We start from the raw sequence: 57,671 nt of genomic DNA, 5'->3' as shown, positions 1-57,671 counted from the left end.
TCGGGAACCAGCGAAGAGCTGGTGCACCGCCTAATGGGCGGAGAGATTGATGCCGCGTTTGTCTCCCTCCCTGTCGAGGCGCGGGGCGTTCAGACTGAGTTGCTCAACGAAGATTACCTGGTCGCGATCGCTTCGCCGCGTCACAAACTGGCAAAGCAGAAGGTGGTCAGCCCGTACGCGCTCGCGAACGAGAAGCTAATTCTCGGCGAACGCGGCGGAAACACGCGCCGCCTGATCGATCAATTCTTCGCGCACGCGGGGGTCACGCCGAAAATCGCGATGGAGTTAAGCCGGCTGGCCGCCATCAAACGAATGGTTGAGGAAGACATGGGCGTCGGCATTGTGCCCCTGCAGTCCGTGCGCGACGAAGTCGCCAAAGGAACCTTGGTTCGCTGGTGGATCGAAGGCGCGCAAATCAACTGGCAGCTCGGACTGGCGCGGCTCGTGGGCGGTTATGAATCGCCGATCCAGAAGAAGTTTCTGCAACTTTGTCGGGATTACTTTCGCGAACACGCGGCCACGACTTCCAAAGACAAGCAAAAACAAAGCCGGAAAGCGGCGCGCGCCTGAGGTTTAGCCGCGTATCTCGTTCAGAGCTGCAATCAATCTCTCGATATCACTTTCGTCGTTGAAGAAGTGGGTAGCCGCACGAATTCCTTCAGGCTTTTCAGTCACAATAACTCCCCGACGAAACAGACCCCGAACCACATCCGCGGGTTTATCGATCTCGATCAGCGTTTCAGCCGATCGCGATCCATCGTTCTGAACCGGGGAAAGCACTTTCCAATTGTTCTCGGTAAGTTTGTCGGTAAGGAACCGATTCAACCGAAGCGCGCGCGCCTGAATGTTCGCGATGCCGACCTGTTCAATCAGTTCAAGCGCGGCCCCAAGTGAGAACATGCCGGCAAAATGCGGGCAGCCAAGCTCGAGACGGGCGGCGGCATCGTGACGCGGCCGCAATTCGTCGTTACGCATCTCAAAAGGTTCTTCGACACTCAACCATCCGAGCGCGCGCGAAGAAGTTTGCTGCAAAAGACTGCGGCTTAGATAAACAAACCCGGATCCGTAGCCTGACATTAACCACTTGTGGCCGGTCGCACACAGCGCGTCGATGTTCATTCGCTTCACATCGATCTCGAAGACACCCGCGGATTGACTCGCATTAATTACGAGGACGTGGTCACCTTTTATTCTTCCTAACTCATCCAGGTCGATACGAAAGCCGTTCGAGAACTGCACGTGACTGAGGGCGACGACGCCCGTGTGCTGCGTCATCGCGTCGCGAACATCTTCGATTAGGAGTTCACCATTTGTCGCCCGCACCAGATGAACCGGAATGCGGCGGTGCATCCACGGCAAAGTAGTAACTGGAAATTCGAGTTCGCAGGAAACCACTTCCCCGCGTTCTTCCAGCGCATCGACAATTACGTTCATCCCCGAAGATGTGTTGGTGGTGAAAGCGATCTCATCCGGTTCAGCATTGATGAATTTCGCGATGCGCGCGCGGATAGCTTCGCGTTGCGCCAGCCAGCGAAACCAGTGCACGTCGCCGTCGCTCATCATCTTCTGATAGTAATCAGTCGCCGCGGCTTGAGAACTGATCGAAACCGGGCCGGCGGCGGCGCTGTTCAGGTAGGCAAACCGGCGCGTTACCGGAAACTGCTCGCGAATCGAAGTCCAATCGGTCATTTTTGATTAGTGTTGTAGAAGCCGGCGCGGGCATACGACTCGTCGAGCAACTCCACCGGATGGCAAACACGCAGATTCATTCCCACGAGTTTGGCGCCTGCCGCGATTTGCATGTGGCATCCGGGATTGCCGGTGGTGAGGACTTCCGCGCCCGACTCGTTGATGTGCTTCAGCTTTTCATCCAGCACCGCGCGAGATAGTTGAGGCTCGAGCAGGTTGTACACGCCCGCGCCGCCACAGCAGACATCGCTTCCGTTCAAATGCGCAAACTTTAGATCAGGAATCGCCCAGAGCATCTGTAAAGACGCATCGGTCGCGCGCTGCCCATGAAGCAAATGACATGACGCGTCATAAGTCGTGCGCTCGTAGCCGATGTTTGCTCCGTTGCGAAAACCGATCGTTTCGAGCTGCTGCCCAATGTCGCGCACGCGCGCGCTGAATTGCTTCGCACGTTCCGCATACTTCGGATCGTCGGCCAGTAGATGTCCATACGAAACGAGCATCGCGCCACAACCACCCGCGTTCGTGACGATGGACGGTGGATGTCCGCCGTTTGATCCACCGTCGAAGGCCTCAATGTTCTGTCGCGCCAGTTCGCGCGCGCCTTCGAGGTCGCCGGCGTGAGCGTGCAACGCACCGCAACAGATTTGCTGCTTGGGAACCTGGACTGCGCATCCGTTAACTTCCATTACTCGCGTGGTCGCGTCGTTGACGCGCTTGAACAAACCTTCGGTGACACAGCCTTTGAAAAGCTGGACTGTAACGTTGGCCTTAAGAGGAGCGCCGGCATTCCCGACTTTGTCGGGAGTCGTAGGCATCTTGCCTGCAACCCCGTCGCTACCGCTCCGGGTACTGACACGCGATGCCTCCAATAACGCAAGCCCAAATTGAAACTGCGTCGAAAGCTCGCGCGGAATGTTCGTTTTCAAAAGCAATCTCGGTAAGCCTGAATCGCGGAAAAGCCGCGCAAACACGAACGCAGCTTTCAGACGCGCCGGCTTCAGCCAAACGTGACGCAAAACGAATTTCAGCAGGCGGTAAACACCGGTTGGCTTCTTCGTAGTCGCGGAGATTTCCGCGCGCGCTGCTTCCAGCAGATGTCCATATTCAACTCCCGCCGGACACGCGGCTTCACATGCGCGACATCCCAGGCAACGATCGATGTGCGTGCGAAACGCATTCGAAGTGCTGGGCAGGCGCCCTTCCTCAACCGCACGCATGAGATAGATGCGACCGCGCGGACCGTCATTCTCGTCGGATGTCACCACGTAAGTGGGACAAGCTTCCAGACAGAGACCGCAATGAACGCAGGCGAGAATTTTATCTTGTTGGGCGGAAAGCTCGCTCGAGAGGTTTGATAGTTCAGCGGCCATGCTTCCGTTTGACGCTAAGCGGCCGGGGCTAGCTCTGCTTCGTTCTGAACGACGACGTTAGGGTTAGGATTAGGATCAGGAATCGGCGGTTCCTGTTGGACCAGCAACTGGACATGCTCTTCGATTCCCCACTTCGCCTTATAAAGACAGTCCTCGATCGAATGGCCAACACCGGTGAACCCCTCGAGAGCAGGAGAATAAAATCCGAAAAAAGTAGGATCGGCGGTCGCCTGGATAATGAGCGAATACTTTGTCATCGCGATTTCTCCCACGCTGCCCTGCAGAATCTCCAGACGCCTATAAGACTCGCCAGGAATAAAACCAAACCGGCTAGAGATATGTATTTCTCGTATCCTTTGAGACGAGTGTTCTGCAAAGCTGGGTCTGCAAGAAACACGTAAGCACAAAGGAACATCGCTGGCGGCAAGTTAGTGCCCGAAAAGAACGCGCCTACGAAGCTTCCTAAATCAGACACGTCGAACCGCCTTTGTCTAACGATAGTGAGAAGAAGAACAATGAGCGTACAAACAGCGCCGACCAGTACAGATGCCTTGGTTACATCCATTGCGGAGCTTACTGTTTGCTTTTCGCCTCTTTTCCCTCTGGGTTAGATACTCTGAAGACGAGCGCTATGACGGACTTCAGAACGCCTTTGGAGAAAAGGGCATTGAGCACAAAGTGAAGAACGCCCAGTACTAAGGTGGCTTGGAGGGTGACCTCATAGAAGTGTCCTGTATCCTTGAGTACAGCCCAGCTAAACAGTTTGCTAGATAAGACGTAAGCTCCAATCAGACTTGCAAGGACAGCAATGATGCTAGTTAGATGATAGGTATATTCGCGTCGATTCGACATGACTTTAAGGGAATATTCTAGGCGCCAAATCGCGTATTCGCAATGTAAACAATCTTGCCTACCCAACTTGTTTAATACCCAACCGCCGGACCATCACTCCTTCTTGGATCGGTCGCGCCCAAACGAATGCCGGTCTTGTCTTCAATCATGATCCCTTCGCAGTCGCCGAGGTAGCGCGGCTTGTCGATCAACTTATGGCCGCGCGCGGACAAAGCGCGTTGCGTGTCGCCGGATAGTCCATATGGCTCGAAGACCAATTCATCCGGCAGCCACTGATGATGTATGCGCGGCGCGTCGATGGCCTGCTGAATATTCATTCCGTAGTCAATCACGTTGGTAATGACGCAAAACGCCGTGTTGATGATTGTCGGGCCGCCCGGACTTCCCACCGTGAACCAGAGCGAACCATCTGTGCGCAGCACGAAAGTGGGCGTCATCGCGGACAGCGGACGTTTGCGTGGCGCTACGGCATTACGCTCGCCCTGTATCAAGCCGTAGAGATTCGCCGTGCCGGGTTTTGCGGCAAAGTCGTCCATCTCATCATTCATGAGAATCCCGGTTCCCTTTGCGACGACCGCCGATCCATACGAGTTGTTCAACGTGTAAGTATTCGCGACGGCGTTTCCTTCCGCATCTACGACGGTGAAGTGAGTTGTCTCGTTCGATTCATAACCGAGCGGCTTCCCGGCTTTCACTTGCTCACTCGTAGAAGCGCGTTCGGGATTGATCGTATTTCGCAGTTGCGCTGCGTACTTTTTGTCGATCAAGCCCGCGATCGGAACTTTTACGAAATCGGTGTCGCCCATGTACTCGGCGCGATCCGCAAAAGCGCGACGCATGGATTCAGTCATCAGGTGATAGCGATCCGACGAAGCCCAATCCACCTTCTTCAAATCGTATCCTTCAAGAATGTTCAGCATCTGGATCAGCACCGCGCCTCCGGAAGACGGCGGCGGCATGGAAACGATTTCGTAGCCACGATACGTTCCGCGCACGGGCTCCCGTTCCTTGGCGACGTAGCCACGCATGTCCCCCAAAGTGATCAGTCCGTTGTTGCGTTTTAGGTCATCGACAATCATGCGCGCCGTCTGTCCTTCATAAAACTCATTCGGCCCTCGCTGTTGCAGGCGCGCGAACGTAGCTCCAAGATCCGACTGCACAAAGAGATCGCCTTCGTTGTAAAAGTTGCCGTTGTTCAGGTAGATGCGCTTTGTCTCGGCATATTTCGAAAGGTAATCGTCGTTGCCGCGCAGGGAACGCGACAGTGAGTGGGTCACTCTGAAGCCATTCGCCGCCAGTCTTCTCGCCGGTTCGACCAATTGCGCCCACGAAAGTTTACCGGAGCCATATTTCTTTAGCGCCAGTTCCATGCCGCGCACTGTGCCCGGCACGCCGGCCGCGCGATAGCCAACGATCGGTCCGCCCTCGCCTTTGATGACGTTGCCGTCTTTGTCGAGATAGACATTCCGGTGTGCCGCCGCCGGCGCCATCTCGCGATAATCGATCGCGGTCGTCTTGCCATTCTTCAAACGAATCATCATGAAGCCGCCGCCGCCCAGATTTCCCGCGGCCGGATGCGTTACCGCCAAAGCGAACGCTACCGCAATGGCCGCATCGATCGCGTTGCCGCCGCGCCTCATGATGTCCACGCCCACGCGCGAAGCGACTTCGTTGGTCGAAGCGACAATGCCGTGACGCGCGCGCACCGGTTCGCGTGAAGCGGCGAGCGTTACCGCGGTTAGAGTTGGCGGGATTCGAATAAGCGAAGCACTGACAAACAGCAGCAATGACAGCGCTGAGATATTTCGAATTGATCGATAGCTTGTCTGCGTCATAAGAACCTCTCCGATCGAACTCATCGCTTCGTCAGGAGCGAAATGTTTATAGAACCGCTGACCATATAAATCAACAAGCTCCGACCGGAGCGAAATGCGGCTTAGCCATTTCGCACCTACGGAGCTGCTAACCAAACAATTCCGGTTTTTATGAACATCTCGTCCCAACGGGACGAACTCCTGTAAAGGACCCGATCACTGGAAGCGTCCAGGAGATAAGACGTTATCAGGATCCATCTGCTGCTTCACACGCCTCATCAACTCATCCGCTGAACCAAAGCTGCCCCACGCGTCGAGCACGCGTCTGACCTCGATTGGCGCCCTTTCCACAATTAAACTGCCACCGCGATCTTCTGCTGTCTGCCTAAATCCTTCAAGCGCTCGCGCGGCCTCCTGATGATATAGAGGACTGCGCGCCATCACTCGCAAACGGCCGTCGCCGGCAGAAGCGTGCCAGCGCACCGCGGAATGCCAGGCTTCATCGCTTTCCAACCTGCCGATTTCATCCACCAGGCCGGGCAGCTCGGTGGGGCGAACCCGAGCACTCCAACCGAGATCATAATTAGTCTGAAGCGGCGCGCTGCCCAGCACCTGCCAAAGAGCCGCATCATCGTCATAGAGCGCACAACGAAAGTTCTCATCGCGGAGCGCCTTCAGGGCCTGCGCCGTTTGTGTGATGACCGTTCTGGTTGAGCCGGCGAACCGAATCAACAGTAAACCTTTGCCCGGTGGCGTTTGCAGCGCGAGCGTTTCCGCCAGCAGAGGCGACACGACTTCCACCGCCACGGGAAAAGAATTGTTCGCCGCGAGCCGCCCGGCGACGAGCAATGCTTCGCGCGATCCGACGGCCACAATCGTACGCGTCTCAACCGGCAGAGGCCGCAGTTTGAAAGTGACTTCAGTAATCAGCCCGAGCGTCCCGAAACTTCCGGTGAACAGCTTGCAGAGATCGTAACCGGCGACGTTCTTTACCACTCTGCCGCCGGCTTTGATCTGACGCCCGTCAGCGAGCACGACACGTAATCCAATCACAAAAGATCGCAAAGGCCCGTAACCGAACGACTGTGGTCCGCTCGATCCGGTCGCGATAATTCCACCCAAAGTCGCGCTGCCGTCGTCCGCGGGATCAACTGGTAACCATTGTCCGTTCTGCGCGAGCTGTTTTTGAAATTCAATGAGCGGCAGGCCCGCTTCGGCCGTCGCGACCAAATCGGCGGGCTCATGCGCGATCAGACGATCCATGCGACGCGTGCTCAGAATCAAATCGGCGCGCGACATCAGATTTCCCGCCTCAACGAATGTCCGCGCGCCCGCCGGAACAACTGCCAGGCCTGCACGCGCGGCGAATTGCATAGCCTCGGCGGCTTGTTCGGCAGAAGCCGGCGTGACTTCGATCAATCTTTCAGCGCGTGTGCTCGACTGAAGGTCGAGCGTGTAGTCGGCTAGCCGGCGCACCCCCACATCGCCTAACAGGCGCGAAAGTTCACGTGCGACACGCGTTTCGTTCATGCGTGCGGCGAGCAGCGGTTGCCGGATGGATGCCGACGTCTCCCCCTCTCCCTTTGTGAGAGGGTTGGGGTGAGGGACGAAGTTACGGCGCGCTAAACCCTCAGGCGCGTCAGAACCGCGAGCGGTAGCGACTGGATCCGCACGCAACCGCGAATCAGTGGATGGTGTCCCTTCAAAGGGGCCACCGGATCCGGTCGCTACCGCTCCCGGCTCTGACACGCTGTGCGTTGCCACCGCACGGCCTTCCCCACAGCCGCCCGGCGCAGGAATGATCTTTCCCGGATTACACAGCCCCGAAGGATCGAAAGCGGCACGAACTTGCAGCATCGCGCTCATATCGTCCTCAGAAAATATCAGCGGCAGATAACTGGCCTTGTCTAGCCCAACGCCATGCTCGCCGGTGATCGACCCGCCGGCGCGCACGCAGGTTTCCATAATTTCGCGCCCCGCTTCGCGGACGTTATTCAAATCGTCGCCGCGTCGCAGATCGAAACAAATCAGCGGATGCAGATTGCCGTCGCCGGCATGGAAGACGTTGGCAAGCTGAAGATTGTATTTCGAGCTAATGCGATACGTTTCAGCGAGTACTTCCGGCAATCGCGAGCGTGGCACGACCGCATCCTGAATCATCACATCCGGCATCAGGCGACCGACGGCGCCGAATGCGCCTTTGCGCGCGGCCCAAAGTTTCTTGCGCTCCTTTTCATCGTTCGCCCGACGTACTGAGCGCGCGCCGTGCGCATGCAGAATCGCTTCTACTTTTTCCACGTCATCGTCAATCCCGGCTTCGATACCATCGAGTTCGACAAGCAGCACTGCACCCGCATCGATCGGCATTCCGGCCGCAAACACCGGATTTGCCTCGATGGCGCGGATGATCGCGTTGTCCATCATTTCGAGCGCGGCGGGCAACATTCCTTCAGCGATTATGGCTGAGACCGCGCGACTCGCATCCTCAACCTTCATAAAGTCAGCGAGCAGCGTCCGCACGGCCGCCGGGATCGGTACCAGCTTTACGGTCGCTTCAGTGGCGATGCCGAATGTTCCTTCTGAGCCGACAAACGCGCCTAGCAAATCGTAGCCTGGACTCTTCAAGTCGAGATCTACGATCGAGCCATCCGCCAGAACGACGCGCGCGGCCACGACGTGATCTGTGGTCGTTCCGTACTTTAGGCAATGAATGCCGCCGGCATTTTCGGCGATGTTGCCGCCGATGGTGCACGACGGCTGACTGGAAGGATCGGGAACGTAATACAAACCATAGGGCGCCACGGCGCGTGAAAGCTGCGCGTTCACCAAACCCGTCTGCACTTGTGCGAGCCGATTCTCAGTATCTACCTTCAGAATCTTTCGCATGCGCGCGAGCTCAATTACGACGCCGCGGTTGATCGCGAGCGCGCCTCCCGACAAACCAGTTCCGGCTCCCCGCGGCGCGAAGCTCACGCCTTCGTCGTGCAGTAACGCCAGTACGTCAGCGGTCTCTTCAGTTGAGTTTGGAAACACTACCGCGCGCGGCAGGTGCTTGTGTTGCGGTAAGCCGTCGCATTCGTAAACAAGCAACTCGTCGGGTTCGGAAAGGACATTCTCGTCACCGACAATGTCGCGCAACTCACCAACCAAGTGATCGTCTTCTGGGAATTGCTGCGGACTGGCGGCCATTGGAAATTGTTTTTGACGGGGTGACGTGATGATACACCACGAGCAGGCGAGGATGGCCGAATTTACGAAGAGCGCTTCCGGTAAAACCAATACGCCAGATAAATCAGGAATCCGACGGCGGCGGCAATCGCGGCGACTATCGCTTCGTACAAAGTGCTGTTGAGCAGGAGCCAAACAATCAGAACCAGGCAGGCTATCGCGACAATAGTTCCACCGCGCACGCGGAACACTGCTTCGGGTACGTCTTTCTTCCGCCGCAGCACCGGTAACGCCAGACATGTAGCTGCGTAGGTCACCAGCCGCGCAATCGCGCTGATCGTCAAAGCCGCTACGAACGAACTCTTAAGCGTGAGGATAAACATGATCGCCGCGGTGATGAGGATGGAAACGTGTGGAGTAAAGAAGCGCTGATGAACGGCACCGACGAACTTCGGCAACTGCTTCTGTTCGGCAATCGCGAAAGGCACGCGCGAGCCGGACAGCAAAATAATATTCAGATTGCCGGTAATAGAAATGATTGCGCCCGCGGAAATCAGCGCGCCGCCGGCCGTGCCCAGAAACTGCTGACCGGCGTCGGCCAGAGGTTTTGTCGAATTAGCTAACCCAGGCAGAGTGCCGATGCTGACGACCTGAATCAGCACGTAAACCACCGCCACGACGCCAATCGCAATCAGTAAAGCTCGCGGAAGATCTCTGCGCGGATCCTTCGTCTCGCCCGCCGGAATCGCCGCCATCTCGAACCCGGTGAACGCATAGATCAGCAACAGCACTGATTGGGAGAACGCCCCCGTCGCAGGCGCCGCGCCGAAAGTGAACGCGCCGGGATTGAGAAAGAACAAACCGGCCGCGATGAAGATAAGCAGCGGGATTAGCTTGCCGATGGTGAATACGTTGCTCGCGATCGCCGCTTGCCTGACTCCGGTTATGTTAAGGGCCGTCAGTGCGACCACTACCCCGGTAATGATCAAGGCGCGGGGGATTGTCGATGTTGCGGTTGGCCAGAAAAATGCGAGGTAGCTCACCATCAGGTTGCAGTTCGCGGCAAAGGCCGTCAGCCGCGCCAGCCAAATCAGCCAACCAACTTCGAATGCTACCGTCGGGCCGAAGGCCTCACGCGCATATAAATAAGGCCCGCCGGTTTCCTCGAAGCGGCTGCCAACTTCAGCAAAGCAAAGAATGATGAGCGTGACGACGAGGGCACACGCGATGAAGGCGAGCAGGCTATAGGTTCCGATCAGCGCGTAAGTCTTCGCCGGCAGGCCGAAGATGCCGGCGCCGATAATGCCGTTGATGGTAACGGCGACAAGGTCCCAACGGCGAATACCGCGTACGAGTCCCTCTTGTGAAGTTGGCTTCATCGAGAAATTCGTACGGGTTTACCACAAAGGCACAAAGACACAAAGACTATTCCTCGAGTTTGTGTCTTCGTGCCTTAATGACTTTCGTAACTTCGCTAGGAGTGAAGCGCTTGAAGAACCTCTCTTGCGACTGACGAAATGAAGTCAGTACCATCCGCGTGAGCGGATGGGTCAAAGCGACTTCAAAGCTTAACTCTTTGACCCACCTGCTAACGCAGGTGGTAGTGACCTCATCGCCCAGATCCACGTTCTACCAATGCTTCACGGGCAACTTCCTTATCGTCGAAATGAAAAGTCTCGCGCCCGATGATTTGGTAGTCCTCGTGTCCCTTGCCGGCGATCAGGACCAGGTCACCTTCGCGCGCCTGCGCAATTGCGTGATGAATGGCTTCGCGGCGATCGGCGATCTTCTCGTATGGCTTGCCGGTCTTCTTAATCCCCTCTTCAGCGTCACAGAGTATTTGGTTTGGATCTTCCGTGCGCGGATTGTCTGAAGTCAGAATCACAACATCGCTCAACGACCCGGCTGCTTCGCCCATTGGCGCGCGTTTGCTGCTGTCGCGATCACCGCCACAGCCAAACACCGTGATGATTCTTCCCTTCGTAACATCGCGAGCAGTCCGCAACACGTTCAGCAGCGCATCGTCCGAATGCGCGTAATCCACCACCACGGCGAACTTGCCATCGTGCAGCACGCCTTCGAATCGTCCCGGTGCGCCCGTGCATTTCGCCAGCGCTTTCGTGATCACTTCGAGCGAATAGCCGAGCGAAAGACCAGTCGCGACCGCGGCCAACGTGTTGTAAACGTGCGGCGGGCCGACCAGTGGCGAGGCGAAATCAAGTTCGGTACGCAGGCTTTCAGCCTGCAGCAAGCCGGAGGCGTGCGTACCTTCTTTGACTCGCAGACGAAATCGCATTCCCGCCAAAGAGAATTCCAGCTCGTGCGCGGTTATGTCGGCGTTCGCTTTCACAGCATACGTGACGACGTTTAGACCATCGCCCTTCAGCCGATCGGCCAACTCAACGCCGTACGAATCATCCAGATTGATAACTGAAGTCTTTGGCCGCGATCCCAGCCGCCCATCGAATAGCCGCTGCTTCGCGTACCAGTAGTTCTCCATCGTCTTGTGATAGTCGAGGTGGTCGCGAGTGAGATTCGAGAAGACAGCGACGGCGTACTCCAGCGAGTCGCAACGGTGAAAATCCATCGCCTGTGAAGAGCATTCCATCACCGCGGTCTTGCAGCCAATATTCACAGCTTCGCGTAACATCCGCTGCATGTCCGTGGCTTCCGGGGTCGTCCGGCCGGCCTTTCGTCGTTCTTTGCCAAGCCGATATTCGACTGTGCCCGTCATCGCCACCGGTTCGCCGGCTGCTTCAGGAATCGAGGCGACCAGATACGCCGTTGTCGTCTTGCCGTTGGTTCCGGTAATGCCGACCAAATTCAATTCGCGTGAAGGATGATGATGAACTTCGGCGGCCGCCAGAGCCATCGAGCGGCGAATGTTCTTTACTTGAATCCAGGCTCCGGTGAAATCGGCAGGTCTTTCCGCTTCGGAGATGACGCCTTCAGCGCCTTGTTGCATTACCTGTGGAATGAATTTGTGCGCGTCGAACAACTCGCCGCGGATGGCGGCGAACAAAGTTCCGGCCTTCGCTTGACGCGAGTCATGCGTGACATCTGTGACGACGGCGTCAGATGGGCCGGACGCTTCTCCTTCCGCCACATGGGCGACGTCGGCCACGGTGAGTCTTTTGTTCTTCACGTTTGTCTCAGCAATAAAGCACTTAACAGAATCTTGAGCGTTAGCAAACTTTGGAGTGCGCCGACTTGGCGGCGCTTTTCAATCGCGGATGGCGAGTCTATTCACATGAAAAGCGGCGTCAAGCCGCCGCACTCCGAATTCGCGCTGAAATCAAAGAATCGCGATTATAATCAACGGCGCCGTTTTCCGATATGCGAGGGTCAATGCCGGAGGTCAACAACGTGAGACTGCTGCTCAGCTTGATCTGTTTAGTAATTATCGTCATCAGCTCGATTGATATGACTACATCTTCACAGCCCGCGGCCGCGGAATACGACGTCATCATCCGCAACGGTCGCGTCATCGATGGCAGTGGGCGGCCCGGCGTTAATGCCGACGTTGCAATTAAAGGTGACCGGATTGCGCGTATCGGGAATCTTCGAGGGGCAAGAGCAAAACGCGAGATTGACGCGCGCGGACAAGTTGTCGCGCCCGGGTTCATCGACATGCTCGGCCAGTCAGAGCAGTTTCTGCTGATTGACGGCCGCGCAATGAGCAAGGTCATGCAGGGCGTGACGACTGAAATCACGGGCGAAGGCGAATCAGTTGCGCCCATTAACGATCAGATTCTGAAAGAGCAGGAGGCCTTCAATCGAAAGTACAACCTCACCGTCGACTGGCGAACATTCGATCAATATTTCAAGCGGCTGGAACGTCAAGGCATCGGCGTCAACCTCGGTACGTTTGTCGGCGCGACGCAGGTTCGTGAGTACGTAATCGGCTATGACAATCGACCGCCGACACCCGAAGAAATGGTGAAGATGAAAACCGTCGTGGCCGACGCCATGAATCAGGGCGCGCTTGGGCTTTCGACTTCCCTGCAATACGTCCCGGCGCGCTTCGCGAAGACGGACGAGATTGTCGAGCTCGCGAAAGTTGCCCGGCAGCGCGGCGGCATCTACATCACTCATCAACGGAGCGAGGCAAACGCGATCGATGAATCGATGCGCGAGGTCTTTGAAATTGCCCGGCGCGCAAACATACCGACCGAGATTTGGCATTTCAAAACGGCCTACAAGAAGAACTGGGGCCGCATGCCTGAGATGCTGCGACGCGTGGCCGCCGCGCGCCGGAGTGGCCTCAAGATAACCGCCGATGTTTATCCTTACATTGCCGGCAGCACTTCTCTGAGTGCGTGTCTGCCACCGTGGGCCCAGGAAGGCGGGACCGACAAAATGATTGCGCGCCTGGGTGACATGCGCATCCGGCAACAACTGAAGAAAGAAATCTCAAGCGATCCGAAAGACTGGGAGAACATCTATCTGGGCAGTGGTGGCGCCACTGGAATTCAGATCGCTTCAGTCACAAATCGCGACCTCGAAAAGTGGCAAGGCAAACGCCTGTCTGAAGTCGCCGCCGCTGAGAACAAAGATCCGCTGGACGCGCTTTTGGATTTCATCGTGGCCGATCACGGCCAGACCGGCGCGATCTTTTTCATGATGAACGAGGACGATATGAAGGCCGCTTTGAAGTCTCCGTTCGTCAGCATCTGTACCGACACGGGCGCGCGGGCGACTGACGGGCCGCTATCCGGCGGACGCTCGCATCCCCGCGGTTGGGGTACTTATCCGCGTATTCTCGGCCGTTATGTGCGCGAGGAAAAACTCATGTCGCTGGAGACGGCGATCCACAAAATGACGGGAATGTCGGCGACGAAAGTCGGCTTGAAGCAGCGCGGATTGTTACGCGAGGGCTACTTTGCCGACATTACCATCTTCGATCCAAAGACCGTGATTGACCGCGCAACTTTCGAACAGCCGCACCAGTACCCGGTGGGGATCAATTTTGTGATCGTCAATGGCGAGGTCGAAGTAGACAACGGGCAGCGCACGCCGGTTTTGGCGGGGAAAGTCTTGCGTGGTCCGGGATATGGAAGGTAGCTGAGTCACTCAGCAAGTCCCGGCAATTACACAGGTCAGAAGTAAAAAAAGCCAGCCTTGTCAGTAAATCTGAGAACTGCTCCTTGAGTCCCTCCGAACTAGCAAGTTGAAAACAACGCTTAATTAGTCTTGCGCTTAACCAGGATGCGAGCTATCTTACCCCGCAGAGTACAAAATTTTGGATCCCCCTCCTAATTTTTGCAGAAGGAGCCTCAAAAATATGAAGATTACACTTAGAATTATCGCCTTGGCCGCTGCGCTCATCTTGAGCGTGTCCAGCCTCGGCTTCGGTCAAGAGACGACCGGTTCCATTGAAGTGACGGTGAAAGACCCGCAGGGCGGTGTAGTGCCCGGCGTGACGGTGACCGTCCAGCGTCGCAGCAGCGTTGACGCTGCGAACCCGACCGCCACCGGTACCGGCGCTTTTAGCCGGACGGTGACCACAGACGAGGGCGGCTTCGCGCGCATATTACAGGTGCCGCCCGGCTTCTACACGGTTGCTGTCAGCGCCGCCTCCGGGTTCTCAGGGAGCACAGTAACTGATGTCGAGGTGACGCTCGGGAGAACAACTCCGGTTAACGTCGCTCTGAAAGCCGGCGGTGTGACGGAGACGGTGACGGTGACCGCGACCGACACCCCGTCGATTGACCCGACGAGTAACAGGATTCAGACCAACATCACGGCGCAAGCCGCCGAGTTGCTGCCGAAGGGCACCAACTTCACAAGCCTGCTACAAGTCGCCCCGGCGGTTCGCAATGAGCCACTGAGCGGAGGCTTCCAAATTGATGGAGCATCCGGCTCCGAGAACACCTATGTCATTGACGGCCAAGAGGTTAGCAATTTCCGCACCGGCACTTTGAACGCCAACAACAACATTCCGTTTCAGTTCGTGCAGGAGGTGCAGGTTAAGTCTTCCGGATTCGAGGCCGAATTCGGCGGCGCGACAGGCGGCGTTATCAACGTCGTCACCAAGGGCGGCAGCAATGATTGGCACGGCGAGTTCGGGACCTCCTTCCAGCCCGCTGGCCTGCAGGCTGGCCCGCGCCGCATCCTGACCAATGCCTTCGGCCCGGCGACTTACTTCCAGCCACCGAAGGACGAGGGCACCAATCACTTCCCGACGTTCAACTTGGGCGGCCCGATCATTAAAGATCGCGCCTGGTTCTTCGCGAGTTATACACCACAGATACGCAACACCCGTCGCACCATCAACTTCATTGACACCTCCGACAGCAGCATCGTCGGCACGGAGACTTACAGGTTGCGCCAGGTCAACCAGTATGCATTCACCCGCTTGGACGCCAGCGTCACCAACAACCTGCGCTTCAGCGGCACGTGGTTGTGGAACCCAATTGAGCAAGACGGCGAGCTGCCTTTGCTTTCCGACGCGCTCTCCGGCTCGCCCGTTGACCCCGCCGACCTGAGCGAGCACGGCGGTCGTCAGAATTCGCAGAATGTCACGGGGCAGCTCACGTGGACGCCGAACAGCAAATTCGTCCTCACGGCGCGCGGCGGATACAGCTTCCTCAACGAGGCCATCGGGTCTTACGGCGTGGAGAACATCGTCGGGCAGGCCCGCATTTTCATCAGCGGCCTGAGCCTCACTCCCCCGGCGGAGGCGGGCGGCCAGCGCGGGTCTTTCAACCGCCTTTTCTCGGAGCAGCTCCTGTTCGACGCCTCGCGCCGAAGGACGTTCGACGTCGACGCCAGCTACTACTTGAGCAATTTCGGCGGTCGCCATCTGTTCAAGGGCGGTTTCCAGCTGAACGCGCTCGCCAACGACGTATTCAACACTTTCATTGACCAGGTCTCGATCCGCTACGGGCGCGACATCAATTTTACCTCCGGCATCTCCGCCAGTATCCTTCCGCCGACGCCTGGCGCCATCGGTTCAGGGCTCATTCAGCGGTTCAGCGAGCAGGGGAGCGCGAGCAGCAAGAACCAGGCGATCTACTTCCAGGACAGTTGGCAGCCGACTAGTTGGCTGTCGCTCAACCTTGGCATCCGCGCCGAACGCGAAAACGCGCCCAGCTTCATCCCGGGCCAGCCCAGCATTACGTTTGGCTTCGGCGACAAGCTCGCCCCGCGCCTCGGCTTCGCCGCCGACCTGACAGGCGACGGCAAGACGAAGCTCTTCGCGAGCTACGGCAGGTTCTTCGACCGGTTCAAGTACGAGCTGCCGCGCGGCTCTTTCGGCGGTAACTTCTTCCGCAACGACTACTTCGAGATATTCCCGGGGGACGGGGCGTTCACGAACTTTACCCCGCAGTTCATCGGCGGGGGTACCGCCATCCCGTCGGGCGGCCAGTGCCCGATTCCCGATGCCTTTCCTGGACGAACACGCTGCCAACTCGACTTCCGTGTAGCGTCCAATTCCGGACTCCCGCTCCTCGAAGCGGGCGGAATTGATCCCGACATCAAGCCGTTTCGGCAGAGCGAGTTCACCGTGGGGATGGAGCGCGACCTGGGCAGTGGCTATCTCTTCAGCGGGCGCTTCACGCACAAGCAGGTTGACCGGGCTGTAGAGGACATCGGCTTCCACAACGCCAGCGGCAGCGAAATCTACATCATCGGCAATCCCGGCGAGGGGCTGGCCAAAGAGATATACGCAGACTTTGGCTTTGATTCGCCCAAGGCGGTGCGAAAGTACGACGCCCTTGAGTTACGGCTCGACAAACACTTCTCGCGGCGTTACTACTTCAATGCGAGTTACACGTTTAGCCGCCTGTTTGGCAACTACTCCGGCCTCGCCAGCTCGGACGAGGACGGGCGCACCAGCCCGAACGTTAACCGCTACTTCGACCAGCCGTTCAGCGCCTACACAGCGAACGCCCAGCTCGACAACGGGCGTCTGCCGACCGACCGGCCGCATGTCTTCAAGTTCTATGGCGCTTACACCCTGGATTGGAAAGAGCAGTTTGGAGGAGGCACCGGCCACTCTACCGAGTTCTCGGGCTTCACCACAATGCAGAGCGGCACGCCGCTCACGACGCGCTTCACCTTCCAGAGCTACGACAGCATCATCCTGGATAGGCGCGGCGACCTGGGGCGTACCAGCATGTTCACGCAGACGGACCTCGCCCTCCGCCACAAGATCCGCTTCGGCAGTAGCGAGCGGTTCATGCTGGTGTTCGATGTGGACGTCCTGAACGTTTTCAATGAAAGCAACGACCTGACAGTATTTGACAACATCAGCGGCTTCAACTTCGCGGGAGATGAGATCGGCCTTTCGACCGATTTCATTCAAGCCGGTGGGGACTTCCAGAGGATTTCAACCATCAACGCAATCCGGGCGATCATCAACGACCCGAACCAGGGGGGTGGCCCAGACGAACGTTACGGTCTGACCAACTCTTTCCAAAGCGGTCGAAGCATCCGCCTCGGGGTCCGGTTTATCTTCTAAGGCGGCTCCAGGTCGCCTGCTTAAACTCGAAAGCCCATTCGGGAAACCGGATGGGCTTTCTTTTGTTCTCGCGTAAAGGCGCGGGATATTTCACCCCACGCCGCTTGTGGCTATTTGGCGCCCGCCTTCTCTCTCAATTGTGCGATCAGTTGCCTAATCTTCTCCGCGTCGCGCGCGTCCTGTTGGTTCTTCAGGAAAAGCTCCAACTCGTCGGCAGCCTCTTTGTAACGCTTCTGCTCGCTGTAGACCTCGGCCAGACGCATGTGAACCTCGGCCACCTTGCCGTTGCCCAGCTTGTTGGCGCGTGTGAGCGACACTTCGGCCTGTTGGAGCTTACCCAACTTCTTCAGCGCGACGCCAAGCCAGAGGTGGCCGTTGACCGATTTGTCGTAGAGGTCGACGGCTCGCTGGAAATTCTCGACGGCACTGTCGATCATCCTCAGGTGGTACTGTGCGAACCCGAGGCCGAACGTGCTGGAAAAGCTTCTGGGGTTGACCCCCACGGCCTTCGTGAGGAGGACACGGGCCGCCTCGAAGTAGGCCGGATTCGCGTTGCCACGCACCGCGTATTCCGTGCCCAGGCGGTCAAGCGCAAGGAAGTAGTCGGGGAACGCCGCGAGCGCCTGTCTCAGACTCTCAAAACCTTCCTTCTCTTTCTTCTCACGTAGTTCGCCGACGCCCTTCTCGTAGAGTTTTTGGGCTGCCTCTGGCACCTCCTGCGCGAAGACGGTGCCCGGAACGACGAACGGGCCGGCGTTCACTTCGGGCCTCAGCGTCAGGTAGAAATCACGCTGCTGGATTTCGCTGCCCGTGCCGCCGCCGCGAGCTGAGACATTCGCAATGAGAACCTCCTGCGCCTGCTCCGCATAGACCGTCCCGTAAGGCAAAACTCTGACTCTAAAGCGGCCCTCCGCGAGTCCCGTGAATTCGTAGCGACCGGACGCATTTGTCCGCGTGCGGTTGATGGTCACTCCCATATCATCCAGTAACTCTATAAACACATCCGAGAGCGGGCGACGCGACTCGCCGAAGATATGACCGGTGATGCTGTTCCTCCGAGCCTGCTGGGGGAGGGCGACATTGAGATACGGCCCGGCGGCGCGAGATGCGGTGACGGTAGGAATTTCGACGAATGCGGCGGAGAAGACGAGAGCAAGGCCGAGTACGAGTCGGACGCCTCTGTTCATTATCACCTCCATCTTTAAGCGGAAACCGGTTGGGGAGAAGACCGGAAAATCAGAAACTTCAAAGATGTTTGGAAGCCGCGATCATAGCACACCCTCACCGCGGACTTAGCACTCGTGCCCGCGCGCGGGTGCGTCAAAATAGGAGCAACTCGGCAGGCCAAAGGTATTTCGCATATCGGGCGGCACACCGCAAGAGAAGCGCCTTTTATAACGAGCCGACGATCTTCCGGTATTGATCCTCGGTGAACGCCTTCAGCGTCTCGGTGCTGACGTTTCCCTGTGCGCCAAGTCCGAGCACGGCTTTCGCGTAGGTCTCATCGTCGGGCGCTTCAATTACGCAAACAAGATCGTAACGTCCCATCGTCAGGTACGTGTCCTTAATCTCGACGCCAGTTTTCTTGAACGCCTCGCGTCCGGCGTCCAGGCGGCTCGGACTTTCCTTAGCTTTAGCTATTCCCTGCTGCGTCCAGTTGAGCAGCGCAATGTAAGTTGGCATAGTCTTTCTCCTTCATTATTTGGAGTGCGCCGGCTTGACGGCGCTTTGGATCGTTCCGCTGTCTCTCGAATGTCTAAAGCAGCGTCAAGCCGCCGCTGTCCAAATCAAACTTTGATCACGATATTCTTCCGAAACAGCAGCCACATCAGAAACAGCCACAGCAGAATGAATGAGAGCGCGAACGCCAAGGATGCGGGCTTAGGCGGCAGCCATGAAGCGAACACGTGGTTGTAAATGAATGGTTGCAGCGCCATCGGCGATCCGTCGGGCCTTCTGATGTGAAGCATCGACGTAAAGCGTCCCATAAAGCCTGAGTTCATCCCCATTAAACGCCCCATCACGCCCGTGCCCACGAACAACACGATTGCGTTGACGCCGAAGATGACGAACGGTTTCGTCCAGGCCTTGTAACCCTTGATGTCGATCAGCCAGTAACACAAGGCGAGGAATTGCAGCGCTAACCCGCCGGTGAAGAACACGTAAGAACTGGTCCACAGCGACTTGTTGATCGGAAACCACGCATTCCAAATCCAACCGATGACTATGCAGACGATGCCGGCGACAAACATCACGACCACTTTGTCGATCGCCGTCCGTTCTTTTCCGCGAATGAGATTGCCGGTCAGCACGCCGATTAACGTCGTCGCCAGCGCGCCCATCGTGCTGAGCAACCCCTCCGGATCGTAAACGACGCCGCCTTTCCAAATGTGCGGTCCGAGCAACTTACGATCGATAATCGCCGCCAGATTTCCTTCCTTGCTTAAGTCACCGACGTAATACCCGTTCCAGTGCACGTGCTTCATGAGCAGGAAGTAAACGACGACCAGCGCCACGGCGATGATCGCAGTCGTGCGCGGGCGCGTCGTCAGGTAAATGATCGACGCGAAGAAGTAGCAGACCGCAATGCGTTGCAATACACCGGGTATCCGAATCGTGGAAAGCTGAAAGTATGGGAAGCCGGCGAGAAATTCCCCGAGGAGAAAAATTAATACCGTCCGAAAGACGATCTTGAGAAAGATCGGTTTCAGTTCGTCGCCACGTTCGACCCGCTTCCCGAGAGCCAAAGGGATCGCCACGCCAACGATGAACAGGAAGAACGGAAAAACCAGATCCGTCGGCGTCCAGCCATGCCACTGCGCATGCCCCAGCGGCCAATAGATGTTCGACCATGATCCGGGATTGTTGACGAGTACCATGCCCGCGATCGTGATGCCGCGGAACACGTCGAGTGAAATCAGTCGCTGGGGCGGCTCAGTCATGAAGATCGATGCGCGGATTTAGTGTGAACAACAAGCCAACCTTCTTCGCTCCGTCAGGAGCGAAATGTTTATAGCTTCCGGAGGAAGAAATGTAATCTGCGAATGAATCCTACTGCGGCCGCGGGCTCGGACTCGGTGACGGCGCCGGCCTGGTTCCCATTCCAAACTCTTCCGGATCAGGCAGCGTCGAAGTCGCTTGATACTTCCGCATCGCCTCGTCCATAGCGCGACTCTTCGCCAGCCAGGTAGAAATCATCTGGTCGTAACGCGCGAGCACACTCTCCAACCAGTACGGACGGTTCTCTGCCAGCCATTGCCGGCGATAGCCTTCTTTCAAGATCGCCAGCTCTTCAGCCATCTCGCGGTTATTGTTGTAAATAGCGCCGTGATAGTAGCGAAGCTTCCTGGCCTTAGCGCGGTCGCCCAAATTCAAATAGGCGTTCCAGTATTCATCGCTGAACTTCTGCACCATTTGAAAACGGCGGCCGAGATGATCGAAGCGCTGGGCCGCAAATTTCATCGGCGCGACTGCCAAAGCATTTCGCCGCGCGCGCTTTTCGTTTCGTAACAGCGACTCGGATGCCTCTTCGACCATCAGCCGCATTTGCTTGATTTTCTCCGCGTTGGTGCGCGCCAGGGTTTGAAACTGAGTTGTAAAAGGGTCGCGCCAAAATATGTCGTCGCTGGTCGCGATTCCCAGCGTCATGTTCACACGGCCCAGCGCGCGCGCCGCTTTCACAAATTGATCGCCGTCATTACGAAAGAAGGACCAGTCAAAGTCGCCATCAAATTTTGCGACGTCAACCGCGCCCTCCTGCCACGACGCCGCCGCCCCGAGCGCCATCGGATGCCAGGTCATCTCGAACAAAGCCTCGCCGTCATCGTCCCAGGTCGTGTTCATCATGCCGATCGCGCCGGCCTTCTGTCCGTCGCGCACAAAGTTAGTGATGTTCTTGGACGCGGCCTCGAGGTTCGGAAAAATCTGGTTCCAGTTGTTTGCGCCGGGACAGACGAATTGTTGCAGGCCCGCATCCTGAAACGGTTTGATCGAGGACCAAAAATCGTCGCGCGCGCCGTACTGCCAGTTCATCACGATCAAATCTTTGGGAACGTTGCCGATCAGATCGGGATGGTTCAAAGCGATGTCGCCCCAGAACATGAGCTTCCGGTTGTAGGGCTTCAGCAGATCGCGAACGCGATTCAAATGCTCAAAATAAACCGCCCCGACGCCTTTCGCTTGCGCCTGCGCGCGGCTTTGCCCTTCCCCCAGCTCGAACGTTTCGTCGGCGCCAATGTGAAAGAACTGTCCGGGAAAGAGTTCGTTCAGCTCCTTGTACCAATCGGCGACTAATTTGTACGAACCGGGTTGTTGCGGCGAGAGCACATCGCCGTAAGGCGTCTCAGCCAGCTCGGCATACTTTTCAAAGCGCAGCGCTTTATGGAGATGGCCAAAGGTTTGTTGTTCGGGAACTACTTCGATGTGGTACTTGCGCGCATACGCGACCAGCTCGCGAATCTCCGCGGGCGTCAACGATCCGCCTTCAGGCCCAATCAGCGGATGAGACTCGCTCGCGAACGTGTGCTCCATATAGAAGGAGTGCATGTTCAGTTTGAAGTACGCGAAGGTACGCAACTGGCGCTTGATGTAATCGACGGTGGGGACCGGGCCGCGACTGATGTCGTCAGAGACTCCGCGCCAACGCATCGTTGGCCAATCGACAATCTTCACCGCGGGAATGAAAGCATTCGCGCCTTCGCCGCGAACAAGCTGTTTCAGCGTTTGCATTCCGTAGAACGTTCCGGCCGGCGTCTTTCCGGCGACGATCACCTGTCGCGGATCTGCCAGAATCAAATAGCCTTCATCATTTAATGACGCCGGAACGTCGGCTGAACTTTTCCTTAACGCTGCCACGATGCGCGGGTCGTGGATGCCCCCAATCAGGATTTGACGGCGCGAACTACCCATCGCCAATCGCACATCGGCCGTCGCGCTAACATCATCGATGAAGTCCTGCGCCGCGAACCGGTCTTCAGCCGACTTGCCGTCAGCGAGCGAGACGCGCGTGTCCCGGCTGAGCGCGAAAGCGCCTTCGCCGGCGGTGATCTGCTTGGGCGCTGGAATCACCTGGATCTTAGTCGACTGAGCATGTACAGACATGCCGGCTAATAGCACGAGCCAAACAATTGCGATTTGCCGCAGCGGGGTTCGTGTTAGAGTTGTCAGTTCCATCCCACAGGTTCTTATCGATGTCATAAGTTTTTTTCGAAGGCTTTTGAAAAGGCGCGGACTATTTACCTGATCTCGGGCGCGAAGACAACAGTGACGATGTCGTTAATGCTTCAGGAAATCGCCGAGCAGCCCGCGGCGCTCGAGCGAACGATCGCCGAAGAGCGCGTGAAGATCGCCCGGCTGGGTGAATCGCTGAAACAGCGTGACATCGATCTAATCGTTCTCGTAGCACGCGGCAGCTCAGACAACGCCGCGCTGTTTGGCCGCTACCTGCTTGAGATCGCGACCGGCATTCCAGTCTCGCTGTCCGCTCCGTCCGTCCACACACTCTATGGCGCAAAACTGAACCTGAAGCGCGCTCTCGTCATCGGCGTCTCACAATCCGGCGAAGGCGAAGACATCAATCGCGTGCTGGAAAACGCGCGCTCGTGCGGCGCGGTTACCGTTGGCATCACGAACGAGCCGCAGTCAGAGATGGTCCGGCTGGTCGATGAAACGCTCTTGATGCACGGCGGCAAAGAACGTTCGGTCGCAGCCACCAAGACATTCACCGGCCAGATGATGCTGTTCTGCATGCTGGCGGCGGCGCTGGCGAAAGATGGATTTAAGATCGATTACGACAGGATCCCTGAATTCTCGACGCGCGCCCTGGAACAAAAACCGGCGATTGTCGAATTGGTGCAGCGCTACGTCTTCATGGAGAACTGTGTCGTCGTCGGCCGTGGGCTCGCGTACGCGAATGCTTACGAGTTTGCTTTGAAGCTCATGGAAACCTGCTACGTCGTCGCCGAACGCTTTTCGTCAGCCGACTTTCTGCACGGTCCGGTCGCGATGATCGAACGTCACTTCCCGGTAATGCTGTTTGCGCCGCCGGGCGTAATGCTCGACGGAACGAAAGATCTGATCCGGCGCTTGCAGGAACTGCGCGCCGACACGCTCGCCATTACCGGCGACATCGAGACCGCCACGATGTGTACGCGCTCGATCATCATGCCGCGCGATATTGACGAGTTTCTCGCGCCGATTCCTTACATCATTCCGGCGCAACTGTTCGCGGCTCTCCTGGCGGAAGCAAAAGGATTGGATCCTGATAAGCCGCGCTCGCTGTCGAAAGTCACGCGCACCCTCTAATGCCCACATCTTTGACTACCGAACCCAAATCTCGGGGACATTTGCTGCGCGTACTCGGCGTAGGCTTTGGTCTCGCCGTGACCATCGGCGGCACGATCGGCATGGGCATCTTGCGTACTCCGGGAGAAGTCGCCTCGGCGCTTCCGAATACGTACCTCTATATCGGCGTCTGGATCCTGGGCGGCCTCTACGCGCTTCTCGGAGCGAATTCAGTCGCCGAACTCGGCGCGATGATTCCTCGCTCGGGCGGCTGGTATGTATTCATTCAGCGCGCGATGGGAAATTATCCCGGGTTCGTCATCGGTTACAGCGATTGGCTATCAACGTGCGGAACGCTCGCCGTGCTGTCGCTGGTCGTGGCCGAATATGCGGGCGTGCTGGTGCCGCAACTCGCCGGTCGCGAAAAAGGAGTTGCGCTGGCGATTGTTCTGATGTTTGCGGCGCTTCAATGGCGAGGAATTCGCTGGGGCAGTTTTATTCAGAACGTAACCAGCGCCATCAAGACCCTGGTTTTCGTCGCCCTCGCGATTGCTGCTTTCACACTCGCCGGCAAGGCCGCGCCCGGAGAACCTTTGTCACCTCCACAAGGCCTCGCGATCCTTGGCGCACTAATCATCGCCCTTCAGGGAGTTCTCTACACCTATGACGGCTGGTATGGCGTGATTTACTTCGGTGAAGAAGTGAAAAACCCTAAGCGCGATGTGCTGCGTTCAATGATTGGCGGCACATTGCTGGTCACCGCGATCTATGTAGTCGTTAATCTGGCATACGTTTACGTGCTGCCGATGTCGCGACTAGCAGGCGAGCCGCTGGCCGCCGGCGTGATCGCGCGAGAAATCTTCGGTCAACGTGGAGATTCCACCGTTCGGCTGCTCGCGATCGTTTCAATCCTTAGCACAGTGAATGCATACGTACTGACAGCGCCTCGCATTCTCTACGCGATGAGCTGCGATCAACTGTTTCATCACCGCGCCACGCGCGTTAATAAAGGCGGCACGCCCACGGTCACTCTTCTCATCAGCACGCTGTGCGCGGTGCTCTTTATTCTCAGTGCGAAGTTCAGCGCGATCCTGGCCGCGCTCGCGTTTTTCTTCGTCGCGAATTACTCGATGGGTTATCTGTCGCTGATCATCCTGCGCTGGCGGGAACCAGACTTGCCGCGCCCATATCGCGCCTGGGGCTATCCATGGACGACCTTGTTGGTGCTGTTGGGCTCAGCCGCATTTCTGATCGGAGCGATTATTGGTGATCGAAAGAACAGTCTGGTCGCGCTGGCGATCCTCGCGGGCAGCTATCCGCTCTATTTGATTGTAAAGCTCCTTCGACCGCGCGCCAGCTCCTAGTTTCAATTAAAAAGTTCCGCACCCGCCTTCGCTCGGTGTCCCTGTGAATGAGTGGGCAGTGAGCTGTGAGCAGTTGAGAACTGGCTGGTGCCAATTGAACTGGTCACACAACTCTCATCACAAAATCTGCTCACCGCTCAACTGCCCACTGAGACGGAGCACACACGGAGACACCGAGAAAGACTGCGGACTGCGACTCTATCCATTCGGCTACCTGCATGCGGACGATATGCTCGCTGTGCTATTCTCGCCCTTGCATCGCGAAAGTGGCGGAATTGGCAGACGCGCCAGACTTAGGATCTGGTACCGAAAGGTGTGGGGGTTCGAGTCCCCCCTTTCGCACCAAAGGAATAGAGGTCAGACATCAGCGGTCAGACGTCAGAGCCAACGCGAGGAGCTGCTGACATCTGACTTCTGATATCTGATATCTGCATTATGAAATCTCAAGTCAAAGAAGTATCACCAACCCTAAAACAGATCGACATCGAGATCGATGCGAGCGCCGTTAAGAAAGCTTACGACGACGTCAGTGATCGATATGCAAAGATGGCGAGCGTCCCAGGTTTTCGTCCCGGACATGCGCCGCGCGCAGTAGTGCGCACGCGGTTCAAGGATCAGATTCGCACCGAAGTGCTGCGCGAGTTGATTCCCGACGCCGTCCAGCACGCCATCGCTGAGAACAAACTGGAGCCGCTCGGCGAGCCCGAGTTGAATCTCGAGGTGGCCGAAGGCCTGGACAAACTCGGCGAGCACCCAATCTCATTCAACGTCAACGTTGAAGTTTTGCCGGAGATTCAGCTCGGCAAATACACAGGCATCGAAGTGTCACGCCGCGTGCGGCCGGTCAAAGATGAAGACGTCGACCGCGTCGTGGAACAGCTGCGCGAGAACTCTGCTTCCCTCGAACCGGTTGAAGACCGTGGTGCGCAGGTTGGCGACACGGTCACGGCGAACTTCCACGGGAAGTTCCTGGACACCCCGGAAGCGGAACCGATCAATGTTGAGGACGTGGACGTGGTGCTCGGCGGAGAAGGCATTGTGCAAGCGATTACCGACAACCTGACCGGCGCCAAACCTGACGACGAAAAGACGTTTGTGGTCGAATATCCTGAGGATTTCAGCGCCAAAGGCCTGGCTGGCAAGCGGCTTGAGTACGCGGTAAAAGTTAGCGCCGTGCGCACTAAGGAAGTTCCGGACCTCGATGACGAGTGGGCGCAAAGCCTCGGGGACGAGGTCGAATCAGTTGCCGATCTGCGGACAAAAGTGCGTTCCGATATCGAAGCGCAAGCCAAACACGAAGGTGAAGGCAAGATGCGCGCTGACCTCATGCGGCAACTTGTCGAGGCACACGCTTTTGAACTGCCCGACCGTCTGGTGCAACAGCAAACCGAACATCGTTTGGAATCGGTTGTGCGCGACATGATTAACCAGGGGATCGACGTGCGCCATCCGGATCTCGACTGGGAGAAAGCGCGCGAGTCTTTGAAAGATCAGGCGGGTTACGATCTGCGCGGTTCGCTGCTGCTCGAACGGATCGCGGATGAAGAAAAAATCGAAGTCACCGATCAGGACATTGACGCCGAGATTAACGCGATCGCAGATGCTTCAAAACAGTCAGCAGAACAAGTGCGAGGTATCTTGACAAAGCAAGGGGGCGAACGTAGCATCGCTGGCAGATTGCGCAATCGCAAAGCGCTGGATTTTTTAGTCGCGAATGCGAGCGTGATCGATGCCGACTGGGAGGAAGAAACGCAGGAGTCAGAAGCCGGGAGTCAGAAGTCAGAATAAAACAGCTCAACGTTTTTTCTGCTTCCTGCCTACTGCTTACTGCCTCCTGATTTTGTGAGATCTCAAATCTGAGATCTGAATCTGATATGGCACTTATTCCAATGGTCGTCGAGCAAACGTCGCGTGGCGAACGCGCGTTTGACATTTATTCCCGGCTCCTCAAAGACAACATTATTTTTCTGGGCACTCCGATCGACGATCAGATCGCAAACCTGATCGTTGCGCAGTTGCTGTTTCTGGAAGCCGAAGATCCTGAAAAAGACATTAACCTCTACATCAATTCACCGGGTGGTTCGGTCACCGCGGGCCTCGCGATTTACGACACGATGCAATTCATTCGTCCTGACGTGACTACGATCTGCGTGGGCATGTGCGCATCGATGGGCGCGTTGCTCTTGACCGCGGGCGCCAAAGGAAAGCGCTTCGCGTTGCCAAACTCGCGGATTCTCATTCATCAACCGTCGGGCGGCATGCAGGGACAGGCCACAGACGTGCGGATTCACGCCGAGGAACTTATTCGAATTCGCGAACTTACTTCACAAATTCTCGCAAAACATACTGGCCAGGACATGGAACAGATTGAGCGCGACGTCGAGCGGGATCGTTATTTGTCCGCCGCGCAGGCGAAGGAGTATGGTTTAATAGACGAGGTAATTGCGCACCGCGAATAGGTCGCAAGAACCGAGTTCCAGGAGCCAACCACTCGAGTGGCGAGCTCGTCGGCCTCAACTTTTACGTAGCCCCGACTAGTCTCAAAGGATGGAGTTCCCCGGACTATGGTGAGAAGAAGTGACGAAACGCTGCGTTGTTCGTTCTGCGGGAAATCGCAGAACGAAGTTAAGAAACTCATTGCAGGTCCCACTGTCTATATCTGCAATGAGTGTATCGATATCTGCAACGAGATTATCAGCGACGACCAGCAAGCTGAGTCCGTAGCTTCCCGACCACCGCTGCCCAAGCCAGGCGAGATCAAAAACTTCCTCGAAGAATACGTCATTGGCCAGGACGAAACGAAGAAGCGTTTGGCGGTCGCGGTTTATCAACACTACAAACGAATCGAGTTAGCGCGGCGGCGTTCTGACGTCGAGATTCAGAAGTCGAACATCATTTTGATTGGGCCGACGGGCACCGGCAAGACACTGCTCGCACAGACCCTCGCCCGCATGCTGAGTGTGCCGTTCACGATCGTTGATGCGACGACGCTGACCGAAGCCGGCTACGTCGGTGAAGACGTCGAGAACATCATCCTGAAGCTCTTGCAGGCGGCGAACGGCGACGTGGAACGCGCCCAACAAGGCATCATCTACATCGACGAGATCGACAAGATTTGCCGGAAAGACGAAAACCCGTCGATCACCCGCGACGTTTCCGGCGAAGGCGTGCAGCAAGCTTTGCTGAAAATTCTGGAAGGCACGATTGCAAACGTTCCACCACAAGGCGGACGTAAACATCCGCATCAGGAATTCTTCCCGGTGGACACGACCAACATCCTGTTCATCTGCGGCGGTGCATTCGTCGGCTTGGAAAAGGTTGTCGAGAAACGGCTGCGTAACAAGTCACTCGGTTTTCATGCCGAGGTGAAGTCGGGCTCGCAACGTAACGCTGAAGCCCTCGCGCACGTGCAACCGGAGGATCTAATCAGGTATGGCTTGATTCCAGAGTTTGTCGGACGGTTGGCAGTCGTCGGCGTGTTGCACGAACTCGACGAAGGAGCGTTGATTAAGATCCTCACCGAACCGAAGAACGCGCTGGTCAAGCAGTATCAAAAGAAATTCGAATTCGACAACGTCAAGCTGCGATTCACCGATGACGCGCTGCGACGCGTCGCTCAGCAAGCCGTCGAGCGGAAGGTCGGCGCGCGCGGTTTGATGATGATCCTTGAAGAACTGCTGCTGGAGGCAATGTATACTCTGCCGTCGCAGAAGCGTGTGAAGGAGTTCGTGATCACCAGCGAGATGGTCGAGCGGCATCGCGCGATGCCTGGCGAGGGACTCGCGGGCGTAGATGACGCAGCGGCCTAGAATTCCTTAATCCTAAAAACCGAAACGGCAACCCTGGGGTTCAGCAGGGTTGCCGTTTTGCTTGAAGCGAGCTTTTCAAATCCCGCTCGCCCTTGGCGTGGGGCGGTTAGTTGGTAGCATCCGCGGCGATGCTGACCATAGTTCGTAACTAATGAGGATCAGTACGAGCGACTTGTGCATCTGCTACTTGTGTGCCACGAATGCGCACCCGCCGGTCAATGCCGTCCGACGGCAGCTAAAGCGCTTAATAACAACAGCTACAGGAACCGACAAACTCTTTCCGTGCAGCAACTCTCTCGATCGGCATGGCAACTTTTCTATCCAATCGGATAGCGCTCATTAACCATTCGGATAGAGGTACGCTCCACACTTGGTTGAGAAGCGAAGTCAGACGTTCCGCATGGCTAGCAAAACCTGTTGCTTCATCACGGTCACATAAGTACACTGCTGCCCCCGACCAGAGCAACGTATGAAACCACGGCTCGCCGCTATTACTGGCAAGTTAAAAGACACCGTCATCGCGATGAGCGAGGGGCCGGTCCTGATCGGCCGCCAAACCGGCGCTAGCCTCCGCATTCGAAATGCCGCCGTCTCTCGCCGCCATGCCCTCATCGAAAAGGACGGCGACAAATACATCATCGCGGATCTCGACAGTCGCAACGGCACGTTTGTTAACGACATGCCCGTAAAGCGCTGCGAGCTGCACCACGGCGATCGGGTGCAGATTGGCGAGTCGCAATTCTTTTTTCTGATCGACGACAGCGAAGATCCGTCCCAGACCAGTGAGATTCGCTTTGACGAAGCGCCTTTGCTCGGCTCGCCGGCTGTCCGCATGACTTACAGCGACGCAGTGTTTGTGATGGCGCGCGACCTCAGCGCACTACTCAAGATCAGCACCACCATCAACGCGATTCGTGATCTCGATAAGCTGGAAAAGGCTTTGCTCGATCTGTTGTTTGAAGTGGTTCCGGCGCGACGCGGCGCCATTTTGCTGACCGGTAACCATGCCGACACCGCTGATGAGTTTTCTTCAGTCATCACGCTGGACCGCGTCGAGGGCGCCGGGCAAACCGTAAATGTCAGTCGCACGATTGTGCGGCGCGTGCTGGGCGATGGCGCCGCTATTTTGATCAACGAGGCCGACGACAACGCTGATCTGAAAACAGAAAGTCTGATTGCCGCACGCTCGCGATCCGTTTTGTGCGTCCCGCTGATCATGCACGATCGAAAACTTGGCGTGATTTACCTGGACAGCGACGAACCGCAGGCGCGATTCGACGAGAATCACTTGCAGATGGTGACTGCGGTGGCCGCGATCGCCTCCGTCGCCATCCACAACGCGCGCAATTTCAAGGATCTGGAGAACGAAAACGCCCGCCTGATGGTCGATGCCGATATCGAACACAATATGGTCGGCGAGAGCCCCTTGCTGCAAAGGGTCTATCAACTTATCTCAAAGGTGGCCCCGACGGATTCAACTGTTCTGATCTTTGGTGAAAGCGGCACCGGAAAAGAACTGGCCGCGCGCGCGATTCACCGCAACAGCAAGCGTAGTGACAAGCCCTTCATCGCGGCAAATTGCGCCGCGTTCGCCGAAACCCTTTTGGAAAGCGAGTTGTTCGGCCACGAAAAGGGCGCTTTCACCGGCGCGCTACTTCAAAAAAAAGGGCGGCTTGAACTCGCGGACGGCGGCACCATCTTTCTTGATGAGATCGGGGATTTGTCCCCTTCTCTGCAAACGAAACTGTTGCGTGTTCTTCAGGAGCGCGAGTTTGAGCGTGTCGGCGGCAGCCGCACGATCAAAGTGGACATTAGATTGCTGGCGGCAACCAATCGCGATCTCGAGGACGGGATCAAGAAAGGCGGCTTCCGGCAGGATTTGTACTTCAGGCTGAACGTCGTGAAGTTAACTATGCCGCCCCTGCGCGAGCGACGCGATGACATTCCCCTCCTGGCAAATTACTTCGCGCGTAAGTACGCGGAAAAGTGCAACCGCCGGGTGATGGGAATTTCTTCGGAAGCACGTAAACGATTGATGACTTACGACTGGCCCGGCAACGTTCGTGAATTGGAAAACGCGATCGAGCGAGCCGTGGTACTTGGCACCACCGAGCAGATTCTGGCGGACGACCTTCCCGAAGCAGTAGTCGAAGCTGAGGCGACTGTGTCGGCCGAAGCTCCGTCCAGTTATCACGAGTTGGTCGTGCAGACGAAGAAGCGAATGATCACCGACGCCATGAAACAGGCAAACGGGAACTACACCGCGGCGGCAAAGCTGCTCAACCTGCATCCTAATTACCTGCACCGCCTGATTCGAAACCTCAACATGAAAGACGAGCTGAAAACCTAGCCGGCGCTTCCCTACTTCTTCGGCTTTGTCACGATCCCAGTGCATTTGAATGCCTAATTGGGGAAATTCCGAATCCGCGAGTTTGTGATTGGTGGTAGCGCGACAATGCAATATCGTTTACAATCACGCTGGTTACCAAAGCGCGAGGCGACAATGGCGACTCGCCTTTTTCGCAGCCTGAGCGACTAGCGGTGAAATTGAGAGTTATGACCGTATTCGTCGTTTAATTGACTGTTCCGCCGCAATCTCCAGGAGTTTTTTCGTTCATTCCGCAGTAATCAATCATGGAAGAATATTCGGACCGAACCCCCGCTGATATCGCGCGCTATCCAATGGTGCCGATTCGCGACGTCGTAATTTTCCCGTTCACCAAAGTCGCATTCAAAATTGGCCGACCCGGCTCAGTGCGCGCGCTCGAGATGGCCCTCGCCTCAGACCGCACCATTTTTCTTTCGACTCAGCACGACGCCACGGTCGATGAACCGTCACCTGAACAGATTTATCGCGTCGGCACGATCGCGCGGATTCTGCAATCGCAGAAGCAGGAGAACGGTCAAATCAAAGTCGTCGTCGAAGGCCGCGAACGCGCCACGACGATTCGCGTCGAGAATAATGACGGCGCGTTCACCGCGCTGGTTCGGCGCGCGCCCGTAGTCAGTGAAGAAGGGGTGCGGACCGACGCTCTGGTGCAGAAGGTCGCGCAACTGATTGAACAGCATCTGCGGCTCGCTCCCGATATTCAACCCGATGCGCTGCAAACCGCGATGCGCAACGCCGACGCTTCGCATATGGCGGACGCGCTGGCTTCGCAGCTGCGAATCTCAGTTGAAGACAAACAGGGACTGTTGGAGCTCTTCTCGACGCACGCGCGGCTGGCGCGTCTGATTGAGATTCTGGAAATGGAGCTCGAGAAACGGCAGCTCGACCGCACGATCCAGACACGCGTAAAGCGTCAGATGGAGAAGGCGCAGAAAGAGTACTACCTCAACGAGCAAATCAAAGCGATTCACAAAGAACTGGGCCGCAAGGATGAGCGCGCCGAGCTCGACGAGCTAAAGAAGAAGATCGAAGAAGCCGGCATGACCGAGGAAGCGAAAGAGAAAGCGCTTCAGGAGTTGCACCGGCTCGAAGCCATGCCGCCGATGTCTGCCGAAGGCACTGTGTCGCGGACTTACATCGATTGGTTAGTCAGCGTGCCCTGGAAGCAAAAGTCAAAAGAGATCAAGGATCTCAGCAAGGCCGAAGAGGTGCTGAATGAAGATCATTACGGCCTCGAAAAGATTAAGGATCGCATTCTCGAATACCTCGCTGTCCGCCAACTGGTAAAGAATCCAAAGGGTTCAATTCTCTGCTTTGTGGGACCTCCGGGCGTCGGCAAAACAAGTCTCGGAAAATCGATCGCCCGCGCCACCGGTCGCAAATTCGTGCGTCTGAGCCTTGGCGGGGTGCGGGATGAAGCTGAAATTCGCGGTCATCGTCGCACCTACATCGGCGCCTTGCCCGGCCAAATCATTCAGATGATGAAGAAAGCCGGCGCAGTTAATCCCGTCCTGCTGCTTGATGAAGTGGACAAGCTCGGCACGGATTTTCGCGGCGATCCGAGCGCGGCCCTGCTCGAAGTTCTCGATCCGGAACAGAACCACATGTTCCAGGATCACTATCTCGACGTTGAATACGATCTTTCCAAGGTCTTCTTCATCGCCACTGCGAACGTGATGCACACGATACCGCCGGCGCTCCAGGATCGTTTGGAAGTCCTGCGGCTGTCTGGTTATACAGAGCGCGAGAAACTCGAGATCGCAAAGCGACACCTGGTGCCGAAACAGGCCGAGGGGAACGGTCTGCGGACAGAACAATTTGAGTTTTCCGACGACGGCATCCTGGAAATTATTCGTCACTACACGCGCGAAGCCGGCGTGCGCAACCTAGAGCGCGAAATTGGATCGTGTTGCCGCAAAGTCGCCCGTAAATTCGTGGCGGAAACTGTCTCAGCGGATTTCAAACATGAAATCGGACCTGAGCAAGTCCGCGACATGCTCGGTCCGATCAAATTCCGTCAACAGGGCGTCGCGGCCGAAAGCGAGATTGGGCTGGCCACCGGATTGGCGTGGACAGAGGTCGGCGGCGAGGTGCTGCAAATTGAAGCCACTTTGGTCAAAGGCCGCGGCAAGGTGACGCTCACCGGGAAACTGGGCGAAGTCATGCAGGAGTCAGCCCAGGCGGCGCTCACCTGCATCAAGTCTCGCGCGGAACGTCTCGGCGTGAGTTTGGATTTCATTCGCAAGCGCGACCTGCACATTCACATTCCGGAAGGTGCGATTCCGAAGGACGGTCCGTCAGCCGGCATCACTATGGCCGTGGCGATGTGTTCCGCCCTGATGCGGGTGCCGGTAAACAAGAACGTGGCGATGACTGGCGAGATCACTTTGCGCGGCCGGATACTGCCGATTGGCGGCGTGAAAGAAAAGCTGCTGGCCGCGCACCGGTTCGGCATCGATACCATAATCCTGCCAAAGGAAAACGAAAAAGATTTGCCGGAGGTGCCGGAGGAAATCCGAAGCGGATTGACAATAAATCTGGTCGAAACGATCGATGAAGTCATTGCGCTCGCCCTCCAGGAGCAGGCGAGTCCGGTGGAACTCGGCGACGAAGCAAAGACTCCGCCGATCTGGACGACTGAGCCGCCGCCCAGCCTGCAGACACCTGCGGAGCAATAGCTCGATCAATCCAAGTGTTAGAGTACCGGCTTCAGTCGGGCATTCGTGCAATGCTCAACTAAAGTTGGTACTCTAACGCATTCAATCAATGACCAACCGCCCGCTATTCCGACACGTCGGAATTCTGGCTTAATTAAACAAACAGGAGCATAACTATGGGTAAACACGAAGATGCAGATCTGATTCTGAAACTTTACGACCTCCGGCGCGAGCCCGTCATGCGCGAAGCCCGCAATTGGATGTTCACTTTCAACCCCACCAGCGTTCAGGACGTCATGGAGGCCATGATTGGCGAACACAGCGGCCACCTGCGCATGGTCATTTCCTACTGGGACATGGCTTGCGCGATGGTTACCAACGGCGCGATTGACGAGGAACTGTTTAACCAAACGAACGGCGAGCATATTTTCGTTTACATGAAAATCCAGCCGGTCATCGAAGGCCTCCGGGCAATGTTCGACAACCAGGAGTTTTTGAAGAACCTGGAGACAGTCGTCAAACGCATTCCCGACATCGAGACGAAGCTGCCGGCGATGCGTGAGCGGATGGCCAAGTTCGCCGAAATGCGCGCGGAACAGATGAAGGCGCAATCCGCCACCGCGTAAACACGCCGCGCGGATAAAATTGAATGCGAATCACCAGCGCCACGTTTGAAAAGAGCGCATTCAAGGAACCCGACTGGCCGCGCGATAAAAAGCCGGAGATCGCCTTCCTCGGACGCTCGAACGTGGGAAAATCGAGCTTGATGAATTCCCTGCTCGGCGTCCGAGGCCTGGCGCGCACCTCTTCAACCCCTGGTCGCACCCAGGCGGTGAACTTCTTTTTGATAAATGAGAAGTTTCGGTTCGTGGATCTGCCGGGCTATGGTTATGCCCGTGCGCCCAGGGCCGTGAAAGAGCAGTGGAACGCGGCGGCGACGGACTACCTGGCGCAACGCGAGCAACTGGTGCTGGCGGTGCACCTGATTGATGCGAGACACGAGCCGACGGCACACGATTTACAGCTCGACGAATGGCTTAAGCATCACGGGAAGCCGCACGTAATCGTGGCTACCAAATCCGATAAGCTGTCTAACAATGAACTTTCCCGCACGCTTCGCCGGGCAAAGGAGATTTTGGGGACGCCGGAAGTTTTTACTTACTCGAGCGTGACGGGCCGCGGACGTGATGATATCTGGCGCGCAATCGACAACGCTCTAAAACGCTGATGGTTCTGCCGAACCGATCTAAGGTTTTCTAGTACTCAGCACTTGCGATTTTTGAGCTTTTGTTTAGAATAGGATTTCCAAACTGAATCAGGCTCACAAGACATTCTGAGGTTCTGATCTGAGACCACGCGGATCCTGCCAGCGGCATCCAAAACACGATTAATTAACCAATCCTGGATTCCGAGGCAGCAGTTGGCATAAACCGTTTTTTTGCGGTGGAGGCCCCCACTTGAGCTTCCCCGATCGCGCTTTCCCTTTTTGACCGGCATCGCTCAAATCAATTGACAGCATGCTGAAATCTCGAACGACCTGGTAGCCCCGCGGCTGCCGACGAAAGAACTGATATGGCAAATAGAAGAAGATCTACTACGAATGGCGGCGACAACGGAGGCGGTGTCGCCACCGTTGACGCAGGCGAAGAGTACGTGCCGAGTAAAGACGGCCATCCAGATGTTTTTAATCTGTCTGAGCTCAAAGAGATGTCCATCTCCAAGCTGACGCAAGTCGCCAAGGGCATGGACGTTCCCGGCGCTACCGGCATGCGCAAGCAGGAGCTGATTTTCAAAGTCCTGGCCGCGCAGACCGAAAAGAGCGGCTTGATCTTTTCGGAAGGCGTGCTGGAAACACTGCCCGACGGCTTCGGGTTCCTGCGAGCCCCGGAATACAACTACCTGCCGGGGCCGGATGACATCTACGTTTCGCCTTCGCAAATTCGCAAGTTCGACCTGCGCACCGGCGACACCATCAGCGGCCAGATTCGTCCACCCAAGGAAGGCGAACGGTACTTCGCGCTGATCAAGGTTGAAGCGATCAACTTTGAATCGCCTGACATGGCGCGCGAAAAGGTTTTCTTCGACAATCTGACGCCACTCTATCCGGACGAAATGCTGAAAATGGAGGTCGCTCCGGACAACCTCTCGGCTCGGGTTATCGATCTGGTGACGCCGATCGGCAAGGGCCAGCGCGCCCTGGTCGTTTCCCCGCCGCGCACCGGTAAAACGATGCTGCTGCAAACGATTGCGAACTCAATCGCGCAGAACCACCCGGAAGTTACTCTGATCGTATTGCTGATTGACGAGCGGCCGGAAGAAGTCACCGACATGCAGCGGTCAGTTCAGGGCGAGGTCATCTCATCTACCTTTGATGAACCGCCGACGCGCCACGTGCAGGTTGCCGACATGGTGATCGAGAAAGCCAAGCGCCTGGTCGAGCACAAGCGTGACGTCGTAATCCTGCTCGACTCAATCACGCGTCTGGCGCGAGCGCACAACGCGGTCGTTCCGCCCAGCGGCAAAATCCTCTCGGGTGGTATCGACTCGAACGCGTTGCAGCGTCCGAAGCGGTTCTTCGGCGCGGCCCGTAATATTGAAGAAGGCGGATCGCTGACGATCATTGCCACGGCGCTTATCGACACCGGTTCGCGCATGGACGACGTGATCTTTGAAGAGTTCAAGGGCACCGGCAACTCCGAAATTCATCTGGACCGTCGCCTGAGCGACAAGCGTCTATTCCCGGCCATCGACCTGCAACGTTCCGGCACGCGTAAGGAAGAGCTGCTGATCCCGAAGGAAGATCTGGCTCGGATCTGGGTCATGCGTCGCGTGTTGAATCCGTTGTCCCCGACCGAGCAAATGGAAGTCGTGCTCGAGCGCATCGAAAAGACCAAGAGCAACGCAGAGTTTCTGGCCTCAATGCAACAGTAGAAACGGTGACGGGTGCCGGGTGACAGGTGATCGGTTGTAAGAATCCCGTCACCTGTCACCTGTCACCCGTTACCCCTAATGCGCGTAGCAATCCTTTCATCCGAAGCGCTTCCTTTCGCCAAGACCGGCGGCCTGGCCGACGTTTCCGGAGCCTTAACTAAAGCGCTTCACGCCGAAACCGTTGATTCACTCCTGATTCTGCCGCTCTACGATCAAGTCGATCGAGGCCTGCTCACCGGCACATACACCGAAGACCTCGAAGTGAATTGGCGTGGTCGCCGGCCGCGTGTTCCGGTCCGCATCAGTGATGCGCTGGGCGCGCCGACTTACTTCATCGAATCGCCGCACTATTTTTCGCGCAAATCGATTTACGGCGACACCGACGATTTCGAGCGGTTCGCTTTCTACTGTCGCGCGGCGATCGCGCTGCTGCAAAGAATCGGCGACAAGCCCGACATTGTTCACCTCAATGATTGGCCGTGCGGATTTGCGTCCGTGGAATTGCGCGCGCGGCGGCGGCACGAGCCGTTCTTTGCCGAGACACGGGTGCTCTTCTCGATTCACAACCTCGCATATCAGGGTGCATTCGATCCCGAGAACCTTTGGTGGATGGATTTCGCTGCTTATCGCGATGCGTTCATGCTGGAAGGCGCAGCGTCGGCCCTGAAAGCCGGCATCGTCGCCGCCGATGCGCTATCGACCGTCAGCCCAACTTATGCACGCGAGATTCAGACGTCCGAACAGGGTTATGGCCTGGATTGGCTGATGCGCGCGCGCAGCGACCGGCTCGCCGGAATCACCAACGGCGTGGACTACGACGTTTGGAATCCTGAGACAGATCCTCATATCGCAAAGAACTTTTCGGCTGACGACCTTTCGGGTAAACGTGAATGCAAACTGGATTTGCTTCGTCGCTTCAAGCTGCCCGCGGAACCTGAACGGCCGATCATCGCCATCATCTCGCGGCTCGTGGGACAAAAAGGCTATGACCTGATTCGACAAGCGGCGGGTGGCATCCTCGATACCGGCGCTTTCTTTATCGCGCTCGGCGCCGGCGCTCGCGAGTACGAGGACTTTTTGCAGAGCTGGCACGATGCCGCGCCCCAACGTGTCGGCGTTTACAAAGGTTACGCCGGCGAACCACTGGCGCATCAAATCGAAGCGGGCGCCGACATGTTCCTGATGCCGTCTTTGTACGAGCCTTGCGGGCTGAATCAAATGTACAGCATGCGTTACGGTACAGTTCCCATCGTGCGGGCGACGGGCGGACTTGAAGATACCGTCAGGAATTTCGATGCAAAGAACGGCACGGGAAACGGTTTCAAGTTCGGTCCGTACAACGCGGCGGCCATGCTTGAAAAAATTCGCGAAGGGCTTTACTTTTATAACAACTCGGAAGCGTGGGCGAAGATTCAACGTAATGGAATGGTCGCAGACAATTCCTGGTCGGCCGCAGCCAAAAATTACATTCAGTTTTACGAATCGATGCTCAAGTGAGGCGGCAAACGGGCACCGATTCCACCGAACCAAGAGATAGTTTCAAGGAGCTTAAGTAATGAGTGACAACGTAAGAGAAGTTAGTGATAGCAGTTTTGAAGCAGACGTTTTGAAGCATGAGCAGCCGGTGCTGGTCGACTTCTGGGCGGCCTGGTGCGCGCCCTGCCGCATGCTCGCGCCCACCGTCGAAGCCGTCGCCGACAAGTACGCATCGACAGCGCGCGTGGTGAAGCTGAACGTGGATGACAACCCGTCGGTTTCGCAGCGTTACGGCATCAAGGGCATTCCGACCCTGATTCTTTTTAAGAACGGCCGCGAAGAAGAGCGTGTGGTCGGGGCCACTTCCGAAGGCGCCATCTCGCGCATGCTGGACAAGCACATCAGTACCGCGGCCACGGCTTAAGTTTTTAAGAGTTTCAGGCGCGGCTATCTTTGTTTGTGAGAACAGCCGCGCCTGTTTTGTGTCTAAGTAAGTCCAATGTCCAAAGTCTAAAGTCCAAAGCCGGTGACTTTAGACTTTAGAGGGACGTCGGACCTTGGACTTTGGACGTTGGACTGTTTTTATGGTTATCGCAGTCATCGGCGCCCAGTGGGGTGATGAAGGCAAAGGCAAGATCGTCGATCTGCTGGCCGAGCGCTTCGACATTGTCGTCCGCTTCCAGGGCGGTCACAACGCCGGTCATTCAGTGCAGGTCGGGAACCAGTCGTTTGTCCTTCATCTGCTGCCGTCCGGCATCGTGCACGAAGGCAAGACCTGCGTGCTCGGCAACGGCATGGTGATCGATCCCAAAGCCTTCTTCGAAGAGGCCGACCGGCTGGCCGCGCAGGGCATCCACATTACGCCTGAGCGAGTGAAGGTTAGTTCACGCGCGCACCTGATTCTTCCCTATCACCGCGCGCTGGATCACACGAGCGAAGAACGTCTGGGTAACGAGAAAGTCGGCACAACGCTGCGCGGCATCGGCCCGGCGTACGAAGATAAGGCCGGCCGGCGCGGCATTCGGGTCGCCGATGCGCTGGTTCCGGAAGTTCTGCGTTCACGGATTGAGCGCAACCTGGAAGACGCGAACCGAATCATCGAAGCCTACGGCGGCGATCCCCTCGATGCCGACACGATTATCATGGAGACGTCTTTTCTCGTTGAGCGTCTCGCGCCCTTCATCGCCGACACCAGTCACTTTTTAAATCAGGCAGCCGCCTCGCGTCGCACGATTTTGTTGGAAGGCGCTCAGGCGACGCTCCTCGACGTCGATCACGGCACGTATCCATTCGTTACCTCGTCGAGCACGACAGTCGGCGGCGCGTGTGTCGGCACCGGTCTCGCGCCGAAGCACATCACCGGCGTGCTCGGCATCGTCCGCACGTACACGACGCGGGTCGGCGAAGGGCCGTTTCCCACCGAGATGCTCGAGGGCGAAGAAGAACTCGGCCAGTTGATCCGCGAACGCGGGCATGAATACGGCGCCTCAACGGGCCGCCCGCGTCGCTGCGGCTGGTTCGACGCTTTCGCCACGCGCTACGCGGCTGAGATCAACGGCTTCAGTTCCGTGGCCCTGACAAAGCTCGATGTGCTGGATGCTTTGGACGAAATCAAAATCTGCGTCGGCTATGAAATGAACGGGAAAAAGGTTGATTCGCTTCCCTCGGTCTCGCACGAGATGCGTCGCGTTGTGCCCGTCTATGAAACGCTGCCAGGCTGGAAGAGCCCAACTGTCGGCGTCACCGATTTGAGCGACCTTCCGCGCGCCGCACGCGAGTACGTCAACTTCCTTTCAACCCAGATCGGCGTGCAGATTGGTTTGATCTCCACCGGCCCTGAACGCTCACAGACGATCGTGGTGCGCGAGTCATTGTTGGCGGAGTGGCTTCGTTGAAGTCCAAGGTCTAATGTCCAAAGTCCAATGTACGCAATTCGCCTGGGTGGAACTTTGGACATTGGACTTTGGACGTTGGACTTCTTAAACTCAGTTCTTCCGTGGGCCGATAGCTCAGTTGGTAGAGCAACTGGCTTTTAACCAGTGGGTCGCAGGTTCGAGTCCTGCTCGGCTCACCACTTTAGTGATGTAGATGGATAACCTTGCCTAACGTCCACACCGTTTAGGAATTTTCAGGGATGGACCCTTCAAAGAATTCTCGTGCTTCCAACTGGTCGTGATTGAGGTCTCCCTCATCGACTGGAGCGCGGGAGTGCGTGCCATCCCTTCGGCGGCTCTTCGAAAGATCCGAGTGTAGCGATTATGGTTCAGCCCGGACACTTAGCCATGTTTCTCTCAATAAGGAGTTGAAATGAAAAAGTTAATCCTGATCTTAGCGTTAATCCTAAGCGCGACGTCCTTCGTTTCTGCGCAAGCCACCTCGCTCCTGATGCGGACGCCGACGCTGAATAAAACACACATCGTGTTTTCCTACGCCGGCGATTTGTGGGCGGTGGGGCGCGATGGCGGCGAGGCTAGCCGCTTGACGACGGGAGTTGGGCGGGAATTCAGCCCGCAATTCTCGCCCGACGGGCAGTGGATAGCTTTCACCGGTGAATACGACGGGAACGTGGATATTTATGTCATGCCCGCCGCGGGCGGTGTGCCCAGGCGGCTGACCTACCATCCCGGCGGGGATCAACTTGCGGGTTGGACGCCGGATGGAAAATCAGTGCTCTTTGTCTCTGGCCGCCAGGCCGAAAGCGGGCGCACGGCGCAGCTCTTCACGATGGCTGTTGATGGCGTGCAACCGACGCAGGTGCCGCTGCCGATGGCTTACGAAGGTTCGTACTCGCCGGACGGCGCGCGGCTCGCATACGTGCCGCTGCCGCGCGCTTTCAACACGTGGAAGCGTTATCGTGGCGGCCTGGCCACTCCCATTTACCTTGCTAACCTGAGCGACTCGAGCGTTGAGAAGATACCTCGGACTGATTCCAACGACTTTAATCCTATGTGGCCGTCGGGAGATTCGCGCAAGGTCTATTTCCTTTCTGACCGCGACGGAACCATTACGCTCTTTGCGTACGACACGGCCTCCAAAAGAATATCGGAAGTAATTGAGAACGACGGCTTGGATATTAAGTCGGCGTCGGCATCCGCTGATGCGATCGTCTATGAGCAGTTCGGCTCGATTAATCTTTACGATCTAAAGTCGGGTAAGACTAAACGCGTCCCCGTCACGATCAACGCCGATGTCCCGTCAGTCCGGGCGAAGTACGAGAAGGTTGCCGACCGCATCCTGAATGCCAACCTCTCTCCGACCGGCGCGCGCGCTCTCTTTGAAGCGCGCGGCGAAATTATCACCGTGCCTGCCGAGAAGGGTGACGTACGCAATCTGACCAACACCACGGGCGTCGCTGACCGCGACCCCGCCTGGTCGCCGGACGGCAAGTGGATCGCCTATTTCTCCGATGAGTCGGGCGAGTACGCGCTCCATCTCAGACAGCAGAGCGGAATGGGCGAGGTCAAAAAGATCAGCCTCGGAAATCCGCCATCCTTCTTCTACGCGCCAAACTGGTCGCCCGACAGCAAGAAGATTGCGTTCACGGACAAGCGGCTCAACCTCTGGTACGTGGATATCGACAAAGGAACGCCGATCAAGGTTGACACCTCGCGACGCGGTGCAGGCTTCAATGCCAGTTGGTCGCCGGATAGCCGCTGGCTGGCTTACACCAAGCCTTTGGAGTCGTGGTACAGCGCGGTCTTCATCTATTCGTTGGAGGAAGCGAAAACGCGGCAAGTGACAGACGGTTTGAGTGATGCGAGTTGGGCTGCGTTCGACAAGAATGGCAAGCACCTCTACTTCATGGCCAGCACCGACATCGGGCCGAAACTTTCCGGCTTCGATATGTCGGGCTATCCGCATCAGCCGACGCGCAGCGCCTACGTGGTCGTCCTGAAAAAGACCGACCCTTCGCCGCTCGCGCCTGAAAGCGATGAAGAGAAAACCGGCGACGAGAAAAAGCCTGAAGCGGGCGACAAGCCGGCGGAGGGCGAGCAGAAAACCGATCCGGCTGCGCCTGCGGCCGCTGCTAAGCCCGGCGCTAAGCCGGATGACAAGAAGGCGCCGCCGAAAGTCACAATTGATTTTGAGCGTGCCGACCAGCGCGTCCTTGCTCTGCCAATCCCGGCTCGCAACTTCGTAGGATTGGCGACGGGTAAAGCGAATACCGTCTTCCTTATTGAAGCTGGGCCGCCTGCTCCCGGTGTGACGGGGGTCACGCTGCACAAGTTCGACATGGAGAAGCGCAAGTTCGAAAAGGTTCTGGACGGAGTGCGCAGCTTTGACCTCTCGGCCAACGGCGAAAAGATGCTCTTCCGTCAAACTGCCGGTCAAGCCGACAACTGGTTCATCGCTTCCACCACCCAGCCGATCAAACCCGGCGAAGGAAAGATCAAGACCGAGGACATCGAGGTCTATGTTGACCCGAAGGCCGAGTGGCAACAGATGTATCGCGAGGCCTGGCGCATTCAGCGCGACTTTTTCTATGACCCCAATTACCACGGCCTCGATCTGAAGGCCACGGCGAAGAAGTATGAACCGTACCTGAATGCGCTCACTCACCGCGCTGACCTGAGTTATCTCTTCCAGGAAATGTTCGGCGAGTTGACGGTCGGCCATCTCAACGTCGGGGGCGGAGACCTGCCCGACCCCAAGCGCGTGCCGGGCGGATTGCTAGGCGCAAACTACGCGATTGAAAACGGCCGTTATCGTTTCGCGAAAATATTTGATGGTGAGAATTGGAACCCGCAACTGCGCGCCCCGCTCACGCAACCAGGGGTCAACGTGCAGGAGGGCGAATACCTGCTCGCCGTCAACGGCCGGAATCTCACGGCGAATGACAACGTTTACAGCTACTTTCAGAACACCTCGAACAAACAGATTGTGATTCGCGTCGGGGCCAACCCGGACGGCGCCGGCTCTCGCGAAGTAACGGTCGTGCCGGTTCCGAACGAAGGCGGCTTGCGAACTCTGGCTTGGATCGAAGGCAACCGCCGCAAGGTGGACCAGATGACCGGCGGCAAGCTCGCCTATGTCTGGCTGCCCGACACGGCTGGAGGTGGGTACACCAACTTCAACCGTTACTACTTTGCGCAGCTCCACAAACAGGGAGCAGTAATTGATGAGCGCTTCAACGGCGGCGGTCACGCGGCTGACTACATCATCGATTACCTGCAAAAGCCGCTGAACAGCTACTGGGCAGTGCGCGATGGCGATGACTTTCGCCAACCATTCGGCACGCTGCCTGGTCCAAAGGCCATGATCATCAACGAGTACGCCGGCAGTGGCGGCGATTTACTGCCCTGGATGTTTCGCCGGCACAGCATTGGCCCACTTATCGGCAAGCGAACCTGGGGCGGGCTGGTGGGCATCGGCGGTTACCCGGTGTTGATTGACGGTGGTTCAGTAACGGCGCCGCACTTCGCGTTCTACAGCCCCGAAGGCGAGTGGGAAGTTGAGAACCGCGGTGTCTCGCCCGACATCGAGGTCGAAATGGATCCGAAGGCCTGGCGTGAAGGACGTGATCCGCAACTTGAGAAAGCGGTCGAGGTGGTGATGACGGCCCTTCAAAAGAACCCGCCACCGAAGGTAAAGCGGCCGGCGTATCCGAACTATCACAAACCCCGGCCGGTGGTAAAAGGTCGCGAGCCTGGCAACCGGCAACCATAAGCGGGCCGCTCCGGAGGAGCGGAATGTTTATAGCCGCTGCCAGTCATAGAAAGGAACATCGCCTCTTGGAAGTGAACGCCACTTCCGAGAGGCGATTACATTTTCACCGGTAAAATGGATTCACTCGGAGGGCGATTCGGACAATGAAGCTTATCAAGGCGCTGCTATTTCTTATCCTGCCCGTTTCTGTGGCCGCTCATCCGGGCGGCGGTCTGATCGCCCTCGATGCCAATACGGTGATTTTCGGAGACTCGATGTACAACGCCGTGTGGCGGCTGGAGAAGGGCAAGAAGCAACAAGCGTTAGCGAAGAACTTTCACGCGCATTGGACGACGCGCGGTTTGGATGGACGGATCTACTCAGAATCTTTTCAGGAGATGGGCGGCGCCCTGTTTCGCATTGACCTCGCCGGCGGCAAGCCTTTCAAGGTTGCCGAAGAGTCACACGTGAACGCCCTGGTTTTTGCCGTCGGCAAACGCGGTGCGCTTATTTTCCAAAAGGGCGCGCAGATCGTGGAACGGACCTCTGCCGGAACTGTGCGGCGCTTCCGAGGCGCAGGCGAAGTCGCAAAGGGCGAACCACCTTTGCAGCAGGTCATCGCCTATCATTGGGCGGCCGATGAAACACTTTACCTTTCGGATGGCAACCACCTCCGGCGTGTTGGTCAGGATGGCGTCATACGTTTGGTGGCTCGAGTCGATGGCAAGCTAATCGACCCGAAGATCTGGAACTCGACCGGAGCGCCGCGAATTTGGAGTATCGCGACCGACGAACGTAAACGCATCTACACGGCTCTTCCAGATATCGGCCAGGTTGTGCGCATCGACACGGACGGCTCGCAACACGTCGTCGACCGGAGCGTGGGCGGCTGGCGTGTCACGGCAGTGGCAACGTTCGGCGATGCTGTCTTTCTGCTTGAAAGCAGCGACTCGAACAACGACGGTCAGCGCGTCCGCGTGATCCGCGGTTCTGGAAAAGTGGAATTGCTGGGCCAGGTCGAGCCGTAATCTGGTCCCCCGACCTGACGGTCGGGGCTATTTCATCCCGGCGCTACGCGCCTTCCCTTCACTTCTTCTTGCTCGCATGCCACGCCGCCAGTAGTTCAGATTCGCGTTGCGGTTTCATCCCGGCGCGCATTCTTATCTGTCGTGCGGGTGTCTGTTTTCTGAACCACTCGAGGGTGGCCCTCGTCGTCTCGGACAACGGGCGAAAGGTCAGTCCGTGCTTGAGCGCCTTGTCGACGTTCGTCGTTAGGTAACTGATATACGGCCCCTTGCTTGAAGTCCAAATCGGAAACTCGTCGATGGCCTTCTGCTCTTTCAGGAATTCGTCCGGAACCCAGGTAAAGCGAGCGTCTGATCTCGTCGTCTTCTTAATATCGTCAAGCATTCGACCCATGCTCAGTCTTGATTTAGGTCCGGTGGCGTTAAAAGCGCCCACGGTGCCCTGCTCAACCATGCGAATGGTCCATTCCGCTAAATCGCGCGCGTCGATGATCTGCATAGGATCCGAGGGACTGCCCGGCGCCAGGACTTCGCCGCCACGTTCCACGCGCACGGGCCAATAGGTCCATCGATCGGATTCATCGCCCGGACCAACGATATATCCGGGACGAATGACGAGGGTCTTGTTAGGAAACCACTTTTCAGCTTCCGCTTCCGACTGCGCCTTCAAAGGCCCAAACAGTGAGAAGTTGCTGGCGCGCATGGTCGCACTCGTTTCTTTCAACGCATCCGCGCCCGTGTATTTCGTGAGCGGCGCCGTCTCGTCCATGCCCTGCTTGCTGGTGTCGGCATAAACCGCGGTGGAAGAAATGTAAACGTAGCGGTCGGCATTACCTTTCAGAATTTGCGCCGCGTCGCGGACCCAGACTGGAAGCGTCGCCGGATTGTCGATCACGACGTCCCAGGTTCGGCCCTTCAGCGCGTCGAGCTGTCCGTTACGGTCGCCGATTAACTGCTCGGCCTCTTTCGGCAATTCGCCGGGATGCGTGCGACCGCGATTGAATACGGTCACTTTGTGGCCGCGACTTAATGCGTAGCGCACCTGGAAGGGACCGGTAAAGCCGGTGCCGCCGAGGATCAGGATGCGCAGGCTCTTCTGGTTTTTCTGCCCGGCGAGCGATATGCCAGGGATCATTCCGAGGCCGACACCGCCGCCGGCCATGGCGGAAAGTTTAAGGAAGGTTCTCCGATTTGATGACATCAATTAAGCTCCTGATGAATTTTGCTTTCTTTCACGATCCAAAAAGGGTGCACGTTGCATATTCTTATTCACGCCGCGGCTTTAGCCCGGCGGTGAACTGCCGCGATAAAACAGAAACCCTTTGAAACGGTTTCCAAGCCGGGCGCCGACTTGATCGCCGCGCTAAAGCGACGGCGAGAATGAGAGGTTGTTTTCAAACCGAACAGTGCGCACAACTCTAGAATCTTACTGGTTGCAACCCATTTGTGCAGACTAACTAGTACGCACGAAACCACCAAGAGGTTTACAGAGCTCGAGGAGATTGTGGGCCCCCGGCTTAGCCGCCGCACAGGCTACCGCCCCCGCCGCTTCGCGGTTCGTTGCCGCCCATGCGGGAATTCCATTCACGATTTACCATTTACCATTTACTATTCGTGGATATGGTCATCCAAAGACTACGGCCCGGCAACTTGCATGGTCACGTCACAAAGAGTCTGGCAGTTGCGGATTTTATTCTGACGGAATCGGCGTTTGACCCGCACTCCAGATTGCCGCGGCACGCTCACGAAAACTCGTACTTCTGTTTCGTCTTGCAGGGAGCCTATACCGAGCGATACGGAAACCGAGAAGTTGTTTGTCGGCCTTCTGCTTTGACGTTTCGCGCGTCAGGCCAAACACACGAAGATCTTGTTCATGGCGCAGACGCCCGAGTCTTCGTGCTGGAAATTTCTCCCCAGTGGATTGATAGACTACGAGCGGATTCCCTTAGGTTGGAAAGCGCATTTGAGTTTTATGGCGGTACTTTGACGAGACTATGCGCGCGACTCAATCGTGAGTTTCACAAGACCGACAGCGCCGCGAAATTAGCGATTGAAGGTTTAGCACTCGAGCTTTTGGCTGAGGCCACCCGGCAGCCTGTCAACGGAATCGGAGCCGCACCTGCATGGCTCAGGCAAGCTCGCGAAATGCTTACCGAACACTTTTCCGAAAACTTGAAGCTCACACAGATCGCGGCTGAAGTTGGCGTACATCCCGTTTACCTGGCCACAGCTTTTCGCCAGAAGTTCGGAGTCACGGTTGGTGAATTCGTGCGCAAACTAAGAATCGAACATGCCTGCGCCGAACTCAAACGCGAAGACCTGCCGTTGTCTGCGATCGCTTTGCAGGCAGGCTTCGCGGATCAGAGCCACTTCTCAAAGGTCTTTAAATCGCATGTTGGGATCACGCCGCGCGAGTATCGAAGCTTCGTGCGCGAATCTTAAAATCATACAAAATCCTAATCTGGTAACAGACGGCGACGTTGTCCTCAGGTAACATGCGGCTCTCTCGGTGGCTTCCTTTGTGGAGCTCAGTGTCTCGGTGGTGATTGTTAAGGTAGTCTCACCACAGAGGCACAGAGCTTCACAGAGACTCACGGAGTTTTGAAACTTCAACACAGGTTAAAGCAAGGGGTCCCATGAAAATTTGTTTGCTGTTACTTTGTTTCCTGTGCTTGCCGGCGCCGGAAGTTAGCGCGCAAGAGAAACTCTCGCCAAATCAGCCCGTGGCCAGAAAGATCGAGCCCGGCAAGACTGATTTCTTCTCAATTGCCCTGAACGACGGTGACTATTTCAACATTTCGCTGGGGTACAAGGGCAGGGTCAACGTTTTTATTCTGAATCCCGACGGAACGGTGGCTCGGCGGGCAACTGGCTCAGCGACCGAGGCGAAAGGATCGTTTCCCTTTGCTGCCGAAGGCGCCGGCTCGTATTCCTTCAAGATTGAGAATTCGGGCGACCAAACAGCCAGTTATGAATTGTCCATCGGCGCAGTGGTCTCGCTCGACGAGCGACTCAAACCTCAGCCCGCGAGCGATCCCTATCCGACCACACGGATTCAGGCTCTTCGTAAACAGATTAGCGCAGGTGAGACAAACACAGAGAGCTTCTGGAAAGAGGTAAAAGCACAGGGCACGCCGCTCACCGAAGCCTATGGTTCAGACGGCAAATATCAACTGGTTACATTCCTGTGGCGAAGTAAGCACGACACGAGAAATGTGTTCGTCATAGGCTCTTTTTGGGGGTTTGATGGTACGGCGAACAAATACTCGATGCACAACATTCCTAACTCGGACATTTGGTATTTGACCTTGAAGCTCCCCAGCGGGACCCGGGTTAACTACCAACTGTCGCCAAACGATCCCTTAACGTCCGAGGGTCCGCGCGCTGCACAGCGCGCAGCCACCAGGCAGGCGGATCCGTTCAGTCTGAATCCGTTATCCAAATGTCCGCCCGAGACCAGCAAGTTCAGATGTCGAAGCGTGGCGGAGTTGCCTGGAGTTGCGCCGCAACCATGGCTCGTCAGCAAACCCGGAGTAGCGGAAGGACGCGTCGAGAAACAAACCATCAAGAGCGCCATTCAAAAAATTGACCGGCCCTTTTCTGTTTACACGCCGGCTAACTATAAAGCAGATGGTCCCCCCAATGCGCTGTTGATTTTGTTCGACGGCGAAGACCTGGCGAACGATGCGTCTCCAGTGACGACGCTGAACAATCTCATTGCAGCTTCCAAAATTCCTCCGACCGTTGCGGTATTTGTTGAGAATGTTCCCGGCCGGCGTCTGGTAGACCTCGTCGCCAGCGATGAGTTCGCGGATTTTACGGCCAAGGAACTTCTTCCCTGGGTTCGGTCACACTACAACGTTACAAAGGACCCGAAGAAAACCGTGGTCACTGGCTATAGCGCTGGTGGTCTTGCATCAGTGTACGTCGCTCGGCGTCACCCCAGGGTCTTTGGCAACGTACTCAGCCGATCCGGCGCCTTTTGGTGGTCGCCCGAACATAACGATGGAATCTGTGGCGCACGCTGTCCCGATTCCGGGGGACGCGGCGGCGACGGCTCGCGGGATGCTACGACCGAAGGCAACTTCCTGGTTAAGGAATTCCTGGCGAGTCCCAAATTGCCTCTGCGCTTTTATCTAACGGCGGGAACATTTGAAGCCGACACCGCCGGCAGTGGCGGTGAGATCCTGGAAAGCACGCGTCATTTGCGTGACGTATTACTCGCTAAAGGCTACCAGGTTCACTATCAGCAGTTCGTCGGCGGCCACGATGGTTTAAGTTGGCGTGGGGCGCTCGCCGACGGCCTGATCAATTTACTCGGAGCTCATTAGGATTCTACGCGTCAGTGCTGGCCGCAGCCGTCTAATACTGGGAGATGTTTTGGGAGAAGGCAGGGTGGGTGGCTATATCGACCAGATCAAAACACAACTTGAGTGTCGATCCCGTCGCTATTCTCGACTTCGTCGAGAACTCTCACCCCACCCTCTCCCAAAGGGAGAGGGATTTGCTCCGGGTCTGACACGAGCTCTCCCATTATTTCCAGAGCTATTTTCTTGCCGGCGCGGAAAACTCGCCCAATATCTCCAAAAGCTTTTCCGGCGACTCCAAGCCAAAGGTGCGCTGCCAGCCGCCGCGTTCGTCGTTTAAAACAAATGCAATCGGCGTATGTTCCCCGCGCCGCGGGCCTTCGCCCAAGAATGCCTTTAGTAACGTTTGCATCGCCGGTGTCTCTCCCGTAACAAGCGTCCAGCCGGGTTTTGGTCCAAATCGCGCACTCCAGGCTTTGAGTTTTGCCGGCGTATCGGTTTCGGGATCAGTGCTGATCGACAGCAGGTACACGTCCTTTATCATTCGCTTCCCCAGCAGTGCTTGCAGCCGGGCGAAGTTGTCACCCGAAAGTGGGCAGTAGGACGTACACGAAGTGTAGATGAAGTTGATTACGACCTTTCTGCCTTTGACCAAGTCGGTATAGAGCCGTTGCTTCTTTCCGTTCTGATCCAGAATTTCAACATCAGGAATCGCTAGTCGAGCCGGCACAGACGGGGAGGAGTCTGTGACCGGCTGATGTCCATGCGAATGGCCCGTTGCGTTCTTCTGCTGCTGCGCTCGCGCTCCCACGGTGCAGAGCAGGAGCAAACAGCAGCATAGAAGTGATTGCGTTTTGAGCTTTGCCACGTTCGCTTCCCTCCCCATCAAGAGATCTTGATGATCGATGCCACAGATGGCACGCCCGCGCTGTTGATGATGAACAGCATGTAATGTCCGGGCGGGCAAAGATTCCCGTCAGCAGGCATCGTGACGTTCAAACCACCAAGGAACGACGTAAAGCTCAAATTGTTGAAGCGCTGATTTTGGTTGAACGAATGGGTTGTCGACGACAACCTGACTAAAGTCACTTTAGAAATATTCTGTGAAGGAGGATCTACGGGCTTTCCTACGGTGATGGTTTCGCCGTAAGTTGCCGTGGCCTGCACCGAAGTGATCGACGGTCGTGGGACTTCATTGCCGCTCGCGTCGAAGAGATACGGCGGCGAGTAAATTTCCGTCTGTTGGATTTGGTCGGACATACCTGGGCAGCCGCCGCCCGCGCCCCAGGGCGTTGTGCCACCAACCAATACTCTTCCATCGGGCAACAACACGGCCGCTGAATGATAGAGCCGCGGATGTGTTGCTGCGGCCGTAAACGACCAGGTGTCGGTCGCCGGATCCCATATCTCGCCCTCCAACACCCAATTGTCATGACAGGTGTTGTTGAAGCCGCCGCCTTTGGTGCCTCCCGTAACCAGCACCTTCCCGTTTGGCAGAATGGTCGCATTCAGATGACGCCGCCGGTAGGTCATTGAGGCCGCGGGCGTCCAGGTGGGAGGCGAATCATATAGATTGATCTTCTCGGCTGTGTTGGTGGGCACGACGGCGCCGAGAGGACCTTCAGGTTTGTTGCCTCCGCCAATAACGATAATCTTGTTGGGTTCATACATGACCGACGTACCTTCATCACGAAGGCCGTAGATGCTGTTAGGTCCCTGACTCCAGGAGCCGTTGCCGCTGGTGTTGATGAAGTAGGTCGATTGGGTTGGGCCGGAGTTATACGCCAGGCCACCAGCCGTCAGGTGCATCCAGGGATAGAGCCAAAGATGTTGCGGTGTTGCCGCTCCGGGAATGTCGCGCCATCCCCCCGTAGTCTTCCAAACCTGCGGGTAGTTATTAAAATTGAGCTGGCTACCCACCAGATACGATCCCGAAATAGTAAGCGTCTCGCCGTTTGCGAGAGCCACGTTAGTCGGATACCACCGCGGCAAGTACATGTAGTCCGAACCGTTGGTGAACGTATTGTTCGAGGGATCAAAAATCGTAGTGTCATAGACTCCTGAATTCGGTGGACCTTGAAAGGTGGTGCCACCCGTAATCAAGAGTCTTCCGTCCGGCAAAAGTGAATGACCGCTACAAAACAGATCAAGCCAATAGTTGTAGAGAGTTGAAACAGTAGTGTAGGGAGGATCCGAAATCCGGACGTAGGTCTGGATTGGAGGATTCCTACAAAACGGGCATGGAGGTGCGCTGGCCGGAAATTGCGTCCATGACAGGACCTTCCCATTAGGCAGAACATGTAAGTGGACCGTCGCCGCGGTGAAGAATCCGTTGGTCCACTTTCCCGTTTGACCATAAGTTTGCAGCGGTCTACGGATACCGCGCGGCTTCTTTGCAAATGCAGACATGGGAAGAACTGCAAGACAAAACGTAACGACGAGCGCGATCGACACAACTCGATTCGCCGATGCCGAGATGGCAGCAGGTTGGTGTGACATAGGGTACTCCTCTGGTTAGCTGCGTTGAGTTGGAAACGCGAGGAAGGGCCAGAGCGTTCGTTCAATCGGCAGAGCCTGGAAAGCGGGGCTCGCGCCTCTCATTGAATTCTGCCTGGTTCAAACGCGGGCGCATTCTAGCAGATGTCCCGGGCGAGGTGAAGTTTTTTAGTGATAGAAATTATTGGCACGTTTACACATCGGGATGATGATGAGGCCCTTTCCGGTGTTCACGCCAAGGGCTTGAAAGAAGGTAGCCAATCAGCAGTTCGTCGGCGGCCACGATGGTTTAGTTGGCGTGGAGCGCTCGGGGCCGGCGTGATGGAGTTCAAAGGCGCCCGGTGCGCTAGCTCGGAGTTTTAGTTAGTACGTTCGTCCGCGTGCGGCTTCTCTTCTTTGAATTTTTCCCACTCTTGTTTTAGTTCACCACTGAGCGTACTAGGCAGGGACTCCACAGGTATTCCTCGATCCGCACAGAATTTCCGCCAGAGACGGAAGCGCGGATCAAACTGTCCGGTCTCGTCAGACACCTCGTTTACGATTGGTGGTTTCTCTTCCATGTATAACTTGCGCGATTGGCTTCAGCCGTTGTGCATGCTTTTGGATATTCGGGTCGCGAGCGAGTTCCGCGAGCAATGCTTATGCCGCCAATCGCGTCCACCACCCGATCGTCCCCGCAGGCCATATTAGGCGCGTTCAGCTCACACTAGATCGAGAGAACCCGATCCAGCGTCTTTCACTTGTATTTTTTTCGATCAAGACAAATCGAATACGTACCTGTCCACAACGCCAGAAAGGCTACGCGACTCTCTCCAGCAGGCCTTACGGGACGGGCACATCAATTGCTCTCGCTGATCTTCAGTAAACAATTCAACATCAATCGATCTTAAGGAGAATTTCGCATGACAGATAATTTGACAGGTATACAAGCAAATGAAAATGACCGAAAGGATTGGAGTCCGGCCGGCAACAGTGGGTTTTCGGAGGGAGAGAATGCCCTCACGAATTATAGTGAGACAACACAAGAAGTCGTCAGCCCGGCTGGCGCCGCCAACGAGTACACGGACAAACTGGCCGGAGTGGTGACACAAGCCAAGGATTTCCTGGGTGAGAAGGTCGGCGCCGTCGGCGGCAAAATAAAAGAATTCGCTACAGATGATCTGAGTGGAATGGCGAATAAGGCTAAAGACTTTGCGCGCCAAAATCCCGGTCAGGCGATTTTGGTTTCCGCGGCGGCCGGCTTGTTACTGGGATTGTTCGTTCGCGCCCGAAGGTAACTCTTCAGGGGCTAAACGAAAGCACAGTGGCTTCTATAAGGGGGTTTGGCGATGGCTACACCAGCTACAGCACTAGACAGGCGGTCCGAGCAGCGGACGGAAATTGAAAATCTGCCGGTACTCTTAAGTCGGCTCGGTGACGACGTAACGCGGCTCTTCGATACAAAGATGAGTCTGCTAAGAATTGAAGTCAAAGAGGATGTAACTTCATTTCTCCGGGCCGGGATCGGAATTGCGGTTGCCTCAATCGTGGCCCTCCTGGGCTTTGCTCTTGCCAGTGTAGCGGGGGCATTCGGCATTGCAACTCTGTTGGCGGATACCGACCTTTCTCAGGCGGCCAGATATGGCTTGGGCTTCCTCAGCGTAGGACTAATCTATTCGATACTTGGAAGTATCGTCGCTGTTGTGATGAAGGGCCGTTTATCAAAGCAGAGCCTCGTACCCGACCGGACGATCCGTGAAATAAGGAAGGATAAAGAATGGTTGAAGAACGAACTCTAGGACTGGTGCGTGCAACTGAAACACCAGGTGGATTGAAAGAACTGGATCATGACTCCTCGAAGGATCAGCTCCAACAGGAAATGGAAGCGACGCGCGAATCCATTTCGAACACCGTCGATGAAATAAAGGATACAGTTGTGAATTCATATGAGTCTGTTAAGGAATCAGTTTCACAGACGCTGGATTGGCATGAGCAGGTCAAGAAGCGTCCCGTCGCTTGGGGCGCGGGCGCACTGGGAGTGGGTTTCATCGTTGGCTATGGCGTCGCCGCAGTAGTCAAGGGACCGACAAAGATCTCCGTATCGCGGTATGAAGAGGACGCTATCGATCCAAGTTATGAAGATCGACCTATGACCCAGCCGCTCGCGACTTCGCCAGGCAATGGAGGTCGGGAGCGACGGCCGCATCAGGAGTCGGGCGTTGGACTGATGCAGCGAATCAAAGAAACGCCGGCCTTCGATCGGGTGAAAAGCGAAGCCGGCGTCATCGGGAATCAGTTCGTTAATGAGATTTCGAAAAAGGCCCAGGACGTCGTTCTGCCTGCAGCAGTGGCTTGGATCGGCAGCTGGCTTGAAGGGCTGGTGCCAGCTAAATCGACCGGACAAAAAGCATCAGTACCGCCTGCGGCAGCGGGTGGGTGATCCTGCAATCACGCGAGTCGTCCAGGTTAATCAGATAGGTCTTAGATCTTTGGCTTCACACCGAAGCAATCAACTGCCCCACAATTTCCCGCGCTGCGTTGGGTCGGCCCATGCGCCGCGCGTTTCCCTGCATCGCTTTAAACCGCGCCTTATCATCCAGCAGTCTATCGAGTTTGTAGGACAGCGTAGGCAGATTGTTGCAGCGGATCGCAACTGCGGCTTCGAGTAGGTGATCTGAGTTTCGCTCTTCCTGCCCGGGGATCGGGTTCACAATCACGAATACCAATCCTTTGGCCAACGCTTCCGAGGTGGTCAGACCGCCGGGCTTTCCCATCACCAGATCTGACGCGGTCATGAGCTCATCCATCTCGAGCGTGTAACCGAACGGCTTCAGCAGCACAGTCGCATCGGACTTGATACGCGCGGCCATTCTGCTCAGACGCTTCTTCAGTTCCTCGTTACGCCCGCAGATGGCCACGATTTGCACTCGATGTTGTAACGGCAGCAGTGCATTAATAAGAGCATCCACCGAACCAACCCCCTCGCCCCCCGCGGAAAGCAAAATCGTGGTGCGATCCGGCGCCAGGCCATGTTTGGCTCGCATCGCCTGCTTGTCTTTCTTTAAAGCAAAAACGGGATCGATGGGAATTCCACTCACTGTAATCTTTGGCGGCGGGATGCCCAGCGCTTCAAGATAGACGCGTGCTTCGTCGACGGCGACAAAATAGCGCTCGTAATGATGCACCAGCCACATCGCGTGCACATCAAAGTCGGTGACGATGATGGCCTGGCGGCTGGCGAGACGCTCTTTGGCTTTCAACCACGACACAATCTCAGCGGGAAGAAAATGCGTGCAGACAATCAGGTCCGGATTGTATTCCCGCAGCAGCTTAACGAACGGCCGCGTGTTGAGCTTATCAAGCGCCAGCCGCCGTCGTTCATTCTTCCAGGGCGTGTCGAGTTTGTCGTAAATCCAACCCGGCACCTCGGGCATTTTATTGACAAGATCGATATACGCTCTTGAGTAAAGATGGCGAAAGACCTTGTTGGTGTAATTCAGCACGTCGAAGTGATGCACTTCGCTATCGCCTTTGAGCGTTTCTTTGAAGGCTTTTTCGAGCGCCTGGGCTGCGCGCACATGTCCGGCGCCGGCTGAAGCAGAAAGGAGGAGGACTTTTTTGAGCATAAGTAATAGAACAAGAGTCGTCCACAGATTATACAGATAGGACTTTCGGCTTTGGACTTTGGACTTTGGACTTTGGACTTTGGGCTTTCGACTTTGGACTAATTTCCACTTTTCAATTTTCAATTTCTTTTAGCCCGTACACTCCCGGCCTGACCCGCACCGCATATCCCTCATCTACCAACTGATGATTTCCCAGCCCGGCTTCCACGCGGCTCAACCCCGAAGCGCGCGCGGTCTCGCCGAGTTGAGTCATTCCGGCGCCTGCCAGATACGCTCGAGCGATCTCTCGTAATGCGGTCCTGCGCGCCACACGTTTTCGCAATTCTACCGGCCAACGATCTCCGGCCAGCATCCAGATGTAGGAAAACGGTTGATAAATCACATCCTGAGGAATCACCTTCATCGCGCGTTGTAACTCATCGAGCGCGCGGGTGAACGCCGCACGTTCCGTGACGCCGCTTTCGGCCCGCAGGTCGGCGGTCGCCAGTTCGTGTTCGCGCCGCAGCACCTTCAGAACACGCTGGGATGCGTCTGACAAAACGGTGGGCTCGTCCTTTTTTCGCGGCATCCAGACGGCGGCAAACGCGCTGATCAAACGCGGCGCGACAAATATCGAGCGACCGCCCGCGAGCTTCGCGTAGTAAACGCGACCGCGGCGCATCACTTCGTCTTTGAGGTACCAGGTGAGGCGCGTCTCTTCGTCCTTCTGAACATTACGCGGCAAACTGACATCCCTCCGACCGCATACCGCGATGTACAGCGACGGACCTGCGCGCCGCGTATCAGTCAAAGTATTTGCAAAGCCCACGTCTCCGATGAAACGTTCGGCATCAACCGCGCTTTCCACGCGGAGGTCTTCGTCGCGCCGCCACATTCGATCGCGATGGAGTTCGATCTCTTCGGGAAGAGGCAGAGTAGTCACTGGTTAAGGGGGCGCGCTCTATGGCGACGGTGGCGGAGGATCACCGTTGTTGTTCCCAAATAGAACGACGCAACAATGCTTGACGACGGCGCCAGCCAGGCCAGTGCCGTTGTAGACCAGTGAGGTGTCACTGATACCTGCTTGAGCTCCGCCTGTCGCATTAATGCCGGCACTGCCGTTATTCCTTATCGTGGTGTTGCGTACGTATAGGGTGCCAGACTGAACATTGATGCCGTTCTGTCTAAAGCCGTCTATCACGCAGTCTTCGACAGAGACTTTACTGGCACCGATAACGTTGATTCCGTGAATGCCGGTCCCCACCCCATTTATAGACAGCCCGCGGATACGTACTACTCGCGGATTTAGTCTTATGTTGCTCGCTATCCGTGGGATATCGATAGTAATTCCGAAGCCTTGACTGGCGAGAATCGACGCCGGAACGCCGGTACCGTCGATCGTGATCGATTTCCTGATTATCACCGGGCCAAATCCGCCGGCATCCTTTACCGTAATCTCGCCACCCGTCGCTGTCTTTGAGATAGCCCCCGCAAAGGTTTTGCATGGGGCCGGGAAACTACAGGGGTTTACATCATTGCCATCTCCTGAAACCCATGTCCGTTGTGCCTGGGCCTGAGCGCCAGACACAAATAGCAGGGCGAGAGCAAACACCGCGGAAGCGCGCAAAGTCAGTCGAAGGTTGTTCATAAGAATCTCCTTAGAGTTAGGCTAGTTTCCGGAGGGCTACAGCTTTTATCACAGTTCGACGGGCGCCTGAGAAATTTGTGCGGGCGGGAACCTTCCCGGTCCGTGAGTCGTACCGAATAACGACTTCGAAGAACATTCTTTCCTCAGGAGAGCCCATGAAAAAAGCGATCGTTATCTGGCTCATTGCGTTGCTGGCGAACTCTGCCGGTGCTTGCGTCTTTGCTCAAACCTCGCCGCCCGCAACTGCGAAGGACTTTCCCGCAGCTTATGACGCTTCAGTCGGCAAAACTTTGGCCATATTTCCGGACCTGCCCGGCATCGCAGTCGTTGTGATCAAGGACGATAAGCCGATCTTTCTGCGCGCCTATGGGATGGCCGATAAGGAAGCCGGAGTGAAGGCCGATACCGATACGCTTTATTACATCGCTTCCTCGACCAAATCGTTTACGGCGCTGGCAGCCGCGATGCTGGATCAGGAAGGCAAGATTAAGTTCTCGGATCCTTTGACAAAATACACTTCAGGCATCCGATTCAAGAATGACATACCGGACAAGATCACGATCCGAGATCTCTTAACCCACACCAGCGGACTGCGGAACAACCCGCTCGTTAACCGCCTCGCCTTCACGGGCCAGATCGATCAAAGTGAGCTTGATCGGGTCCTGGCTGAAGGCACTACTCTTAACGAAGCGAA

Annotated in this window: 41 protein-coding genes and 2 tRNA genes (2 of these 43 running past the window's edge); 26 read left to right on the top strand and 17 right to left on the bottom strand. The window is 56.5% G+C overall.

All coding sequences use genetic code 11. The annotated features are described in order from the left end of the window. Positions 1-570 carry the 3' portion of a LysR family transcriptional regulator gene (locus VFX97_14510; GenBank protein ID HEX5704411.1) on the top strand. It extends 378 nt beyond the left edge of the window, so only the last 570 of its 948 coding nucleotides appear in the window; its start codon lies off the left edge, out of view; the stop codon is at positions 568-570. Positions 571-573: 3 nt separating this feature from the next. Here VFX97_14510 and VFX97_14505 read toward each other — a convergent pair whose 3' ends face one another. From VFX97_14505 to VFX97_14475, 7 genes are all read right to left on the bottom strand, one after another. After that, complete coding sequence (locus tag VFX97_14505; GenBank protein ID HEX5704410.1) at positions 574-1,689, bottom strand: aminotransferase class V-fold PLP-dependent enzyme; 1,116 nt, start codon at positions 1,687-1,689, stop codon at positions 574-576. Further along, positions 1,686-3,062: a heterodisulfide reductase-related iron-sulfur binding cluster gene (locus VFX97_14500; GenBank protein ID HEX5704409.1), complete on the bottom strand. Its 1,377-nt coding sequence runs from the start codon at positions 3,060-3,062 to the stop codon at positions 1,686-1,688. Before VFX97_14500 ends, VFX97_14505 begins: the two co-directional genes overlap by 4 nt. Positions 3,063-3,076: 14 nt before the next feature. After that, a complete protein-coding gene (locus VFX97_14495; GenBank protein ID HEX5704408.1) occupies positions 3,077-3,319 on the bottom strand; it encodes a type II toxin-antitoxin system HicB family antitoxin in 243 nt (80 codons plus the stop codon). Between the two features lie 666 nt (positions 3,320-3,985). Continuing rightward, a complete protein-coding gene (ggt, locus tag VFX97_14490) occupies positions 3,986-5,749 on the bottom strand; it encodes a gamma-glutamyltransferase (protein ID HEX5704407.1) in 1,764 nt (587 codons plus the stop codon). Positions 5,750-5,944: 195 nt separating this feature from the next. After that, on the bottom strand, positions 5,945-8,917 hold the full coding sequence (locus tag VFX97_14485) for an FAD-linked oxidase C-terminal domain-containing protein (protein HEX5704406.1): 2,973 nt from the start codon (positions 8,915-8,917) through the stop codon (positions 5,945-5,947). Positions 8,918-8,979: 62 nt separating this feature from the next. After that, on the bottom strand, positions 8,980-10,275 hold the full coding sequence (locus VFX97_14480; GenBank protein ID HEX5704405.1) for an APC family permease: 1,296 nt from the start codon (positions 10,273-10,275) through the stop codon (positions 8,980-8,982). 230 nt (positions 10,276-10,505) lie between these two features. Next, on the bottom strand, positions 10,506-12,041 hold the full coding sequence (locus VFX97_14475; protein ID HEX5704404.1) for a UDP-N-acetylmuramoyl-L-alanyl-D-glutamate--2,6-diaminopimelate ligase: 1,536 nt from the start codon (positions 12,039-12,041) through the stop codon (positions 10,506-10,508). A gap of 221 nt (positions 12,042-12,262) precedes the next feature. Here VFX97_14475 and VFX97_14470 point away from each other — a divergent pair, with 221 nt between their 5' ends. Together VFX97_14470 and VFX97_14465 are read left to right on the top strand one after the other, a co-directional pair. Continuing rightward, complete coding sequence (locus tag VFX97_14470) at positions 12,263-13,960, top strand: D-aminoacylase (protein ID HEX5704403.1); 1,698 nt, start codon at positions 12,263-12,265, stop codon at positions 13,958-13,960. Between the two features lie 220 nt (positions 13,961-14,180). Further along, on the top strand, positions 14,181-17,363 hold the full coding sequence (locus VFX97_14465) for a TonB-dependent receptor (GenBank protein ID HEX5704402.1): 3,183 nt from the start codon (positions 14,181-14,183) through the stop codon (positions 17,361-17,363). 110 nt (positions 17,364-17,473) lie between these two features. Here the strand turns inward: VFX97_14465 and VFX97_14460 are convergent, their stop codons facing one another. The 4 genes from VFX97_14460 to VFX97_14445 all read right to left on the bottom strand — a co-directional run bounded on the left by VFX97_14460 (position 17,474) and on the right by VFX97_14445 (position 22,535). After that, positions 17,474-18,550: a tetratricopeptide repeat protein gene (locus VFX97_14460; protein HEX5704401.1), complete on the bottom strand. Its 1,077-nt coding sequence runs from the start codon at positions 18,548-18,550 to the stop codon at positions 17,474-17,476. Positions 18,551-18,755: 205 nt separating this feature from the next. Next, positions 18,756-19,046 (bottom strand): GYD domain-containing protein, encoded by a 291-nt coding sequence (locus VFX97_14455; GenBank protein ID HEX5704400.1) that lies wholly within the window; start codon positions 19,044-19,046, stop codon positions 18,756-18,758. Positions 19,047-19,150: 104 nt separating this feature from the next. Beyond that, positions 19,151-20,305 carry a DUF5009 domain-containing protein gene (locus tag VFX97_14450; GenBank protein HEX5704399.1) on the bottom strand — a complete coding sequence of 385 codons (1,155 nt, stop codon included), beginning with the start codon at positions 20,303-20,305 and terminating at the stop codon, positions 19,151-19,153. A 109-nt stretch (positions 20,306-20,414) separates the two neighbouring features. After that, positions 20,415-22,535, bottom strand: coding sequence for a beta-N-acetylhexosaminidase (locus tag VFX97_14445; protein ID HEX5704398.1), 2,121 nt, complete (start codon positions 22,533-22,535; stop codon positions 20,415-20,417). A gap of 96 nt (positions 22,536-22,631) precedes the next feature. Between VFX97_14445 and VFX97_14440 the strand changes: the two genes are divergently transcribed. The 17 genes from VFX97_14440 (at position 22,632) to VFX97_14360 (ending at position 44,945) form a co-directional block, all read left to right on the top strand. After that, positions 22,632-23,666: an SIS domain-containing protein gene (locus VFX97_14440; protein HEX5704397.1), complete on the top strand. Its 1,035-nt coding sequence runs from the start codon at positions 22,632-22,634 to the stop codon at positions 23,664-23,666. Then, a complete protein-coding gene (locus VFX97_14435) occupies positions 23,666-25,009 on the top strand; it encodes an APC family permease (GenBank protein ID HEX5704396.1) in 1,344 nt (447 codons plus the stop codon). Before VFX97_14440 ends, VFX97_14435 begins: the two co-directional genes overlap by 1 nt. Before the next feature lie 260 nt (positions 25,010-25,269). Continuing rightward, positions 25,270-25,354 (top strand) — tRNA-Leu (locus VFX97_14430). A 90-nt stretch (positions 25,355-25,444) separates the two neighbouring features. Further along, the gene (tig, locus tag VFX97_14425) at positions 25,445-26,797 is read left to right on the top strand and encodes a trigger factor (protein ID HEX5704395.1); all 1,353 of its coding nucleotides are present in this window, start codon (positions 25,445-25,447) and stop codon (positions 26,795-26,797) included. 86 nt (positions 26,798-26,883) lie between these two features. Beyond that, positions 26,884-27,468: an ATP-dependent Clp endopeptidase proteolytic subunit ClpP gene (clpP, locus tag VFX97_14420; protein ID HEX5704394.1), complete on the top strand. Its 585-nt coding sequence runs from the start codon at positions 26,884-26,886 to the stop codon at positions 27,466-27,468. 105 nt (positions 27,469-27,573) lie between these two features. Further along, complete coding sequence (gene clpX / locus VFX97_14415) at positions 27,574-28,818, top strand: ATP-dependent Clp protease ATP-binding subunit ClpX (protein HEX5704393.1); 1,245 nt, start codon at positions 27,574-27,576, stop codon at positions 28,816-28,818. 469 nt (positions 28,819-29,287) lie between these two features. Further along, the gene (locus VFX97_14410; GenBank protein ID HEX5704392.1) at positions 29,288-31,168 is read left to right on the top strand and encodes a sigma 54-interacting transcriptional regulator; all 1,881 of its coding nucleotides are present in this window, start codon (positions 29,288-29,290) and stop codon (positions 31,166-31,168) included. A 284-nt stretch (positions 31,169-31,452) separates the two neighbouring features. Next, positions 31,453-33,885, top strand: a complete 2,433-nt coding sequence (lon, locus tag VFX97_14405; GenBank protein ID HEX5704391.1) for an endopeptidase La — start codon at positions 31,453-31,455, stop codon at positions 33,883-33,885. 155 nt (positions 33,886-34,040) lie between these two features. Beyond that, positions 34,041-34,490 carry a hypothetical protein gene (locus VFX97_14400; protein HEX5704390.1) on the top strand — a complete coding sequence of 150 codons (450 nt, stop codon included), beginning with the start codon at positions 34,041-34,043 and terminating at the stop codon, positions 34,488-34,490. Positions 34,491-34,513: 23 nt separating this feature from the next. Then, entirely contained in the window at positions 34,514-35,092 is a 579-nt protein-coding gene (yihA, locus tag VFX97_14395; protein HEX5704389.1) for a ribosome biogenesis GTP-binding protein YihA/YsxC, read from the top strand. Between the two features lie 344 nt (positions 35,093-35,436). Continuing rightward, positions 35,437-36,795 carry a transcription termination factor Rho gene (gene rho / locus VFX97_14390; protein HEX5704388.1) on the top strand — a complete coding sequence of 453 codons (1,359 nt, stop codon included), beginning with the start codon at positions 35,437-35,439 and terminating at the stop codon, positions 36,793-36,795. Positions 36,796-36,873: 78 nt separating this feature from the next. Next, the gene (locus VFX97_14385; protein ID HEX5704387.1) at positions 36,874-38,292 is read left to right on the top strand and encodes a glycogen synthase; all 1,419 of its coding nucleotides are present in this window, start codon (positions 36,874-36,876) and stop codon (positions 38,290-38,292) included. 58 nt (positions 38,293-38,350) lie between these two features. Further along, positions 38,351-38,695 (top strand): thioredoxin, encoded by a 345-nt coding sequence (gene trxA, locus VFX97_14380; protein ID HEX5704386.1) that lies wholly within the window; start codon positions 38,351-38,353, stop codon positions 38,693-38,695. 160 nt (positions 38,696-38,855) lie between these two features. Further along, complete coding sequence (locus VFX97_14375; GenBank protein HEX5704385.1) at positions 38,856-40,166, top strand: adenylosuccinate synthase; 1,311 nt, start codon at positions 38,856-38,858, stop codon at positions 40,164-40,166. A gap of 103 nt (positions 40,167-40,269) precedes the next feature. Next, positions 40,270-40,345: transfer RNA gene (locus tag VFX97_14370), tRNA-Lys, on the top strand. Positions 40,346-40,578: 233 nt separating this feature from the next. Then, positions 40,579-43,938, top strand: coding sequence for a PDZ domain-containing protein (locus VFX97_14365; protein HEX5704384.1), 3,360 nt, complete (start codon positions 40,579-40,581; stop codon positions 43,936-43,938). Positions 43,939-44,081: 143 nt separating this feature from the next. Beyond that, the gene (locus tag VFX97_14360; protein HEX5704383.1) at positions 44,082-44,945 is read left to right on the top strand and encodes a hypothetical protein; all 864 of its coding nucleotides are present in this window, start codon (positions 44,082-44,084) and stop codon (positions 44,943-44,945) included. A 58-nt stretch (positions 44,946-45,003) separates the two neighbouring features. On the opposite strand, the gene VFX97_14355 is transcribed toward VFX97_14360, so the two are convergent. Next, on the bottom strand, positions 45,004-46,143 hold the full coding sequence (locus VFX97_14355; GenBank protein ID HEX5704382.1) for a twin-arginine translocation signal domain-containing protein: 1,140 nt from the start codon (positions 46,141-46,143) through the stop codon (positions 45,004-45,006). Between the two features lie 368 nt (positions 46,144-46,511). Between VFX97_14355 and VFX97_14350 the strand changes: the two genes are divergently transcribed. Continuing rightward, on the top strand, positions 46,512-47,384 hold the full coding sequence (locus VFX97_14350) for an AraC family transcriptional regulator (protein HEX5704381.1): 873 nt from the start codon (positions 46,512-46,514) through the stop codon (positions 47,382-47,384). Between the two features lie 194 nt (positions 47,385-47,578). Then, positions 47,579-49,273, top strand: coding sequence for an alpha/beta hydrolase-fold protein (locus tag VFX97_14345; GenBank protein HEX5704380.1), 1,695 nt, complete (start codon positions 47,579-47,581; stop codon positions 49,271-49,273). Between the two features lie 214 nt (positions 49,274-49,487). Here VFX97_14345 and VFX97_14340 read toward each other — a convergent pair whose 3' ends face one another. Then, positions 49,488-50,117 carry an SCO family protein gene (locus tag VFX97_14340; GenBank protein HEX5704379.1) on the bottom strand — a complete coding sequence of 210 codons (630 nt, stop codon included), beginning with the start codon at positions 50,115-50,117 and terminating at the stop codon, positions 49,488-49,490. Between the two features lie 17 nt (positions 50,118-50,134). Continuing rightward, entirely contained in the window at positions 50,135-51,748 is a 1,614-nt protein-coding gene (locus tag VFX97_14335) for a galactose oxidase-like domain-containing protein (GenBank protein HEX5704378.1), read from the bottom strand. An 899-nt stretch (positions 51,749-52,647) separates the two neighbouring features. On the opposite strand from VFX97_14335, the gene VFX97_14330 reads away from it, so the two are divergent. From VFX97_14330 to VFX97_14320, 3 genes are read left to right on the top strand one after another with little or no spacing between them, the layout of a single operon-like run. Then, the gene (locus VFX97_14330) at positions 52,648-53,022 is read left to right on the top strand and encodes a hypothetical protein (protein ID HEX5704377.1); all 375 of its coding nucleotides are present in this window, start codon (positions 52,648-52,650) and stop codon (positions 53,020-53,022) included. A gap of 51 nt (positions 53,023-53,073) precedes the next feature. Beyond that, positions 53,074-53,523, top strand: a complete 450-nt coding sequence (locus VFX97_14325; protein HEX5704376.1) for a phage holin family protein — start codon at positions 53,074-53,076, stop codon at positions 53,521-53,523. Next, on the top strand, positions 53,502-54,164 hold the full coding sequence (locus VFX97_14320) for a hypothetical protein (protein ID HEX5704375.1): 663 nt from the start codon (positions 53,502-53,504) through the stop codon (positions 54,162-54,164). Before VFX97_14325 ends, VFX97_14320 begins: the two co-directional genes overlap by 22 nt. 55 nt (positions 54,165-54,219) lie before the next feature. On the opposite strand, the gene VFX97_14315 is transcribed toward VFX97_14320, so the two are convergent. The 3 genes from VFX97_14315 to VFX97_14305 all read right to left on the bottom strand — a co-directional run bounded on the left by VFX97_14315 (position 54,220) and on the right by VFX97_14305 (position 56,977). Further along, entirely contained in the window at positions 54,220-55,350 is a 1,131-nt protein-coding gene (locus VFX97_14315) for a glycosyltransferase (GenBank protein HEX5704374.1), read from the bottom strand. Positions 55,351-55,462: 112 nt separating this feature from the next. Continuing rightward, positions 55,463-56,272 (bottom strand): hypothetical protein, encoded by an 810-nt coding sequence (locus VFX97_14310; protein ID HEX5704373.1) that lies wholly within the window; start codon positions 56,270-56,272, stop codon positions 55,463-55,465. 18 nt (positions 56,273-56,290) lie between these two features. Beyond that, positions 56,291-56,977, bottom strand: a complete 687-nt coding sequence (locus VFX97_14305; protein HEX5704372.1) for a right-handed parallel beta-helix repeat-containing protein — start codon at positions 56,975-56,977, stop codon at positions 56,291-56,293. A 155-nt stretch (positions 56,978-57,132) separates the two neighbouring features. Between VFX97_14305 and VFX97_14300 the strand changes: the two genes are divergently transcribed. Then, positions 57,133-57,671, top strand: partial view of a serine hydrolase gene (locus tag VFX97_14300; protein ID HEX5704371.1) — the 5' end (the start) only. It continues 1,303 nt past the right edge of the window; the window shows 539 of its 1,842 coding nt (coding positions 1-539); its start codon is at positions 57,133-57,135; its stop codon lies beyond the right edge, outside the window.

It is taken from the genome of Pyrinomonadaceae bacterium (genome assembly GCA_036277115.1).
In the GTDB taxonomy this organism is placed as follows: Bacteria; Acidobacteriota; Blastocatellia; order Pyrinomonadales; family Pyrinomonadaceae; genus UBA11740.
The sequence above is the reverse complement of the archived record's forward strand: the minus strand, read 5'-3'. Positions and strand labels throughout refer to the sequence as shown.

What these genes read in the sequence shown, in the direction of transcription:
- clpX (HEX5704393.1), top strand. Translation starts at nt 27,574, where the DNA reads ATGGTGAGAAGAAGTGACGAAACGCTGCGTTGTTCGTTCTGCGGGAAA.
- VFX97_14500 (HEX5704409.1), bottom strand. Translation starts at nt 3,062, where the DNA reads ATGGCCGCTGAACTATCAAACCTCTCGAGCGAGCTTTCCGCCCAACAA.
- lon (HEX5704391.1), top strand. Translation starts at nt 31,453, where the DNA reads ATGGAAGAATATTCGGACCGAACCCCCGCTGATATCGCGCGCTATCCA.
- VFX97_14330 (HEX5704377.1), top strand. Translation starts at nt 52,648, where the DNA reads ATGACAGATAATTTGACAGGTATACAAGCAAATGAAAATGACCGAAAG.
- VFX97_14435 (HEX5704396.1), top strand. Translation starts at nt 23,666, where the DNA reads ATGCCCACATCTTTGACTACCGAACCCAAATCTCGGGGACATTTGCTG.
- VFX97_14440 (HEX5704397.1), top strand. Translation starts at nt 22,632, where the DNA reads ATGTCGTTAATGCTTCAGGAAATCGCCGAGCAGCCCGCGGCGCTCGAG.
- VFX97_14495 (HEX5704408.1), bottom strand. Translation starts at nt 3,319, where the DNA reads ATGACAAAGTATTCGCTCATTATCCAGGCGACCGCCGATCCTACTTTT.
- VFX97_14385 (HEX5704387.1), top strand. Translation starts at nt 36,874, where the DNA reads ATGCGCGTAGCAATCCTTTCATCCGAAGCGCTTCCTTTCGCCAAGACC.
- VFX97_14320 (HEX5704375.1), top strand. Translation starts at nt 53,502, where the DNA reads ATGGTTGAAGAACGAACTCTAGGACTGGTGCGTGCAACTGAAACACCA.
- clpP (HEX5704394.1), top strand. Translation starts at nt 26,884, where the DNA reads ATGGCACTTATTCCAATGGTCGTCGAGCAAACGTCGCGTGGCGAACGC.
- VFX97_14315 (HEX5704374.1), bottom strand. Translation starts at nt 55,350, where the DNA reads ATGCTCAAAAAAGTCCTCCTCCTTTCTGCTTCAGCCGGCGCCGGACAT.
- VFX97_14360 (HEX5704383.1), top strand. Translation starts at nt 44,082, where the DNA reads ATGAAGCTTATCAAGGCGCTGCTATTTCTTATCCTGCCCGTTTCTGTG.
- VFX97_14450 (HEX5704399.1), bottom strand. Translation starts at nt 20,305, where the DNA reads ATGACTGAGCCGCCCCAGCGACTGATTTCACTCGACGTGTTCCGCGGC.
- VFX97_14410 (HEX5704392.1), top strand. Translation starts at nt 29,288, where the DNA reads ATGAAACCACGGCTCGCCGCTATTACTGGCAAGTTAAAAGACACCGTC.
- VFX97_14345 (HEX5704380.1), top strand. Translation starts at nt 47,579, where the DNA reads ATGAAAATTTGTTTGCTGTTACTTTGTTTCCTGTGCTTGCCGGCGCCG.
- VFX97_14485 (HEX5704406.1), bottom strand. Translation starts at nt 8,917, where the DNA reads ATGGCCGCCAGTCCGCAGCAATTCCCAGAAGACGATCACTTGGTTGGT.
- VFX97_14445 (HEX5704398.1), bottom strand. Translation starts at nt 22,535, where the DNA reads ATGGAACTGACAACTCTAACACGAACCCCGCTGCGGCAAATCGCAATT.
- VFX97_14400 (HEX5704390.1), top strand. Translation starts at nt 34,041, where the DNA reads ATGGGTAAACACGAAGATGCAGATCTGATTCTGAAACTTTACGACCTC.
- VFX97_14335 (HEX5704378.1), bottom strand. Translation starts at nt 51,748, where the DNA reads ATGTCACACCAACCTGCTGCCATCTCGGCATCGGCGAATCGAGTTGTG.
- VFX97_14375 (HEX5704385.1), top strand. Translation starts at nt 38,856, where the DNA reads ATGGTTATCGCAGTCATCGGCGCCCAGTGGGGTGATGAAGGCAAAGGC.
- tig (HEX5704395.1), top strand. Translation starts at nt 25,445, where the DNA reads ATGAAATCTCAAGTCAAAGAAGTATCACCAACCCTAAAACAGATCGAC.
- VFX97_14350 (HEX5704381.1), top strand. Translation starts at nt 46,512, where the DNA reads ATGCGGGAATTCCATTCACGATTTACCATTTACCATTTACTATTCGTG.
- VFX97_14305 (HEX5704372.1), bottom strand. Translation starts at nt 56,977, where the DNA reads ATGAACAACCTTCGACTGACTTTGCGCGCTTCCGCGGTGTTTGCTCTC.
- VFX97_14455 (HEX5704400.1), bottom strand. Translation starts at nt 19,046, where the DNA reads ATGCCAACTTACATTGCGCTGCTCAACTGGACGCAGCAGGGAATAGCT.
- rho (HEX5704388.1), top strand. Translation starts at nt 35,437, where the DNA reads ATGGCAAATAGAAGAAGATCTACTACGAATGGCGGCGACAACGGAGGC.
- VFX97_14465 (HEX5704402.1), top strand. Translation starts at nt 14,181, where the DNA reads ATGAAGATTACACTTAGAATTATCGCCTTGGCCGCTGCGCTCATCTTG.
- VFX97_14460 (HEX5704401.1), bottom strand. Translation starts at nt 18,550, where the DNA reads ATGAACAGAGGCGTCCGACTCGTACTCGGCCTTGCTCTCGTCTTCTCC.
- yihA (HEX5704389.1), top strand. Translation starts at nt 34,514, where the DNA reads ATGCGAATCACCAGCGCCACGTTTGAAAAGAGCGCATTCAAGGAACCC.
- VFX97_14480 (HEX5704405.1), bottom strand. Translation starts at nt 10,275, where the DNA reads ATGAAGCCAACTTCACAAGAGGGACTCGTACGCGGTATTCGCCGTTGG.
- VFX97_14505 (HEX5704410.1), bottom strand. Translation starts at nt 1,689, where the DNA reads ATGACCGATTGGACTTCGATTCGCGAGCAGTTTCCGGTAACGCGCCGG.
- VFX97_14365 (HEX5704384.1), top strand. Translation starts at nt 40,579, where the DNA reads ATGAAAAAGTTAATCCTGATCTTAGCGTTAATCCTAAGCGCGACGTCC.
- ggt (HEX5704407.1), bottom strand. Translation starts at nt 5,749, where the DNA reads ATGACGCAGACAAGCTATCGATCAATTCGAAATATCTCAGCGCTGTCA.
- VFX97_14325 (HEX5704376.1), top strand. Translation starts at nt 53,074, where the DNA reads ATGGCTACACCAGCTACAGCACTAGACAGGCGGTCCGAGCAGCGGACG.
- trxA (HEX5704386.1), top strand. Translation starts at nt 38,351, where the DNA reads ATGAGTGACAACGTAAGAGAAGTTAGTGATAGCAGTTTTGAAGCAGAC.
- VFX97_14355 (HEX5704382.1), bottom strand. Translation starts at nt 46,143, where the DNA reads ATGTCATCAAATCGGAGAACCTTCCTTAAACTTTCCGCCATGGCCGGC.